This window comes from Pseudonocardia hydrocarbonoxydans (assembly GCF_006539565.1).
GTDB classification, from domain to species: Bacteria; Actinomycetota; Actinomycetes; order Mycobacteriales; family Pseudonocardiaceae; genus Pseudonocardia; species Pseudonocardia hydrocarbonoxydans.
In genome coordinates this window covers 1-50,485 of sequence record NZ_BJNG01000044.1, presented here as the reverse complement: position 1 = coordinate 50,485, position 50,485 = coordinate 1, and the positions used below count along the sequence as shown (strand labels likewise).

The 50,485-nt window shown below is 74.1% G+C and carries 49 protein-coding genes and 1 tRNA gene; 23 read left to right on the top strand and 27 right to left on the bottom strand.

The window, feature by feature from the left end:
- Positions 1–390: 390 nt before the first annotated feature.
- From PHY01_RS23335 to PHY01_RS23325, 3 genes are all read right to left on the bottom strand, one after another.
- Entirely contained in the window at positions 391–1,641 is a 1,251-nt protein-coding gene (locus PHY01_RS23335; RefSeq protein ID WP_141281925.1) for an acyl-CoA dehydrogenase family protein, read from the bottom strand.
- Positions 1,642–1,646: 5 nt separating this feature from the next.
- Positions 1,647–2,360, bottom strand: a complete 714-nt coding sequence (locus tag PHY01_RS23330; RefSeq protein ID WP_141281923.1) for an SDR family NAD(P)-dependent oxidoreductase — start codon at positions 2,358–2,360, stop codon at positions 1,647–1,649.
- 68 nt (positions 2,361–2,428) lie between these two features.
- On the bottom strand, positions 2,429–3,430 hold the full coding sequence (locus PHY01_RS23325; protein ID WP_170183948.1) for an AraC-like ligand-binding domain-containing protein: 1,002 nt from the start codon (positions 3,428–3,430) through the stop codon (positions 2,429–2,431).
- A 249-nt stretch (positions 3,431–3,679) separates the two neighbouring features.
- Here PHY01_RS23325 and PHY01_RS23320 point away from each other — a divergent pair, with 249 nt between their 5' ends.
- A complete protein-coding gene (locus PHY01_RS23320; RefSeq protein ID WP_141281919.1) occupies positions 3,680–4,645 on the top strand; it encodes an AraC family transcriptional regulator in 966 nt (321 codons plus the stop codon).
- A 66-nt stretch (positions 4,646–4,711) separates the two neighbouring features.
- Positions 4,712–5,947 carry an acyl-CoA dehydrogenase family protein gene (locus PHY01_RS23315; protein ID WP_141281918.1) on the top strand — a complete coding sequence of 412 codons (1,236 nt, stop codon included), beginning with the start codon at positions 4,712–4,714 and terminating at the stop codon, positions 5,945–5,947.
- Between the two features lie 68 nt (positions 5,948–6,015).
- Here the strand turns inward: PHY01_RS23315 and PHY01_RS23310 are convergent, their stop codons facing one another.
- Both PHY01_RS23310 and PHY01_RS23305 read right to left on the bottom strand, forming a co-directional pair.
- Positions 6,016–8,241: an ATP-dependent Clp protease ATP-binding subunit gene (locus PHY01_RS23310; RefSeq protein WP_141281916.1), complete on the bottom strand. Its 2,226-nt coding sequence runs from the start codon at positions 8,239–8,241 to the stop codon at positions 6,016–6,018.
- Between the two features lie 430 nt (positions 8,242–8,671).
- Complete coding sequence (locus tag PHY01_RS23305) at positions 8,672–8,902, bottom strand: hypothetical protein (RefSeq protein WP_141281914.1); 231 nt, start codon at positions 8,900–8,902, stop codon at positions 8,672–8,674.
- A 698-nt stretch (positions 8,903–9,600) separates the two neighbouring features.
- On the opposite strand from PHY01_RS23305, the gene PHY01_RS23300 reads away from it, so the two are divergent.
- From PHY01_RS23300 to PHY01_RS23290, 3 genes are all read left to right on the top strand, one after another.
- Entirely contained in the window at positions 9,601–10,956 is a 1,356-nt protein-coding gene (locus PHY01_RS23300) for an MFS transporter (RefSeq protein ID WP_141281912.1), read from the top strand.
- Positions 10,953–12,365 (top strand): MFS transporter, encoded by a 1,413-nt coding sequence (locus PHY01_RS23295; protein WP_141281910.1) that lies wholly within the window; start codon positions 10,953–10,955, stop codon positions 12,363–12,365. The genes PHY01_RS23300 and PHY01_RS23295 overlap by 4 nt, the downstream gene beginning before the upstream one ends.
- A 91-nt stretch (positions 12,366–12,456) precedes the next feature.
- Entirely contained in the window at positions 12,457–12,903 is a 447-nt protein-coding gene (locus tag PHY01_RS23290) for a pyridoxamine 5'-phosphate oxidase family protein (protein ID WP_218030300.1), read from the top strand.
- On the opposite strand, the gene PHY01_RS26715 is transcribed toward PHY01_RS23290, so the two are convergent.
- Genes PHY01_RS26715 through PHY01_RS23265 form a run of 6 tightly spaced genes read right to left on the bottom strand, consistent with a single transcriptional unit; the run spans position 12,900 to position 20,394 of the window.
- Positions 12,900–13,169 (bottom strand): hypothetical protein, encoded by a 270-nt coding sequence (locus PHY01_RS26715; protein WP_170183946.1) that lies wholly within the window; start codon positions 13,167–13,169, stop codon positions 12,900–12,902. The two genes, PHY01_RS23290 and PHY01_RS26715, sit on opposite strands and share 4 nt — an antisense overlap.
- Positions 13,166–13,537 carry a cupin domain-containing protein gene (locus tag PHY01_RS23285; protein WP_141281908.1) on the bottom strand — a complete coding sequence of 124 codons (372 nt, stop codon included), beginning with the start codon at positions 13,535–13,537 and terminating at the stop codon, positions 13,166–13,168. The genes PHY01_RS26715 and PHY01_RS23285 overlap by 4 nt, the downstream gene beginning before the upstream one ends.
- 8 nt (positions 13,538–13,545) lie before the next feature.
- Complete coding sequence (narI, locus tag PHY01_RS23280) at positions 13,546–14,310, bottom strand: respiratory nitrate reductase subunit gamma (RefSeq protein WP_141281907.1); 765 nt, start codon at positions 14,308–14,310, stop codon at positions 13,546–13,548.
- A complete protein-coding gene (gene narJ / locus PHY01_RS23275; protein ID WP_141281905.1) occupies positions 14,307–14,948 on the bottom strand; it encodes a nitrate reductase molybdenum cofactor assembly chaperone in 642 nt (213 codons plus the stop codon). The genes narI and narJ overlap by 4 nt, the downstream gene beginning before the upstream one ends.
- Positions 14,945–16,690, bottom strand: coding sequence for a nitrate reductase subunit beta (narH, locus tag PHY01_RS23270; protein WP_141281903.1), 1,746 nt, complete (start codon positions 16,688–16,690; stop codon positions 14,945–14,947). Before narH ends, narJ begins: the two co-directional genes overlap by 4 nt.
- Before the next feature lie 2 nt (positions 16,691–16,692).
- Entirely contained in the window at positions 16,693–20,394 is a 3,702-nt protein-coding gene (locus tag PHY01_RS23265; protein WP_141281901.1) for a nitrate reductase subunit alpha, read from the bottom strand.
- Between the two features lie 436 nt (positions 20,395–20,830).
- Between PHY01_RS23265 and PHY01_RS23260 the strand changes: the two genes are divergently transcribed.
- The 8 genes from PHY01_RS23260 (at position 20,831) to PHY01_RS23225 (ending at position 27,663) form a co-directional block, all read left to right on the top strand.
- Positions 20,831–21,124 carry a DUF1330 domain-containing protein gene (locus PHY01_RS23260; RefSeq protein ID WP_141281899.1) on the top strand — a complete coding sequence of 98 codons (294 nt, stop codon included), beginning with the start codon at positions 20,831–20,833 and terminating at the stop codon, positions 21,122–21,124.
- Positions 21,125–21,224: 100 nt separating this feature from the next.
- Positions 21,225–21,632 carry a YciI family protein gene (locus PHY01_RS23255; protein ID WP_141281897.1) on the top strand — a complete coding sequence of 136 codons (408 nt, stop codon included), beginning with the start codon at positions 21,225–21,227 and terminating at the stop codon, positions 21,630–21,632.
- Complete coding sequence (locus tag PHY01_RS23250; RefSeq protein WP_246086102.1) at positions 21,632–22,768, top strand: RNA polymerase sigma factor; 1,137 nt, start codon at positions 21,632–21,634, stop codon at positions 22,766–22,768. The genes PHY01_RS23255 and PHY01_RS23250 overlap by 1 nt, the downstream gene beginning before the upstream one ends.
- 110 nt (positions 22,769–22,878) lie before the next feature.
- The gene (locus PHY01_RS23245) at positions 22,879–24,054 is read left to right on the top strand and encodes a serine hydrolase domain-containing protein (protein ID WP_141281893.1); all 1,176 of its coding nucleotides are present in this window, start codon (positions 22,879–22,881) and stop codon (positions 24,052–24,054) included.
- Between the two features lie 63 nt (positions 24,055–24,117).
- Complete coding sequence (locus PHY01_RS23240) at positions 24,118–25,080, top strand: alpha/beta hydrolase (RefSeq protein WP_174824152.1); 963 nt, start codon at positions 24,118–24,120, stop codon at positions 25,078–25,080.
- Positions 25,081–25,136: 56 nt separating this feature from the next.
- A complete protein-coding gene (locus tag PHY01_RS23235) occupies positions 25,137–26,189 on the top strand; it encodes a helix-turn-helix domain-containing protein (protein ID WP_141281891.1) in 1,053 nt (350 codons plus the stop codon).
- Positions 26,190–26,196: 7 nt separating this feature from the next.
- Positions 26,197–27,063, top strand: coding sequence for a beta-keto acid cleavage family enzyme (locus PHY01_RS23230; protein ID WP_141281889.1), 867 nt, complete (start codon positions 26,197–26,199; stop codon positions 27,061–27,063).
- Positions 27,064–27,090: 27 nt separating this feature from the next.
- Positions 27,091–27,663, top strand: a complete 573-nt coding sequence (locus tag PHY01_RS23225; RefSeq protein WP_141281887.1) for a thymidine kinase — start codon at positions 27,091–27,093, stop codon at positions 27,661–27,663.
- Between the two features lie 57 nt (positions 27,664–27,720).
- On the opposite strand, the gene PHY01_RS23220 is transcribed toward PHY01_RS23225, so the two are convergent.
- The 5 genes from PHY01_RS23220 to PHY01_RS23200 form a co-directional block, all read right to left on the bottom strand.
- Positions 27,721–28,614: a DUF2188 domain-containing protein gene (locus PHY01_RS23220; RefSeq protein WP_141281885.1), complete on the bottom strand. Its 894-nt coding sequence runs from the start codon at positions 28,612–28,614 to the stop codon at positions 27,721–27,723.
- Positions 28,615–28,702: 88 nt separating this feature from the next.
- The gene (locus tag PHY01_RS23215; RefSeq protein WP_141281883.1) at positions 28,703–29,737 is read right to left on the bottom strand and encodes a 5'-3' exonuclease; all 1,035 of its coding nucleotides are present in this window, start codon (positions 29,735–29,737) and stop codon (positions 28,703–28,705) included.
- Complete coding sequence (locus PHY01_RS23210) at positions 29,730–30,755, bottom strand: sigma-70 family RNA polymerase sigma factor (protein WP_218030299.1); 1,026 nt, start codon at positions 30,753–30,755, stop codon at positions 29,730–29,732. Before PHY01_RS23210 ends, PHY01_RS23215 begins: the two co-directional genes overlap by 8 nt.
- 26 nt (positions 30,756–30,781) lie before the next feature.
- Positions 30,782–31,144 (bottom strand): DsrE family protein, encoded by a 363-nt coding sequence (locus PHY01_RS23205; RefSeq protein ID WP_141281881.1) that lies wholly within the window; start codon positions 31,142–31,144, stop codon positions 30,782–30,784.
- A 48-nt stretch (positions 31,145–31,192) separates the two neighbouring features.
- The gene (locus PHY01_RS23200; RefSeq protein ID WP_141281879.1) at positions 31,193–32,770 is read right to left on the bottom strand and encodes an HD domain-containing phosphohydrolase; all 1,578 of its coding nucleotides are present in this window, start codon (positions 32,768–32,770) and stop codon (positions 31,193–31,195) included.
- Between the two features lie 34 nt (positions 32,771–32,804).
- Between PHY01_RS23200 and PHY01_RS23195 the strand changes: the two genes are divergently transcribed.
- Positions 32,805–33,629 carry a CBS domain-containing protein gene (locus tag PHY01_RS23195; RefSeq protein WP_141281877.1) on the top strand — a complete coding sequence of 275 codons (825 nt, stop codon included), beginning with the start codon at positions 32,805–32,807 and terminating at the stop codon, positions 33,627–33,629.
- 3 nt (positions 33,630–33,632) lie between these two features.
- On the opposite strand, the gene PHY01_RS23190 is transcribed toward PHY01_RS23195, so the two are convergent.
- Positions 33,633–34,883, bottom strand: coding sequence for a serine/threonine-protein kinase (locus tag PHY01_RS23190; RefSeq protein WP_141281875.1), 1,251 nt, complete (start codon positions 34,881–34,883; stop codon positions 33,633–33,635).
- Positions 34,884–35,001: 118 nt separating this feature from the next.
- Positions 35,002–35,721: an alpha/beta hydrolase gene (locus PHY01_RS23185; RefSeq protein WP_141281873.1), complete on the bottom strand. Its 720-nt coding sequence runs from the start codon at positions 35,719–35,721 to the stop codon at positions 35,002–35,004.
- A 260-nt stretch (positions 35,722–35,981) separates the two neighbouring features.
- Here PHY01_RS23185 and PHY01_RS23180 point away from each other — a divergent pair, with 260 nt between their 5' ends.
- Positions 35,982–36,665 (top strand): maleylpyruvate isomerase family mycothiol-dependent enzyme, encoded by a 684-nt coding sequence (locus PHY01_RS23180; protein ID WP_141281871.1) that lies wholly within the window; start codon positions 35,982–35,984, stop codon positions 36,663–36,665.
- Here PHY01_RS23180 and PHY01_RS23175 read toward each other — a convergent pair.
- Complete coding sequence (locus PHY01_RS23175; RefSeq protein ID WP_141281869.1) at positions 36,662–37,261, bottom strand: hypothetical protein; 600 nt, start codon at positions 37,259–37,261, stop codon at positions 36,662–36,664. The genes PHY01_RS23180 and PHY01_RS23175 overlap by 4 nt on opposite strands.
- A gap of 111 nt (positions 37,262–37,372) precedes the next feature.
- Between PHY01_RS23175 and PHY01_RS23170 the strand changes: the two genes are divergently transcribed.
- Entirely contained in the window at positions 37,373–37,894 is a 522-nt protein-coding gene (locus tag PHY01_RS23170; RefSeq protein ID WP_141281867.1) for a VOC family protein, read from the top strand.
- 59 nt (positions 37,895–37,953) lie between these two features.
- Positions 37,954–39,261 (top strand): LCP family protein, encoded by a 1,308-nt coding sequence (locus PHY01_RS23165; RefSeq protein WP_141281865.1) that lies wholly within the window; start codon positions 37,954–37,956, stop codon positions 39,259–39,261.
- 9 nt (positions 39,262–39,270) lie between these two features.
- Here the strand turns inward: PHY01_RS23165 and ku are convergent, their stop codons facing one another.
- Positions 39,271–40,188, bottom strand: coding sequence for a non-homologous end joining protein Ku (ku, locus tag PHY01_RS23160; RefSeq protein WP_141281863.1), 918 nt, complete (start codon positions 40,186–40,188; stop codon positions 39,271–39,273).
- 27 nt (positions 40,189–40,215) lie between these two features.
- Between ku and PHY01_RS23155 the strand changes: the two genes are divergently transcribed.
- Together PHY01_RS23155 and PHY01_RS23150 are read left to right on the top strand one after the other, a co-directional pair.
- A complete protein-coding gene (locus PHY01_RS23155; RefSeq protein ID WP_141281931.1) occupies positions 40,216–41,118 on the top strand; it encodes an ATP dependent DNA ligase in 903 nt (300 codons plus the stop codon).
- A gap of 156 nt (positions 41,119–41,274) precedes the next feature.
- Positions 41,275–41,844: a putative glycolipid-binding domain-containing protein gene (locus PHY01_RS23150; protein ID WP_246086106.1), complete on the top strand. Its 570-nt coding sequence runs from the start codon at positions 41,275–41,277 to the stop codon at positions 41,842–41,844.
- Between the two features lie 7 nt (positions 41,845–41,851).
- Here the strand turns inward: PHY01_RS23150 and PHY01_RS23145 are convergent, their stop codons facing one another.
- Genes PHY01_RS23145 through PHY01_RS23135 form a run of 3 tightly spaced genes read right to left on the bottom strand, consistent with a single transcriptional unit; the run spans position 41,852 to position 45,309 of the window.
- Positions 41,852–42,799, bottom strand: coding sequence for a prephenate dehydrogenase (locus tag PHY01_RS23145; protein WP_141281859.1), 948 nt, complete (start codon positions 42,797–42,799; stop codon positions 41,852–41,854).
- A gap of 21 nt (positions 42,800–42,820) precedes the next feature.
- Positions 42,821–44,098, bottom strand: coding sequence for an amidase (locus tag PHY01_RS23140; RefSeq protein ID WP_141281857.1), 1,278 nt, complete (start codon positions 44,096–44,098; stop codon positions 42,821–42,823).
- Between the two features lie 17 nt (positions 44,099–44,115).
- Positions 44,116–45,309, bottom strand: a complete 1,194-nt coding sequence (locus tag PHY01_RS23135; protein WP_141281855.1) for a M20 metallopeptidase family protein — start codon at positions 45,307–45,309, stop codon at positions 44,116–44,118.
- A gap of 91 nt (positions 45,310–45,400) precedes the next feature.
- Here PHY01_RS23135 and PHY01_RS23130 point away from each other — a divergent pair, with 91 nt between their 5' ends.
- The 3 genes from PHY01_RS23130 to PHY01_RS23120 are packed head-to-tail and all read left to right on the top strand — an operon-like array spanning position 45,401 to position 46,833.
- A complete protein-coding gene (locus PHY01_RS23130; RefSeq protein ID WP_141281853.1) occupies positions 45,401–45,919 on the top strand; it encodes a tRNA adenosine deaminase-associated protein in 519 nt (172 codons plus the stop codon).
- The gene (locus PHY01_RS23125; RefSeq protein WP_141281851.1) at positions 45,916–46,380 is read left to right on the top strand and encodes a nucleoside deaminase; all 465 of its coding nucleotides are present in this window, start codon (positions 45,916–45,918) and stop codon (positions 46,378–46,380) included. The genes PHY01_RS23130 and PHY01_RS23125 overlap by 4 nt, the downstream gene beginning before the upstream one ends.
- Before the next feature lie 24 nt (positions 46,381–46,404).
- Positions 46,405–46,833, top strand: coding sequence for an NUDIX hydrolase (locus tag PHY01_RS23120; RefSeq protein ID WP_281283704.1), 429 nt, complete (start codon positions 46,405–46,407; stop codon positions 46,831–46,833).
- Here PHY01_RS23120 and PHY01_RS23115 read toward each other — a convergent pair.
- The 3 genes from PHY01_RS23115 to PHY01_RS23105 are packed head-to-tail and all read right to left on the bottom strand — an operon-like array spanning position 46,808 to position 49,247.
- Entirely contained in the window at positions 46,808–47,566 is a 759-nt protein-coding gene (locus tag PHY01_RS23115) for an amino acid ABC transporter ATP-binding protein (RefSeq protein ID WP_141281849.1), read from the bottom strand. The two genes, PHY01_RS23120 and PHY01_RS23115, sit on opposite strands and share 26 nt — an antisense overlap.
- Complete coding sequence (locus tag PHY01_RS23110; protein ID WP_218030298.1) at positions 47,563–48,402, bottom strand: amino acid ABC transporter permease; 840 nt, start codon at positions 48,400–48,402, stop codon at positions 47,563–47,565. Before PHY01_RS23110 ends, PHY01_RS23115 begins: the two co-directional genes overlap by 4 nt.
- Positions 48,399–49,247: an ABC transporter substrate-binding protein gene (locus PHY01_RS23105; RefSeq protein WP_246086101.1), complete on the bottom strand. Its 849-nt coding sequence runs from the start codon at positions 49,245–49,247 to the stop codon at positions 48,399–48,401. Before PHY01_RS23105 ends, PHY01_RS23110 begins: the two co-directional genes overlap by 4 nt.
- Positions 49,248–49,342: 95 nt before the next feature.
- Here PHY01_RS23105 and PHY01_RS23100 point away from each other — a divergent pair.
- Positions 49,343–49,430, top strand: a tRNA-Ser gene (locus PHY01_RS23100).
- 409 nt (positions 49,431–49,839) lie between these two features.
- Here the strand turns inward: PHY01_RS23100 and PHY01_RS23095 are convergent.
- Entirely contained in the window at positions 49,840–50,316 is a 477-nt protein-coding gene (locus PHY01_RS23095; protein WP_246086100.1) for a tyrosine-type recombinase/integrase, read from the bottom strand.
- Positions 50,317–50,485: the final 169 nt, after the last annotated feature.

Below are 50,485 nucleotides of genomic sequence, written 5' to 3'. Positions count from 1 at the left end.
CGCCCGCCGCGAGCGGCGGCCCAGGGGCGAGTTGATCTCTGGCCACGGTTCTGGCCACGAACTGCCGTCGACCGGTGCCACTGCCGCCCGATCCGGTGCCCGCAGTGCCGGTGGAATCCCCGGTCTCCGGGCGTGTGGGCGTCAACATTCGAACTACGGATCAGAAGGTTAGGGGTTCGAATCCCTTCGGGCGCACCACGCACACACTAGGCCTGACCAGCACGAACGGTCAGGGCTAGATCTTTTCCTGGGTCTGTTGGTTGATCTCTGACCACGAGCGTCGTCGAGCAGCCCCATGATCACGTGCAGGTCGTGCGTCCACCGGCAACGACATGCCGTCGCTTCTACTGCCGGACGATCTGGACGGTGGCGGCGATCGGTCCACGCCGGTCAGGTGCCGACCGTGCTCCACGGGTCGTACTCAGGATCGGCGAGCAGGGTGTGCAGCCGACGGCGACGAAAGGCGATGTTGCCGCCGCTGAACAACGGGTAGGCGAGGGCGTCCTGGATCAGTCCCGCGAGTGGCAGGTGGTGCCCGTAGGCCTCCACCCCGACCACACGCATGAGATCGACGAGGCACTGGACCGCCGACTCCGATCCGAACACCTTGGCGTGCACCGACAGTTCCTCCGCCCCGGGCGAGCCGTCGTCGATGGCGGCGCAGGCCCGGTAGGTGAGGCTGCGGACGGCCTCGATGCGGGTCTTCACGTCGGCCAGGAGGAATCCGACGCCCTGGTGCCCGATGACCGGGACCCGGCCACCGCGGCGATCGCTGCGGGCGAAGCGGAGCGCGGCGTCGAAGGCGACCCGCAGGACACCGGTCGCGCACGCGCCGATCAGGGCGCCTCCGAACGAGGCGTGGACGATGCCCAGGCCGTCCCCGACCCGACCGAGGAGGTTCGCGGCCGGCGTCCGTACGTCGACGAGGGACAACCGGGGGAGCAGGTGCGCGCGATGACCGAGCGGGTCGATGAGGGCATCGATCCGCAACCCGTCGATCGGGCCGGGTACCAGGACCACGGCCAGCGACGAGCGCGGATCGGGGTCGTCGTTCGCGCGACACACGATCGACATCAGGTCGGGCCCGGTGCCGTTCCACCCGGTGGCATGTGACACCCAGTGCTTGCGCCCGTTGACGACCCAGTCCTCGCCGTCCCGGCGAGCGATCGTCTGCAGCCCGACGTCCTCGCCGGTCGCGGGGTCGACCTCGTCGAGGTTGGCCGTCCCACCGGGCTCGCTCAGGGCCAGCGAGGCGAGGGGCGCGCCGGACGTCGCGAGGAAGGGCGGCAGGAACCGCTCTCGCTGGTCCGCACTGCCCGCACGCAGCAGGGGTGTGAGCCCCAGCCCGGTGGAGAACAGGTGGAGGGCGACGCTCGGACTGCCCGCGACCAGTTCCTCGGCCAGGACCGCGGTCGTCGAGGCTCCGGTGCCGTCCCCGCCGAGCGCGCGCGGGACGAGACGGCGGAGGAAGCCGGCCGCGACCATCTGTTCGTAGAACGGCCGCGTCGCGCGGTACCGCTCGGTCGGTGTGGGCAGCGGATCGGTCGCCTCGTGCACCTGCGCGAGGACGTCCCGGGCGAACTCGCGGGCGGTGGCGCGCAGCGCCTTCTGCTCGGCGAGCAGCGCGGTGTCGCCGGACATGCCGATCAGTGCCCCGCGCTCTGGCCGCCGTCGACGTGCAGCGTCTCACCGGTGACGAAGGCCGCGGTCTCGAGGTAGAGCACCCCGTGGACGATCTCCTCGATCTCACCCATCCGCCCCATCGGGTGCAGGCCGGCGTACGCGCCGTGGGCCTCCACGGGGTGCATCGGGGTCTTGATGATGCCCGGCGACACGGCATTGACCCGGATCCCGGAAGCGGCGAGCTCGATGGCGAGCGATCGCGTCGCGGCGTCCAGGCCACCCTTGGTCAGCGACGCGAGGACCGACGGCACCGCTCTCAGCGCGTGATCGACCAGGGAGGTCGTGACCGTCACGACGTGTCCCGAGCCGCGCTCGACCATCGCCGCCACCGCCCGCTGGGTGATGCGGAAGAACCCGGCGAGGTTGAGTCCGACGGTCGAGGTGAAGTCCTCGTCGGAGTAGGCGGTGAACGGCTTGGCGATGAAGACGCCGGCGTTGTTGACCAGCGTGTCCACCCGGCCGAAGCGCTCCAGGGCCGCGTCGACGACGCGGCCGGCGGTCTCGGGCTCGGCGAGGTCGCCGGCGACCGTGAGCACCAGCGGGTCGTCCGGTGCCGTGATCGAACGGGATGTCGCGACGACGGCGTACCCGTGTGTGCGGTAGCCCTCCACGACGCCGGCCCCGATACCGCGAGACGCGCCGGTGACGATCGCGACCTTCTGCTCGGTCGAGGTCATGCCTGCCTCCTTGTCCACAATGGACTCTCGGGTTGTGGTGATCTCTCCCTGTCCGGGGAAGTGATCGATCAGCCGCTCATCGCGTCGGATGCTGCCGACGGACGGGACGCCGAGCGGTCGCGACGACCTGACCGGCGGATCTCGGTGGCGGTCAGGCCGAACTCCGCCTTGAGCGCGCGGCTCAGATGTCCCGCGTCGGTCATGCCCCACCGTGACGCGATGGCGGCGACGGTGCGTCCCCGCAACGACTCGTCGGCGAGATCGCGGCAGATCCGCTCCAGCCGCTGCGTCCTGATCCAGGCGGACAGCGTGATTCCCCGCGGTTCGAGGACCTTGTGCAGGTAGCGCACCGACACGGCGTGCAGCCGAGCGACCGACTCGACGGTGAGGCCGGGATCGGACAGGCGCGCGAGGCAGTGTGCGAGTACGCGGTCGGCGAGATCGTCACCCGCTCCCCGCGACGGGATGTCGACCAGCTCGGCGATCGCCAGGGAGACGATCGCGTCCGCGAGGTACTCCTTGCTGCAGCTGGCGTCGCCCGCGGTGCAGTCGTCGATCTTCGCCGCAAGGGTGGCGAACAGCGTCGCCACGACGTCCCGGGGTCCCCTGTCGGTGGCGACCGCGACGGCTGTACGACCCCGGAGGGTGTCGGCGTGCGAGCCCAGCGCTGCCAGGGGCAGCGTCACGGCGACCATCTCGTAGGGCTCCCAGAACGCGACTTCGTACGGCCGGGAGGTGACGTAGTTGACCAGACTGCCCGGCTCGACCATGCACTGACGTCCGTCCTGCTCCACGACGGCGCGTCCGCTCCGCGGTAGTGCGACGACCAGCAGCGCGGGATCCTCGGGTCCGATCAGGTCGACCCCCCGGGTGACGACGCACGGGCTGCCGCTCATCACCGAGACCCGGACGTCACCGGCGATGGCGCTCCGCACCGCGCTGTGGAACGCGCGGTCGGCCAGCGGGCGGACCCGGACCGGGGCCGACGCCTCCGCCAGGAGCGTCGCGAACCGTTCCCCGTCGCCCGTCTCGGCCGACGCGACGAGGCGTTGCGTCGGTGCCACCGACACCAGGGGACGATGTGGGCCCATCGGCCACCTCCCTGATCCCCGGGCCTCATCGGCCCATGGCCGAGGACTGTAGGTGGTCGCGACCACCCGGGGACGCCACTTCCGGTACCGACGAACGCCGCTTTGTGCATCACGCGTGGACGCGTCGCCGACACGTCGACGGTTCGGACCACTCCGCATCCACAGGTCGGCGAGCGCTTGACCCCGACCCGGAACTGCTCGCACCCTTACTCCTCCTGGAGGTGCGGCATGACGGTGTGGGACGTGGCGGCCCGCCCGGCCCGGGAGCAGTTCGGGTTCTGGCGCGAGGTCATCTGCGAGGCGTTCGTCCCGCTGACACCTTCCCGGAGCCGGCCCGGTGACGGCTTCTCCAGTCGCGTCGAGACCCGCCCGCTCGCCCGGACGGTCCGGGCCCGCATCGATTCCCAACCGCAGCGGACGACGCACGGCCCCGCCGAGGTGGCCCGTACCGACGGCGAGTACGTGTTCGTCAATCTGCAGACCGCCGGGACCTGCGCCGTGGAGCAGGGTGGGCGAGGGTCGCTGGTCCGGCCCGGTCAGTTCACCGTGGTCGACACCGCCGATCCGTACCGGTTCGACTTCGACCGGCCATGGGCGATGGTCTCCTACCGGATCCCGCACGATCTCCTCGGCGGACGTCTGGACTCCGTGCGGCGGCAGACCGCCGGCTGCTGGGATGCGCGTGGGGCAGGTGCTGTCGTGTCGGCGGTGATGTCGGCGATGTGGGACCTCGACGCGACGATCGGCCCGGCGGCTCTGGATGTCGAGCAGTCGCTGGCCGCTGCCCTCTGCGCCGCTGCTGCCGAGCGCACCCCGCCTCCCGGGGACCACCACGCGGTGGTGCGGGCCGAGATCCTGCGCCGGATCGACACGTGGCTGTCCGACAGCACGATGAGTGTCACGAGCGCCAGCCGGATGCTGGGTGTCTCGCCGCGGACGCTGCACGCGGCGGTCAGCGCCGGCGGCGAGTCCTTCGCCGCGCTGCTGCGACGTCGCAGGCTGGAGCGCGCCGCGGCCGTGCTCGCCGGCGACCGCGGACCGTCGACGATCACCGAGATCGCGGCGTCGGTCGGGTTCGACGGGCCGGCGTCGTTCAGCCGGGCGTTCCGTCGCGAGTTCGGACGGACACCGAGCGAGGTCCGTGCCGCCCGGCGGATCCCTGCACGTCGTGCACAGGATCCCGGCACGAACTGAACAGACGTCCGCGGCGTCCCCGGGGATCCTGGCCGTGACAGGTCAGGACCACAGACGGAGGCTCCCGTGGCGGTGTCGTTCTCGCTCTCCCCCGAACAGGAGCAGCTCAAGAAGGTGGCGCGCCAGTTCGCCGAGGCGCACCTGCGCGACCTCGCCGAGGCCGTCCGGGCCGAGCCGGATCCGGCCCGCCGGGCCGAGTTGGCCCGGCCCGCGTTCCGGACCGCCGTCGAGGCCGGCTTCCTCAAGGGGCTGATCCCGGTCCCGTTCGGCGGCGCCGCGGGCAGCGGGGTCGACGCAGCGATCCTGATCGAGGAGTGGGCGTCGCACAGCCCGGATTTCGTGATCTCCATGGCCGGCCCGCTGATCGCGCTGGTGCCGGTCTACCAGGTCGGCACGCCGGAGCAGATCCGGCGCTTCGTCGCTCCGTTCCTCGCCGACACCGGCACCCCGGTCGCTGCGATGGCGTACTCCGAGCCCGGTGGCAGCGCCAACTTCGACGCACCGACGCCCGCCGAGGGCACCCGCACCACCGCGGAGCAGGACGGCGACCACTACGTCATCAACGGCCGGAAGGCGTGGGCCTCGCACCTGCCCGGGTGGGACGGTGACGGCCCGGACATCATGACCGTCGTCTGCCGAGCTCCCGGTGGGGTGTCGCTGATCGTCGCCGAGCGCGAGCACCTCGCCGGCCACATCGACGTCGAGCACCTCTACGACCTGCCCGGCCTGCGTGGCTGCCTGACCGCCCGGATCCGGCTGCGCGACGTGCGGGTCCCGAGAGCGAATCTCCTCGGCGCCGAGGGGCAGGGCGTCGAACTTACGCGTAACGCGTTCGTCGGCAGTGGCGCCTCGATCGGCACCTTCTCCGTGGCGGCCATGCGCCAGGCCTTCGACGTCGCCTACCGGTTCGCGACGACCGAGCATCGCGGTGGCGCCGTCCCCATTATCGAACATCAGGCCGTGTCCGATGTCCTCGCCGACGCCAAGGCGCGGATCGAGGCCGCGCGGCTGGTGGCGTGGCGTGGCCTCGATGCGGCGCTGTCGGGCGACCCCCACGGGCTCGAATGGGCCCTGCACGCCAAGATCTTCGGATCCGAGACCGCGGTCGCCGTGATCAACGACCTGATCCGCGTCGTCGGTGTCTCCGCCTACGACACCGACTTCCCGCTGATGCGCTACCTCGACGAGGCACTGGCCTACCCCGTGATCGAAGGGTCGAACATCGGCGTGCGGCGTCGGCAGGTCCAGACACTCTTCACCGCCGCGGGATACGACCCGCTCGCGGCGTCGGGTATGGCATGAGCCGTTGACGTGACTCGTTCGGGGGCATCGCCGACGACCGGCTGCCGGACCGGGCGTTCCCGCCGCCCTCAGCCCACGCCGGCGGGAGCCGGGTCCTCCACCCGTACCTCCAGCTCCCCGTGGGTGACGTGCACCCGGACGTGGCGGCCGGGCGTCAGGTCGCCGGCGAGCAGGAGAGTGGACAGGCGGTTGTCCACCTCGCGCTGGATGGTGCGCCGCAGTGGCCGGGCACCGAACTCGGGCTGGTAGCCCAGCTCGGCGATCCGCTCCACCGCCGCCCTCGTGAACTCGACGGTGACGCCCTGGGCCTCGAGGCGGCGGCGGGTCTCGTCCAGCAGGAGCTCGGTGATCGTCGTGAGCTGCGCGGTGTCGAGCCGGCGGAAGACGATGATCTCGTCGACGCGGTTGAGGAACTCCGGCCGGAACGTCTCGCGCAGCCGCGGCATGATCGCGTCCCGCATCGAGGCGTCGGTGTCGCGGCCCCGCGTGCTGCCGAAGCCCAGGGTGGCGCCCTGGTTCGTGACCAGCTCCGATCCCACGTTCGAGGTCATGATCACCACGGTGTTGCGGAAGTCGACCGTGCGCCCCTGCCCGTCGGTCAGCCGGCCGTCGTCGAGCACCTGCAGCAGGATGTTGAAGACGTCCGGGTGGGCCTTCTCGATCTCGTCGAGCAGCAGCACCGAGTACGGGCGCCGCCGCACGGTCTCGGTGAGCTGGCCCGACTCGCCGTAACCGACGTAGCCGGGGGGCGCCCCGACCATCCGCGCCACGGTGTGCCGCTCGCTGTACTCGCTCATGTCGAGGCGGACCATCCGGTCCTCCTCGCCGAACAGCGCGACGGCCAGCGCGCGCGCCAGCTCGGTCTTGCCGACGCCCGTGGGCCCGAGGAACAGGAAGCTGCCGACGGGGCGGTTCTCGTCGCCGAGCCCGGCCCGCGAACGCCGGATGGCCTCCGCGACCGCGTGCACCGCCTCGTCCTGCCCGACGACGCGGGCGTGCAGCTCGTCCTCCAGCCGCAGCAGCCGCTCGCGCTCGTCCTCGGTGAGCTGGGCGATCGGGATTCCGGTGGAGCGCGACACGACGTCGGCGATGTCGGTGACGTCGACCTCCGGCACGCCTCCCGCCGGCCCGTCCTGCGCGGTGAGCCGGCCGCGCACCTCGTTGATCTGGTCGCGCAGCTGGGTCGCGAGCTCGTACTGCTCGTCGGCGACCGCCTGGTCCTTGTCCCGTTCGAGCTGCTCCAGGCGCTGCTCCAGCCCGCGCCGGTCGCTCGACGGGGTGCGCGTGCGCAACCGCACCCGGGCGCCGGCCTGGTCCATGAGGTCGATGGCCTTGTCCGGGAGGAACCGGTCGGTGACGTAGCGGTCCGACAGCTCGGCGTGGGTGCGGATCTCCTCGATCAGCGTGCGCAGCCGCTCCTCGAAGTCGCCGCGGTAGCGGGTGCCCGCCACGACACCCGAGAGCTGCAGCTCCACGACGCGGCGCCCGGCGAGGGTGTCGGGCACGTCGCCGTCGACGATGCGCTGGGCGATGCCCTCCACCACGGCGGTCTTGCCGACACCGGCCTCACCGATCAGCACCGGGTTGTTCTTGGTGCGTCGCGACAGGACCTCGATGGTCTGCTCGATCTCGTCGGCGCGCCCGATGACGGGGTCGAGGCGACCGGCGCGGGCCGCCGGGGTGAGGTCCTGGCCGAACTGGTCCAGCATGGGGGTCGTGGACGACCCGCCCTGCTGCTCGGGGGGAGCCGACGGGTTCCCGCCCGGCCGGCCCTGGCCGTATCCCGGCGGGAACGGGCCGCCGGGGGAGAAGCGGGCCTGGTTCAGCAGCCGGCCCGCCGCGGACTCGTCGTTGGCGGCGATCGCCAGCAGGATGTGCTCCGGCCCCATGTAGGTCGACCCGAGTGACCGGGCCACCTGGTGGGCGTCGAGCAGCGCCCGCTTCGCGGCGGGGGTCAGGCTCGGGGGCCCGTTGCCGGGCGGGCCGTGGCCCAGGTGCTCGTCCAGGAGCCGTCCGACGGCGTCGGGGTCCACGCCGGAGCGGCCGAGCCACTCGCGGGCGGGCTCGAGCCGGGTGGCCGCGAGCAGCAGGTGCAGCGAGTCCAGGTCGGTGTCGCCCCGCTCGGTCGCCTGCTGCGAGGCGGCGGACACGAGCTCCCTGGCCTTGGCGCTCATCAGCCGGGTCAGGTCGAACCGGCGCGCGGGCCCGCGGGGGCCGGCCGGTCCGGATCCGAGGAAGCGGGAGAGGGACTCGTCGGACGCGTCGGGATCGTCCGGGCCGGTGAAGCCGGTCATCGGCTCGACCTCTCGTGCAGAACGGGAACGTCCGTGGTCCGGGTCGTCGACGGCGGGCGGGCGGGTGCGCTCGTCGGCGGTGGTGCGGGCGTCGCGAGACAGGCCCACATCAGGGCGTGCTCGAGGCCGGCGGCGTAGTCCCGGCCGGGTGACGGCGGCCCGTACGCGAGCTCCTGGGCCGCCGCCAGCTCGCGGACCACCGCGGTGGCCGTGACGGGGGCGCCACCCGCGGCGCCGGTCAACGGACCGGGGCCGCGCTCGACGAGCCACCGGAGCGCGTCCCGTGCGCCCTCGCGGAACCCGTTGCCGCCCGAGGCGGGCCCGGATGTCAGAGCGGCCAACAGCTCGTTCCGCGCACCCCTGTCCCGCAGCCGCGCCGCCCGTGTCGCGTCCGGTCGCCCGGGTCGTCGGCCGGGCCGCTCCGGCCCGGTCATGCGGCGTCCGGGCGGACGGGATCGTGCTGCCCGATCGGCGTCCGGAGGACGTGATCGACCAGCGCGGCGACGAGCCCGGCGCTGCCGAACCGGAATCCGAACTCCTCCCAGGTCCGGAGCTCCCGTTCCAGCAGCTCGCCGACCGGTCCCGGGTAGATGCGGGTCACCCGGTGGGCGGCGCTGCGCAGCCGCGCCCTGGACTCCTGGTCGAGCGGGTGCGCGCTCATGACTTCCTCCACACGGGTTGACTCGCCCGGCGCAGCGTGCGCCGTCGCCGGCTCCGACACCTGCTCCCGTGGGGAGACGGGCTCCGGAGTGGTCCGGGCACGGATCACGAGCTCTCGGGCGGGGAGCGCGCCGTACCCGGCCGCGCGTTCCCGAACGCCGTGGCGCGCGGCGTTGCGGGCCGGTTCGCCGGGGTCCCCGGTCGCCGTCGCCGCGCCCTCCACGAGGACGACCGCGTGCGGCGGTGGTCGTCGACGCCGTCATGGCCACGTCGGGCCCGGCAACCGACATGTCCCGCTCCTCAGGTTCGTCGATCGCTGGGTCGCGATCTCGGCAGAGGTCAGGATCGGGCGCTGCGCACCGACGACGCGTCCGCCCGTCAGGCCCGATCCCGCGGGTCCCGGTGGGCCTGGCGGGCCGGGGCCCGGTGCGGCGGACGCCGTCATCCCCCGCGTACCCGCCCCGGATGCGGGGCGTCCCGCCTGCGAGGAGGAGTGTCCGGACGACGCCGACGCCGACGCGGAGGCTCGCGTACGGCGACGGTCGGTCGTGTGGTGCACGTCCGGCACGGGGCATGTGTGACGTTCGGGCGGTTGCGGGGGTCGTTGGTCCTCTGCCCTCGTGATCGGTCCGCCGCGGACCATCAGGACCGCGACGACGGTCCCGCCGGGCCCGCCACCGAACGCCACCGGAGAGACCGATGTCCACAGGACTGGGCCCAGCGCCGGTCGCTGCTGTCAACGAACGAGTCGCCGAGCCGAATGAGGCTCGGCGGGTACTCCTTCTCTCCACGGTCGCCTTCACCCTCATGTTCGCGGCGTGGCTCATGTTCGGTGTGCTGGGAATTCCGATCCAGCAGGAGTTCGGGCTCACCGACGTGCAACTGTCCTGGCTGTCCGCGGTGGCGATCCTCAACGGCTCGCTGTGGCGACTGCCGGCCGGGATCGCGGCCGACCGTCTCGGCGGTCGGGTCGTGTTCACCGCGATGCTCGTGACGACGGCGGTCTTCGCACTTCTCGTCTCCCTGGCCGGGAGCTACGGGATGCTGCTCCTGCTCGCGTTCCTCGTCGGGTTCGCCGGCAACAGCTTCTCGGCCGGGATCGCCTGGAACTCCGCCTGGTATCCCCGGGAGCGACAGGGGTTCGCCCTCGGCGTCTTCGGCGCGGGCAACGTCGGGGCGTCGGTCACCAAGTTCATCGGTCCCGCGCTGATCGCCGCGACGGCCGGCAGCACCTACTTCGGGGTCGTCCAGGGCGGCTGGCGGGTGGTGCCGGTGCTCTACGCGCTACTCCTGCTCGTGGTGGCGGTGCTGCTGTGGACGCTGACCCCGCGCCGGGACCGCACGCCGGGCCGCGGCCGGACCCTGCGCCAGGAGCTCTTCCCGCTGCGTCGGCAGAGGGTGTGGCGGTTCAGCCTCTACTACGTGGCGGTGTTCGGCGCCTACGTCGCGCTGGCGGCGTGGCTGCCCAAGTACTACACCGCGAATTTCGGCCTCTCGCTCGGCGTCGCCGCGCTGCTGACCGCCCTGTTCATCTTCCCCGCGAGCCTGCTGCGCCCGCTGGGCGGCTGGTTCTCCGACCGGTTCGGCGCCCGCCGCGTCATGTACTGGACCTTCGGCGTCATGCTCGTGACGACGTTCCTGCTGAGCATGCCGAACGGCCACATCGTCGTGCAGCCGGGCGGCCGCGTGGTCCTGCCGTACGAGATCGGTGTCGTGCCGTTCACGGCGCTGGTGTTCCTGCTCGGCTGCGCGATGGGCATCGGCAAGGCGGCGGTCTACAAGCACATCCCCGAGTACTTCCCCGACGACGTCGGCGCGGTCGGCGGTCTGGTCGGCATGCTCGGCGGGCTCGGCGGGTTCTTCCTCCCGCCGCTGTTCGCCTACGCGACCGGTTGGACGGGCCTGCCCTCGGCCACGTTCTTCGTCCTGTTCCTGCTCACGGCCGTCTGCGCGGTCTGGATGCACCGCACGGTCGTCCGGATGCTCCAGACGCAGGCGCCGGAGCTGGCCGACCACTTCGAGACCCCGCGAGCCCAGGAGGCATCCGCCCGATGAGTACCGACCCCACGACCCGGACCCGGTCCGGCGGCGGCGAGTGGCTGCAGGCCTGGGACCCCGAGGACGAGCGGACCTGGGACCGCGCGCTGGCCTGGCGGACCCTGTCGATCACGACCTTCACCCTCACGCTCGCGTTCGCGTCCTGGTTCATCGCCAGCGCGCTCGCGCCGAAGCTCACCAACCTCGGCTTCGACCTCACCACGAACCAGCTCTACTGGCTGGTCGCGGTGCCCGGGTTGTCGGCCGGCATCCTGCGGCTGGTCTGGATGGTGCTGCCCCCGGTGCTGGGCACCCGCAAGCTCGTCACCCTGACGACACTGCTCCTGCTGGTGCCCCTGGTCGGCTGGGCCATCGCGGTGCAGAACCCGGACACCTCCTACGCCTGGCTGCTGGCGCTCGCGTTCATGTCCGGCATCGGCGGTGGGGCCTTCTCCGGGTTCATGCCCAGCACGTCCTACTTCTTCCCGCGGCGCCTGCAGGGCACCGCGCTGGGCCTGCAGGCCGGGATCGGCAACTTCGGCGTGTCGCTGGTGCAGTTCGTGACCCCGTGGGTCGTCGGGTTCTCGATGGTCGGCTTCCTCGGTGCCTCGCAGACCGAGACCTTCCCCGGCCGGCCACCCGCGGACGTCTGGTACCAGAACGCCGCCTGGATCTACGTGCCGTTCGTGCTGATCGGCGCGGTCCTGGCCTGGACGATGCTCAAGAGCGTCCCCGTGAAGACCAGCGTCCGCCAGCAGTTCGACATCTTCCGCAACCAGGACACGTGGTGGATGACGCTGCTCTACATCATGACCTTCGGGACGTTCGCCGGCCTGTCCGGCCAGTTCGGGCTGCTGATCAAGAACCTGTACGGCGGCGGGAACCCCGAGATCGCCACCCGGCTGGCGGACGGCACGACACAGGTCCTCGTCGCGGGCTACGCCATTCCCGACCCGGTCGCCTTCGCGTTCCTCGGTCCACTCGTCGGTGCGGCCGCGCGCGTGCTGTTCAGCCCGCTCACCGACCGGTTCGGCGGGGCGAGGTGGACCCTGCTCAGCGGCGTCGGGATCCTGGCCTCGGTGATCTGGACCAGCACCACCCTCTCGCCGGACGTCACGAACGGCGCGGCCGCGCTGCAGTCCGAGTTCACCGGCTTCGTGCTGGGCATGCTGGCGATCTTCCTGTTCGCCGGGATCGGCAACGCCTCCACGTTCAAGCAGATGCCCATGATCTTCGAGCGTCGCCAGGCAGGCGGAGTGATCGGGTGGACGGCCGCGATCGCCGCGTTCGGCCCGTTCTTCTTCGGCGTCGGCCTGACGCTCATGGAGCCCGAGACCTTCTACTACATCGGCGCGGCGTTCGCGATGATGTGCATCGCGGTGACCTGGGTCCGCTACGCGCGGCCCGGAGCGCCCAGGCCATCATGACCCGGTCCGCGCTGCGGCCCGAGGACCGATACCGCGGCCCCCGGGACTTCCGGCCCTGCATGCCGCACCGGAGCCCGGCCACGCTGGTGGCGTGTATCACGACACCAGCTCCGACGAGCCCGGCACACCCGGGTTCCGGTCGCTCGACCGTCTCGCGTGCCTGCGCATGCTGCACGGGCGCGTGGTCGGACGCGTCGTCTACACCGACCGCGCACTGCCCTCCGCGCAGCCCGTGAACTACGTCCTCGACGGCGACGAGGTGCTGTTCCGCACCGCGAGTACCGGCAAGATCGCCGCTGCCACCTGCGGTGCCGTGGTCGCCTTCCAAGTCGACGACATCGACCCGGTGACGCGGACCGGGTGGAGCGTGCTGGGCGTCGGCGAGGCCTACGAGGTGGTCGACCCGCGGCGGCTCGCCGAGGTGGCCGCCCTGGGCCTGGACAGCTGGGCACCCCTGGCCGCGGACCACGTGGTCTGCATCCCCCTGCAGGTCCTCACCGGCCGCGAACTGGTCCGCACCCCGGCGGCATCGGTCTAGCCGATGGTCGAGGCGTAGGGGGGCGGTGCGTCGACGGCCGTCGCGGCGGCGGTGGCGTTCACCCTGCTCGGGGTCTCCTTCCCGGTGGCGCCGCGGAAGTTCCGGGCGCCCGGTGTGACCCTCGTGCTCGGCCTGGCATCGGCCGCGTCGTGTTCCGCGCGCTCCACCGCGTCGAGCCGGAGCCCGGCGAGCACCACCGTGCCCGACACCCGTCCGGCGACGGCGCCGAAGATCTCGGCGGGGCCCGGCCGGCGCCGCGGCGTCACCCGCCGGACGCGACGCGGCCCGTCGGCGCCGGGCCCCGCAGGTTCGCTACGGTGAGCAGCACGGTGGCGTCCTCGATCGCCTGCAGCCGGTGACGGGCCTGCGGGACGACGATCAGGTCGCCCCTGCGCCCCTCCCACTCGGTGTCGCCCGCGACCAGGCGCACCCGGCCGTGCAGCACCTGCACGGTGGCCTCGTCCAGGTTGTCGTGCTCGGCGAGTTCCTGTCCGGCGCACAGGGCGACGAGGGTCTGGCGCAGCACGGTGTCGTGTCCGCCGACCGCGGTGCGGGCGGCCCGGCCCGCGGGCGCCCGCACCGCGGCCTCCAACAGCTCCCGGGCGAGCGCGTCCAGTGACAGCTTCCGTCCCATCGGCGTACTCACCGGCCCCGGCGGGCCGACGAGCCGCCCGGTGCCGTCCCGACCCGCTCCCAGCCGCGGCGTGGCGCCCGGCTGGCCGGGCCGCCGGTGCGGGACCGGTAGACGATGTAGGGGCGGAACAGGTAGCCGACCGGCGCGGTGAAGGCGTGCACCAGCCGGGTGAACGGCCAGATCGCGAACAGCGTCAATCCGATGAGGGTGTGCAGCTGGAAGGCGAGCCCGGAGCGGGCCATGGCCTCGATGTCGGGCTGCAGCACGAAGAGCGAGCGGAACCAGGGTGACACGGTGAGCCGGTAGTTGTGCTCCTCCCCGCCCGACGCGCCGAGCAGGGTGGTGGCGAGCCCGGCGACGATGGCCGCGATGAGCACGGCGTACATCAGCTTGTCGTTCCTGGTGGTCGCCGAGAACACCGGGCCGGTGGTGCGCCTGCGGTAGACCAGGATGCCGACCCCGACCAGCGTGCAGAACCCGGCGATCGCCCCGAGGACGAGCGCCTGGAGGTGGTAGGCGTCCTGGGAGAGCCCCGCGGCGTCGGTCCAGCTCTTCGGGATCAGCAGGCCGATGACGTGTCCGACGATCACCACGAGCAGGCCGAAGTGGAACAGCGGGCTGCCGATCCGCAGCAGCCGGGACTCGTGGAGCTCCGAGCTGCGTGTGGTCCAGCCGAACTTGTCGTAGCGGTAGCGCCAGACCGTACCGCCCACGAGGATCGCGATGGTGACGTAGGGCAGCACGCCCCACAGCAGGACGTCGAGGATGCTCATCGGGGCGCTCCGGTGGGGGTGCGGGCGGTCGGGAAGGGCAGCAGGTCGAGGCCGACCTGCTCGCGGGGCGGGCCGTTGCGGGCCAGCGCCTTGGCCGCGGCGACGTCGGCGGGGGAGGGACCGGGCAGCAGCGCGCACACCGCCTCGACGGCCGCGGCGTACGGGGTGTCCGCGTCGAGCAGGGCCAGGCGCAGCAGCTCGATCCCGGCGCGGTGCTCCTGCAGCAGCGCGAGCCCGTCGGCGAGGTCCGCGGTGGCCGCGTACTCCAGCACGGCGGGCAGGAAGTCGGGCAGCTCGGGGCTGTCCCACCCCATCCCGGCCGCCCGGTAGCGGGCCTTGAGCGCGGCGAGCGCGGCCCCGCGGCGGCGGGTCTCCCCGTCGGTCCACCAGGTCAGGTACAGGCAGCACCGCCGCCGGGTGTCGAAGACGCTCACGTAGTGCCGGCAGAGCTCGCCGGGCGCGACCGCCTGCGCGTGGTCGAGGAACGCCGCGAGTCGCTCGCGCGGCACCCCGGGCGGTAGCGAGTCGACGGCGCGGCGGACCAGCGGCAGCGTCGCGAGGACGCCGTCGTCGGGGTACTGCAGGCACACCGACGCCGCCTGCAGCACCGTGGCCTGGGTGCGTGCGTCGGGGATCATCGCCGGTCCTCCGAGGTCGGCGCGCCGACCGCGCTCTCGGGGCCGCCGCCGCCCGCGGTCAGGTTCCCCGGCGCCGGCGGGGTCTCCCGCGGCGGAGGGAACATCCCCGGTGGGCGGCCCTTGCCGTCCCAGTTGAGCAGGTTGACCCGCGCCCCGCGCTCCCCGGGATCGGCGAGGGAGTCGCTGGTCTGGCGGGTCCGCAGGGCGTGGAAGGTCTCGACCGACACCGGTGTGGCCCGCCCGGACGCCTCACCGAACGGCCCGCTCGCCGCCACCATCCCCGGCCCGCCGTCGACGTCGAGGCTGCAACCGATCTCCTCGAGGTGGTGGGCCTGGGCCTCGTAGGCGGTGGGGATGACGTAGCGCTCCTCGTACTTCGCGATCGCGAGCAGCCGGTACATCTCCAGGATCTCCGCGCCGGTCATGCCCACGGCGGCCGCGGCGGACTCGTCGCGGGGCCGGTCCAGGGTGACGTCGCGCATGTAGGAACGCATCGCCGCGAGCTTCTGCAGCACCCCGCGCACCGGCTCGGGGTCGCCCGCGGTGAACAGCTCGGCCAGGTACTCCACCGGGATGCGCAGGGCGTCGATCGCCCCGAACAGGTTGCCGGCGTCCTCGCCGTCGTGCCCGGTCTCGGTGAGCCGGTCGACCACCGGGGACAGCGGGGGGATGTACCAGACCATCGGCATCGTGCGGAACTCCGGGTGCAGCGGCAGCGCCACCCGGTAGGTCTTGGCCAGCTTGTACACCGGGGAGCGCCGCGCCGCCTCCAGCCAGTCCTCGGCGATGCCCTCGCGGCGCGCGGCCGCGATCACCGCGGGGTCGTGCGGGTCGAGCAGCAGGTCGAGCTGCGCTGCGTACAGGTCGTGCTCGTCGGCCACCGACGCCGCCTCGGTGACCCGGTCGGCGTCGTAGAGGAACAGCCCGATGTAGCGCAGCCGCCCCACGCAGGTCTCGCTGCACACGGTGGGCAACCCGACCTCGACGCGCGGGTAGCAGAACGTGCACTTCTCGGCCTTGCCGGTGCGGTGGTTGAAGTAGACCTTCTTGTACGGGCAGCCGGTGACGCACATCCGCCAGCCGCGGCACTGGTCCTGGTCGACCAGCACGATGCCGTCCTCGGCGCGCTTGTACATCGCCCCCGACGGGCACGACGCCACGCAGGACGGGTTAAGGCAGTGCTCGCAGATCCGGGGCAGGTAGAACATGAAGGCCCGCTCGAAGTCGAACCTGACCTTGTCCTCCGACTCCCGCCGGACCCGTTCCACGATCGGGTCGCGCGGGCCGATCTCGGGGCCGCCGCCGAGGTCGTCGTCCCAGTTCGCGCTCCACTCCACGGCCATCGACTGCCCGGAGATCAGCGACGTGGGCTGCGCGACCGGGAAGTCGTCGCCCAGCGGGGCGTCGGTGAGCGTCTCGTAGTCGTAGGTCCACGGCTCGTAGTAGTCGCGGATGTTGGGCAGCACCGGGTTGGCGAAGATCGTCAGCAGCTTGCGCCAGCGGCCGCCCGCCTTGAGCGCGAGGCGGCCGCGCCGGTTGCGCACCCAGCCGCCCTTCCACTGCTCCTGGTCCTGGTAGCGCCGCGGGTAGCCCTGCCCGGGCCGGGTCTCCACGTTGTTGAACCACACGTACTCGACGCCGCTGCGGTTGGTCCACGCCTGCTTGCAGGTGACCGAGCAGGTGTGGCACCCGATGCACTTGTCGAGGTTCATCACCATGCCCATCTGGGCCATGACCTTCATCGTCAGTACTCCACCTTCTGCGAGCGGCGGCGACGCACCACGGTCACCTCGTCGCGCTGGTTCCCGGTCGGGCCGAGGTAGTTGAAGGCGAAGGACAGCTGGGCGTAGCCGCCGACGAGGTGCGTGGGCTTCACCAGGATCCGGGTCGCCGAGTTGTGGATCCCGCCGCGGCGGCCGGTCGTCTCCGAGCGCGGCACGTTCACCACCCGCTCCTGGGCGTGGTAGACGAACACCGCGCCGGGCCGCATCCGGTGGGTCACGATCGCCCGGATGACGAGCACGCCGTTGCGGTTGACCAGCTCGACCCAGTCGTTGTCGCGCACGCCGATCGAGGCGGCGTCCTCCTGGCTCATCCAGACCACCGGCCCGCCGCGCGAGAGCGAGAGCATGAACAGGTTGTCCTGGTACTCCGAGTGGATCGACCACTTCGAGTGCGGGGTCAGGTAGCGCACCGCCACCGACGCGCCGTCCGCGGCGACCTCTCCGGGCTCGGGCTCGCCGAAGAGCCGGTGCATGTTCAGCGGGGCCCGGTAGACCGGGAGCGTCTCGCCGAACTCGTGCATCCAGTCGTGGTCGAGCAGGAAGTGCATCCGCCCGGTGAGGGTGTGCCAGGGCTTGGACCGCTCGACGTTGACGGTGAACGGGGCGTAGCGCCGCCCGCCGGTCTCGCTGCCCGACCACTCCGGGCTCGTGATCACCGGCACCGGCCGCGCCTGGGTGTCGGCGAACGAGATGCGCTTCTCCTCGCTGCCCTCCGCCAGGTCGGCCAGAGGGGTGCCCGTGCGGAGCTCCAGCTCGCGGAACCCCTGCACGGCCAGCCGGCCGTTGGTGGTCGCGGACAGCGCGAGGATCGCCTCGGCCATCTTCGCGTCGGTGTCGAGCGCCGGGCGCCCGTCCCCGGCGCCGCCGAGCATCACCCCGTTCTTCGCGGCCAGGTGGGCGACCTCCTCGTCCGGGTGGTAGGTCACCGCCTTCGTCGTCATGCCGAGCCGGTCGACCAGGGGCCCGAGGCTCGCCATCTTCTCGGCGACGGCCGCGTAGTCCCGTTCGACGACGACGAAGTTCGGCATGGTCCGGCCCGGCACCGGCTCGCACTCGCCGGCCCGCCAGTCGAGCACGCGGCCGCCGGGCTGGGCGGTCTCGCCCGGGGTGTCGTGCTGCAGCGGGACGGCGACGACGTCGTGCCGGACGCCCAGGTGGGTGCGGGCGAGCTCGCTGAAGCGGCGGCCGATCGCGTGGAAGGCGTCGAAGTCGGTGCGCGTCTCGAACGGCGGGTCGATCGCCGGGGTGAAGGCGTGCACGAAGGGGTGCATGTCGGTGGTGTTGAGGTCGTGCTTCTCGTACCAGGTGGCGGCGGGCAGTACGACGTCGGCGAGCAGGGTGGAGCTCGTCATCCGGAAGTCCAGCGCCAGCAGCAGATCGAGCTTGCCCTCCGGCGGCTCCTCCTCGCGCCAGGTCACGTCGCGGGGCCGGGCGTCCGGCGGGGTCTGCTCGGCCATCAGGTTGTTGTGGGTGCCGAGCAGGTGCTTGAGGAAGTACTCGTCGCCCTTGGCCGAGGAGCCGAGCAGGTTCGCCCGCCACAGCGTCAGGCAGCGCGGCCAGTTCTCCGGGGCGTCCGGGTCGTCGATGGCGAAGCGCAGCTCCCCGTCGCGCAGCTTCCCCGCGACGTACGCGGCGACGTCGCCGCCCGCGGCCAGCGCCTCGTCCGCGACGTCGAGCGGGTTGCGGTCGAACTGCGGGTAGGACGGCATCCAGCCCAGCCGCGCCGAGAGCGCGATCGTGTCGATCGTGTGCATCCCGGCGAGCCGACCTTCGGCGAGCGGAGAGGCCAGCGCGTCGGCGCGGTAGCCGTCGTAGCGCCACTGGTCGGTGTGGGTGTACCAGTAGGCCGTGCCGATCATCTGGCGCGGCGGGCGCTGCCAGTCGGTCGCCATCGCCATCGTGGCCCAGCCGGTGACCGGGCGGCACTTCTCCTGGCCGACGTAGTGCGCCCAGCCGCCGCCGTTGCGCCCCATCGACCCGGTGAGCAGCAGCAGCGACAGGATCGCCCGGTAGGTGGCGTCGCCGTGGAACCACTGGCAGATCCCCGCCCCCATGATGATCATGGTCTTGCCGCCGGACTCCTCGGAGTTGCGGGCCATCTCCCGCGCCACCCGCGTGACCTGCCCGGCCGGCACCGAGGTGATCGCCTCCTGCCAGGCCGGGGTGTAGGGCTCGGCGGCGTCGTCGTAGCCGGTGGGCCAGGTGCCGGGCAGGCCGTCGCGGTGCACCCCGTACTGGGCGAGCATCAGGTCGAACACGGTGGTCACGAGCTTGCCGGCGACCCGGCGGACCGGCACCCCGCGGCGCAGCACGCCCCCCGTGCCGTCGACGGCGTCGAAGCGGGGGAGCAGTACCTCGGCGGTCTCCCCGCCGAGCAGGCTCAGCTGCGGCGCGACGCCGTCCAGGTCGAGGTTCCAGCGCCCGGTCCCGGAGGGGGTGTACCGGAACCCCAGCGACCCGTTCGGCACGACCGGCTCGCCGGTGCGCCCGTCGACGAGCACGGTCTTCCACTGCGCGCCCTCGCCGTCGTCGCCCAGGTCGGCGGCGGTGAGGAACTTGCCCGGAACGTGGGCGCCGTCCCGCTCCTGGAGCGTCACCAGGAACGGCAGGTCGGTGTGGCGCTGCACGTAGTCGACGAAGAACGGCACCCGCCGGTCGACGAAGAACTCCTTCAGCATCACGTGCCCCATGGCCATCGCCATGGCGCCGTCGGTGCCCGGCTGCGCGGGCAGCCACGTGTCGGCGAACGTGGTGTTGTCGGCGTAGTCGGGGGAGACCACCACGACCTTCTGGCCCTTGTAGCGGGCCTCGGCCATCCAGTGCGCGTCGGGGGTGCGGGTGACCGGCACGTTCGAGCCCCACATGAGCAGGTAGGAGGCGTTCCACCAGTCCCCGGACTCCGGGACGTCGGTCTGGTCGCCGAAGACCTGCGGGGACGCCACCGGCAGGTCGGCGTACCAGTCGTAGAACGAGGTCATGGCGCCCCCGACCAGCTCGATGAACCGCGAGCCGGCCGCGTGGCTGACCATCGACATCGCCGGGATGGGGGAGAAGCCCGCGATCCGGTCGGGCCCGTGCACCTTGGCCGTGTGCACGTGCGCGGCGGCGACCATCTCCACCGCCTCGTCCCACGACACCCGCACGTGCCCGCCCTTGCCCCGGGCCCGCTGGTAGCTGCGGCGCTTCTCCGGGTCGGACACCACCTCGGCCCAGGCGAGCACCGGGTCGCCCAGGCGGGCCCTCGCCGCGCGGTAGTTGTCGACGAGCACACCGCGGGCGTAGGGGTAGCGGATCCGGGTCGGGGAGTAGGTGTACCAGGAGAACGCCGCCCCCCGCGGGCAGCCGCGCGGCTCGTACTCCGGGGAGTCCGGGCCCACCGACGGGTAGTCGGTCTGCTGGGACTCCCAGGTGATGATCCCGTCCTTGACGTAGACCTTCCACGAGCACGACCCGGTGCAGTTCACCCCGTGCGTGGAGCGCACCACCTTGTCGTGGCTCCAGCGGTCCCGGTAGAACACGTCACCGTCGCGCCCGCCCTCCTTGAACACCGCCCGCAGGTCCGGCGAGGTCTCCCTTCGGGTGAAGAACCGGCCCGTACGCAACAGCGCATCGGCCGCCGGCCCGTCCGTCCCTGTCGACCCTCGCCCGGCGTCGATCGCCATCCATGTCCCCCTCGTGGTGTCCCCCGGACATTCTCATGACCGGCTGCGGGCCACGGAGGGGGCGAAGGTCCCGGACGCGGGGTCGGAGGTCCCGCGTGCTTCGGTGACGTACGGACGCTGCGGTCAGGTCGCACAGGCGGCTGATGCGGACGCGCGGCGAACTCCAGGGCACCGGGGGGCGAGGACGCCTGCATCGAGCAGGCCATCCTGGCCGGCGCCGGCCGGTCAGAGGGCCTCGGCGCCGTATGTCATCCAGTGTCCTGAGCTGCGTCGACGACCGGCGTCGCCCTGCCCGTCGACGGCGGGATCACCGGCCCGTTCACGATCGCCACCCGGTGGGCTGAGGGACCGCGGCGCGGGTGTACCGCCCGGGACGCCGTCCATGATGGTGTCCCCACACCCGCTACCCCCGCGCCGCGGGGACGGAGGACCCCGAATGACCGCCTACTGGGTCAACACGTTCACCGCGATCCACGACGAGGAGCGCCTCGCCCGCTACGTCGAGCTGGCGGGCCCGGCCATGCGTGCCGCGGGCGGTGAGTTCCTGGCCCGCGGCAACCCCGTCCACGTGCTGGAGGGCAACGCCGGCCTGCGCACCACCGTCATCCGCTTCGCCGACGCCGACGCCGCGCTGGCGGCCTACCGCAGCCCGGCCTACCAGCACGCGCTCGCCGTGCTCGGCGACGCCGCGGAGCGCGACATCCGGGTCCTGGCTGCGGTCGAGGGCTGAACCCGGTACGACTGCGTCGGAGACGATGTCGAGAACGCCGCGGCGGCTCCGTCCCAGGGTCGGAGGCGGCCACCGGGGCCGCACCGACGAAGGAGCCGACATGGCCAAGTACCTGCTGCTCAAGCACTACCGCGGAGCCCCCGAGGCCGTCAACGACGTGCCGATGGAGCGCTGGACCCCCCAGGAGATCCAGGACCACGTCCGCTACATGTCCGACTTCGCGACCCGGCTGGAGGGCACCGGCGAGTACGTCGACGGACAGGCGCTCTCCCCCGAGGGCACGTTCGTCCGCTACGACGGGGAGGGGCGCCCGCCCGTCACCGACGGGCCGTTCGCGGAGACCAAGGACCTGATCGCCGGCTGGATGGTGATCGACGTCGACACCTACGAGCGGGCGTTGGAGCTCGCCGGGGAGCTGTCGGCGGCCCCCGGTGCGGGCGGGAAGCCGATCCACGAGTGGCTCGAGCTGCGCCCGTTCCTGGGCACGCCGCCCACGGTCACCGAGTAGTGGAGGCGCTGCTGCGGGAGCTCACGCCCGCGGTCACCGGGGTCCTCGTCCGTCGCGGGGTCGACTTCGCGGCGGCCGAGGACGCCGTGCAGGAGGCGCTCGTGGCGGCCGCGACGACCTGGCCGGATCGGCCGCCGGACGACCCGAAGGGCTGGCTGGTCACGGTGGCGTGGCGCAGGGCCGTCGACGCCCACCGCTCGGAGGTCTCGCGCCGCGAGCGGGAGGAGCGGGTCGACGCCGAGCCGCCGCCCGGCCCGGCCGCGGCCGTCGACGACACGCTGGCGATGTTCTTCCTGTGCGCCCACCCGTCGCTGAGCCCGTCGTCGGCGGTGGCGCTGACGCTGCGCGCCGTCGGCGGCCTGACGACCCGGCAGATCGCGTCGGCCTACCTCGTGCCGGAGGCGACGATGGCGCAGCGGATCAGCCGGGCCAAGCGCACCGTCCGCGACGTGCGGTTCGACCGCCCCGGCGACGCGGCCACCGTGCGCCGCGTGCTGTACCTGGTGTTCAACGAGGGCTACACCGGCGACGTCGACCTGGCCGCCGAGGCCATCCGGCTCACCCGCGAGCTGGCGTCGCGGACCGACGACCCGGAGACCGCGGGGCTGCTGGCGCTGATGCTGCTGCACCACGCGCGGCGCGCGGCGCGGACCCGCCCCGACGGGACCCTCGTCCCCCTGCCCGAGCAGGACCGCTCCCGGTGGGACACCGCGCTGATCGCCGAGGGCGTCGTCGTCCTGCAGGCGGCGCTGGCCCGCGACCGGCTCGGGGAGTTCCAGGCCCAGGCCGCCATCGCGGCCCTGCACGCCGACGCGCAGCGCGCCGAGGAGACCGACTGGCCGCAGATCGTCGGCTGGTACGACGAGCTGGTCCGGCTCACCGGCAGCCCGGTCGCGGCGCTCAACCGGGCCGTCGCGGTCGGGGAGGCCGACGGTGCCGCGGCCGGTCTCGCGGCCCTGTCGCAGGTGGACCCGGGCGTGCCGCGCTACACGGCGGCGTCGGCCCACCTGCACGAGAAGGCGGGCGACCGGGCGACCGCGGCCCGCCTCTACGCCGACGCCGCCCGGCTCGCCCCGAACCTCGCCGAGCGCCACCACCTCGCCCGCCGGGCCGCGCGGATCGGCGGACGCGGGTAGCCGACCCGCCACATGGCGGGTGTCACACCGGAGGCTGCGCCTGCTCGTCGGTGTGGCGGCGGGGCCGGACACGCGACGATGCGGGGACACGACGACCAACGGAGGTCAGCATGGGTTCTGCCATCGACGGAAGCGCCATCGACAAGGTCCTGGGCGACGCGGTCGCCGCGGGCGCGGTGCCGCACGTCGCCGCCATCGCCGCCGACCGCGACGGGATCATCTACGAGGGCGGGGCCGGGGTGCGGGTCGCCGGGGAGAGCGACGACCCGGTGACGACCTCGACCCAGTTCCGGATCATGTCGATGACCAAGATGGTGTGCACGGCCGCGGCCCTGCAGCAGAAGGAACGCGGCGAGCTCGACTTCGACGCCCCCGTCGAGGAGTACTGCCCGGACTTCGCGCAGGTCAAGGTCCTCGACGGCTGGGACGGCGACAAGCCCCGCCTGCGCGAGCCCGCGTCGAAGGCCACGGTGCACCAGCTCGTCACCCACACCTCGGGCCTGGGCTACTGGTTCTGGAACGAGGAGCTCGTCCGCTACGAGGCCGCCACCGGCGTGCCGAACGTCGTCCCGGGCAAGAAGGAGGCCTTCGGGGCGCCGCTGCTGCACGACCCGGGCACCACCTACAACTACGGCATCAACACCGACTGGCTGGGCCGGGTCGTCGAGGCCGTCGCCGGGAAGACCCTCGACGTCGTGGTCAAGGAGGGCATCACCGGCCCGCTCGGGATGGACGACACGATGTTCCGCCTCGACTCCGGGCGCACCGCCAACGCGGTGACGGTGCACGTCAAGGGCGAGGACGGGAACTGGACCTCGGCCGGGGAGATCCTCAACCAGGAGCCCGACTGGTGGGCGGGCGGCCACGGCCTCTACTCGACCCCGCGCGACTACATCCGCTTCGAGCGGGCGCTGCTGCGCGGCGGCGAGCTGGACGGGCAGCGCATTCTCCACCAGGACACCGTGGACGCGGCGTTCAGCAACCAGATCGGCGACCTCGACTTCCCGACCGAGATCGTCACGGCCGACCCGCCGATCACCGACACGCTGCACGCCGGCCCGGGCTGGAAGTGGGGCTACGGCCTCATGATCAACACCCAGGACATCCCCGGCCGCCGCAGGGCGGGCAGCGGGGCCTGGGCCGGGCTGTTCAACACGCACTTCTTCGTCGACCGCTCGACCGGGATCTGCGCGTCGATCTACACGAACTCGCTGCCGTTCATCACCGAGCACGAGGCGTGGAAGCTGTACGGGGACTTCGAGACCGCGCTCTACGCGTCGCTGTAGACCCCCGCCCGCCGTGGCACCACCGGGTGCCACGGCGGGCGCTCCATCGCAGGGAGAACGCCCGTGACGAGTGTGGCCCGACCCGACTTCGACCCGGAGCTCAAGGCGGGGCTCGCCGTCGTCGGCGGGGTGTTCCCGCCGACCATCACCCCGGACCTCATCGCGTTCATGCGCCGGTCCTACGCCTCGCCGCCGATCGAGGACACCCTGCGCGGCCGGGCGATCGAGCGCAGCGAGCACACCATCGCGGGCCACCGCGGCGACCCGGTCGGGGTGTCGGTGCTGCGCCCGGCCGGAGCCTCGGGCCCGCGTCCCGGCGTGCTGTTCGTGCACTCCGGCGGGCTGATGTTCGGCGACCGGTTCAGCGGCGCCGACCTCGTGCTCGACTGGGTCGACCAGCTCGGGGCCGTGCTGGTCGCCGTCGAGTACCGGCTGGCGCCGGAGTTCGGCGACCCCTTCCCGCGGGAGGACTGCTACGCGGCGCTGGAGTGGACGGCGGCGCAGGCCGGGCGGCTGGGCATCCGGCGCGACCGGCTGATGGTCGCCGGCGCGAGCTCCGGCGGGGGACTGGCCGCCGGGATGGCGCTGGCCGCCCGCGACCGCGGCGGGCCCGCGCTGTGCGGGCAGGTGCTCGACTACCCGATGCTCGACGACCGCGGGGTCACCCCGTCCACCGCGCAGTTCGACGGCGTCGGCGTCTGGGACCGGATCAGCAACGAGACCGGCTGGACCGCCCTGCTCGGCGCCGCGCGCGGGGGACCGGACGTCTCCCCGTACGCCGCTCCCGCGCGGGCCACCGACCTGTCCCGGCTGCCGCCCGCGTTCATCGACGTCGGTGCGGCGGAGATCTTCCGCGACGAGTCGATCGCCTACGCCGACCGGATCTGGGCCTGCGGCGGTGACGCCGAGCTGCACGTCTGGGCGGGCGGGTTCCACGCCTTCGACATCTTCGCGCCGCACACCGTGCTCGCCCGCGGGATGATCCGCACCCGCGACGCGTGGGTCGAGAAGATCCTCGCCGACTGACGCGCGGGGTGACCGGCACCACTACACTCGGGGCACCGGTCGGCGAGGAGGGTGACGTGCAGGAGCTCCTCGGCCGGATCGCCGCGCTCGACCCCCAGGCCAGCCTGAGCCTGCGCGTCATCGCCTGCTTCGACGAGCTGATCGTCGGCAACGTCAACACCCGCGGCCTGCTCAGCGCGGCCGCGTCGCTGGCCGGGTGCCATGCCGGGTTCCGCCAGGACCATCCGCCGCGCACGCTGCGCGTCACGCCCCGCGGTGAGCTCGCCGACCCGGGCGAGCCCGCGGCGTCGTCCATCACCTGCGACGGGCTGACGGTGTGGATCGAGCGCGACGGCCCGGCCCGCGTCAACGACACGATCATCCTGGAGCGGCTCGCGCTCGCCGTCCGCATCCGGCACGGGCGGGGCAGGCGGGAGTCCGACAACCGCCGCGAGCTGGGCCTGCTGCTCGACCCGGCGGTGCCGGTCGAGGACCGCCGCACCGCCGCCGCCCGCCTCGGCCTCACCGGGCCGACGCGCTACCGCGTCGTCGCGGCGCCGCTGTTCGCCGTGTGGGACGACCACCCGACGGGCGCCGAGGACGTCATCCCCACGCCGTACGGGCCGATCCACGCCCTGGTGGTGCCGCACGACCACCCGCCGGTGGCCGCCGCCCCGTCGGGCACCGGCCTCGCCGCGCCCGTCGAGCACCTGCACCGCTCCTTCCGCACCGCCGTCGTCGCGCTGCGGCTGTGCGCGCCGCCCGCCACGCCGTCGGTGCTGGCCGACGACTACGGCGGGCTGGTCGGACTGCTCGCCGACACCCCGATCGACGCCGACCTGCCCGACGTCGACTCCCTCGACGACGTCATGGCCCACGGCTGGGGACCGGCCACCCTCGACGCGCTGGTCCGCGCGGGTTCGGTCCGCCAGGCCGCGCGCCTGGCCGGGGTGCACCACAGCACGCTGCAGACGCGGCTCGACGGCGTCACCGAGGCGGTCGGGTTCGACCCGTTCGAGGACGGCATCGGCCGCACCCGTCTGGGCATCGCCTACCTGGTCTGGCGGCTGCGCAACTCCCGCGTGCTCGACCTGCCCGCGCCCACCCACCCGGCCCCCGCCGTCGGCTGAGGTGCCCGTGGACGTCTGGCTCGAGGCCGCCCTGAACGGCCCGTGGGGCCGCGCGCGCCAGCCCGGCATCCCCGTCACGGCCGACGAGATCGTCGCCGACGCGCTGGCCGCGGCCGACGCGGGCGCCGCGGTGATCCACTTCCACGCCTACGACGAGCGCACGGGCCGCCAGCGCGACTCCTACGAGATCTACGCGCCGGTGATCGAGCGCATCCGCGCGGTGGCCGACGTCGTGTGCTGCCCGACGATCCCGTTCGCCGGCAGCGGCGACGCCGCGGAGCCGATGACACCGGCCGCGCGGTTCGCCGCGGTGGAGAAGCTGCTGGCCGCGGGGCTGATCGAGTGGTCGGTGGTCGACCCGGGGTCGGTCAACATCTCCCTCGCCGACGACGTCGCCGCCGGCCGCGAGGGCTTCGTCTACGCCAACCCGGAGTCGCACGTGCGGTACGGGCTGGCGCTGGCCGCCGCCCACCGCATGACCCCGTCCTACGCGATCTACGAGCCCGGGTTCCTGCGGCTGGGCGCCGCGCTGCACCGCGCGTCGCCGGGGGTGCCGCAGCCGGTCTACCGGTTCATGTTCACCGAGCAGTTCACCTTCGGCCTGCCGCCGGCGGAGTGGGCGCTGCAGGCCTACCTGCGGCTGCTGCGCGAGGAGGCACCGGCCGCCCCGTGGATGGTCGCCGGGCTCGGGGTGGACGTCGAGCCGCTGATCGGGGCGGCGGTGCGGGCGGGCGGGCACGTGCGCGTCGGGCTGGAGGACGCGCCGCTGGGCTGCGCCAGCGGCAACACCGCGCTGGTCGAGCGGGCGGCCCGGCTGATCGAGGAGGCGGGCGGGACGCTCGCCACCGGGGCGCAGGTGCGCGCGGCGTCCTGATCCGCCGCGCCGGTTATCGTGCCGCCCGTGGCCAAGCTGTACTTCCGCTACGGCGCGATGAACTCCGGCAAGTCGACGGCGCTCATCCAGGTGGCGCACAACTACGAGGAGCGCGGGCAGCGGGTGCTCATCGTCAAGCCCGCGGTCGACACCAAGAGCCCGGCCGTGCTGTCGCGGATCGGCGTCGACCGCGACGTCGACCTCGTCGCCGGCCCCGACGTCGCGGTGCGCGAGCGGATCCTCGACGGGCGCGACCCGCGGATCGACTGCGTGCTCGTCGACGAGGCCCAGTTCCTGGCCCCCGAGCAGGTCGACGACCTGTTCCGGCTCGCGGTGCAGGACGGCGTCCCGGTCATCGCCTACGGGCTGCGCAGCGACTTCCGCACCCGCGGCTTCCCGGGCAGCATCCGGCTGATGGAGCTGGCGCACTCCATCGAGGAGCTCAAGACGATCTGTCGCTGCGGGCGCAAGGCGATCCTCAACGCCCGCACGGTCGACGGCCGGTTCACCCAGTCCGGTGACCAGGTCGCCATCGACGGCGACGTCGGCTACGAGTCCATGTGCGGCGGCTGCTACCTGCGCGAGTTCGACCTCTGCTAGAGGGCTCGCACACGGGACCCCGCCCGCCCGTGTGCGAGCCCCCGAGACCGGCGTCGGTCAGCGGCGGCCGGTCAGGAGGCGGGCCGACCGGCGGGCGCTGCGGGTGCCGCCCGCGGTGACGACGGCCCCGACGTGCAGGGCGCCCGCGACGACGGCGCCCGCGGTACGCCCGGCGAGGCGCACCGGGTTGAGCGCGCGGGCCGCGGAGTCCAGGGGCGACGCCGCCCGCTCGGTGATGGAGTGGATGAAGGTGCCGGCGCGGTGCGAGGCGTCCTGCAGCCGCTCGCCCGCGTCCTGCCCGACCACGGCGGCGCGGTCGGCCCCGTCGACGACGGCGTCCCCGGCGTCGCGGGCGGTGCGCTCGACCCGGGTGCGCGCGCGGTCGGCCGCGGCCGACACGTCGTCGGCGACGTCGGAGGCGGCGGCGGACACGTCGTCGCCGATCTCCTGGGCGGCGTCGGCCACGGCGTCGGTGGAGCGCCGCGCGGCGGTGCCCGCCCGCTTCCGCCCGTTGACGGCGTCGGCGAGCTCGTCGGCGACGTCACCCGCGGCGTCGGCGGCGGTGCCGCCCGTCTTCTCGGCGGTGGCGGCGGCCGTGCGGCCCGTCTTCTCCGCGGCGTCGCGGCCCTCGTCGGCCACCGTGCCCGCGGTGGCCGTGGCGGCGTCGGCGGCCTTGCCCGTGGCGGCGGCGGCACCCTTCGCGGCGGCGGTGGCCGCGGTGCCGGCGGCGCGCACCGTGGTGTCCTCGGCGCCCGCGGCGACCGGACGCGTCTCGCGGACGGCTCCGTCGGTGCCGTGCACGACGACGTCGCCGCCGCCGTCGTTGGCGACGATCTCGACCGCGCGGGTGATCGCCTCGGCCTGGGTGGGGGCCTTCGCGCTCGGACGCTTGGCGCCGGTCTTCTCGACCTGCCAGCCGGTCTCTGCGGGTACGACGTGACGGTCGGCCATGCCGGTTCCTCTCTCGGGGCGGGTGGTGCTCACCACGTGGGATTCCCGTTCCGTCCAGTTCCTCACGCGTTGGAGACCGGACTCACGCTCAGAACAGTGTGAGCTGGTCGACGACGGGCCGGCGCGGCAGCGGCGGGCGGCGCGGCGGCCGCGACGCCCGGGGAGACCAGCCGGTCTCCAGGTCGGTGCGGGCGGGCGGCGGCGGGGCGGTGTCGTCGTGGGCCAGGGCCCGCAGCGCCGTGGCCGCGGTCCACGGCAGGTCCTGCTCGGCGAACGCGGCCCGCACGGCGTCGACGGGCAGCGGGAGGCGGCCGGCGTCGAGGTCGACCGCGACGTCGTCGCGCATCGTCATGACCTGCCGGTTCAGCGCCCACGCCGCCCGCGCCGCGGGATCGGCCAGGCGCCCGGCCGCGGCCGGGCCCACCGCCTCGACGACGCGCGTGCCCCCGGCGTCGAGGTCGTCGAACGCGGCCTGCGCGCAGCCCATGGCGGTGAGCAGCCGCGCCGCGGTGCGCGGCCCCACCCCGCGGACACCGGGCAGGTTGTCCGAGGGGTCGCCGCGCAGCGCGGCGAAGTCGGCGTACTGCGCGGGGCGCACGCCGAGCAGCGTGACGAGCCGGTCGGGGGTGAGCACGGGGGAGGCGTCGACGCCGCCGTTGATGATCCGCAGCACGCGCGTGTGGGCGTCGATGAGGCCGAAGGCGTCGCGGTCCGAGGTCATGACGACGGTCGTCGCGCCCGCGCCGGGTGCCCGGCGGGCGACGCTGGCCAGCACGTCGTCGGCCTCCCAGCCCGCCGGCACGACCACGGAGATCCCGAGGGCGCGCAGCACCTCGGCCGCGGCGTCGAGCTGCTCGACGAGCGTGGCCAGCTTCTCGCCGCGGTGCGCCTTGTACTGCGGCCAGCGCTCGCGGCGCACGCTCGCGGCGGGGTCGTCGAAGCCGACGACGACGTGGTCGGGCCCGATCCGGTCGACGGCGGCCACCAGCTGGGACAGCAGACCGCGCACCGCCCAGCGCGGGTGCCCGTCGGCGGAGCGGAACCCGGTGCGCGCCTGGGAGTGGAAGCAGCGGTGCACGATCGAGTTGCCGTCGACGGCGAGCACGACCCGCGGATCACCCATGCCCGACGCCCAGGACGGGCGGCAGCCCGAAGGCCGCCACGTGCTCGGGCCCGATGAACGTGGTGACCGCGGCGATCCGGTCGCCGCGCAGGCTGAGGACGTCGACCGCGAACGCCCCGAACCCGCCCGCCGCGTCGTCCCACAGGTAGGAGGCGGTGGCCGGCTGGCCGTTGGCGGAGGTGGGCACGCGCCGCCAGGCCCCGCAGGCACCCAGCGGCACCGTCGTGGCGAAGTCGGTGACCGCCTCGATACCCCGGTACCAGTGCCGCAGCGGGGGCATCGACCACGTGACGTCGGCGGTGAGCAGCGCGACCAGCGCGTCGGCGTCGCCGCGCTCCAGCGCCGCGGAGTAGCCCTCGACGATGCCGCGCAGCCGCGCGTCGTCGAGGTCGCGCAGCATCTGCTGCTGGGTGCGGTCGGGCACCTTCTCGGCGACCGTGCGGCGGGCGCGCTGCAGCGCGCTGTTGACCGAGGCCGTCGAGGTGTCCATGACGGCGGCGATCTCGGCCACGGAGAAGCCGAGCACCTCGAACAGCAGCAGCGCCGCCCGCTGGTTGCCCGGCAGGTGCTGCAGGGCGGCGACGAACGCCAGCTCGACGGCCTCGCGCTGCTCGTAGCGCGCCTGCGGCCCGGCGGGCAGGCCCGCGTCGGGGTAGGGGCCCAGCCAGGCGACCTCGGTGAGCGGGGCGTCGTCGGCCACCGCGCGGTCGCTGGAGGGCCCGAGGTCGACGGGCAACGCGCGCCTGCCCCGCCGCTGCGCCTCGGTGAGGCAGGTGCGCGTGGCGACGGTGTAGAGCCACGACCGCAGCGACGCCCGGCCCTCGAACCCGCCCAGCCCCCGCCAGGCCCGCACGAGGGCGTCCTGCAGGGCGTCGTCGGCGTCGTGCGTGGAGCCCAGCATGCGGTAGCAGTGCGCGTGCAGCTCCCGCCGCAGCGGGGCGACGAGCCGGGTGAACGCGGCGTCGTCGCCCTCGCGGGCGAGGGTGAGGTCGCGGTCCCCCGCGGTGGTGTCGCGCACCCCGACGATTGTGCCGCAGGGGTCGGTCAGAAACTGAACGTCGTGGCGGCCTCGTCGCCGATCCACTCCCACAGCGGCACGGTGCCGCCCACCTCGGCGCCCGCGACGAAGGTGCCGTCGAGCTTCTTGGCGTGCACGCAGATGGGGCAGACGAGGTAGCGCCCGCCGGCGCGCTCGTAGCGGTCGAGCAGCTCGGTCAGCGGGGGACAGCCCTCGCAGGCGGTGGCCACGGCGACGCCGGGCACCGCGAGGCGGACGGCCTCCTTGGTCAGGAACATCATGGTCGGGCGGCCGGACTCGGCGGCCGCGACGGCGGTCAGGAAGGCCACGGTGACACGCTCGGTGTCCTCCAGGCCGGTGGTCAGGTTGATGACGGCTCGGTTGCTCATGGCGACGACGCTAGGGACGCCGCCGGCCCCCGTCGTGAGGAGTTCTCCCTATCCGTCCAGCGGTTCCAGCGTCGTCAGCAGGCCGTGCTGCATGGCGAACAGCGCGGCGCCGGCGCGCGTGCCGGCGCCGATCTTGGCGTAGATGCGCTCGATGTGGTTGCCCGCGGTCTTGGGCGAGATGCCCAGCTCGCGGCCGATACGGCGGGTGGAGGCCGCCCGGGCCAGCAGCTCCAGCACCTGCACCTCGCGCGCGGTGAGCCCGGCGGGCCCGGGCGCCGGGCGGCGCGTGTGGTGCCCCGCGCTGCCGAGCACGGCCTCGACGGCGGCCGGGTCGAGCCGCCCGGCCCGCGCCTCCCCGCGCAGCGCCTCGGCCGCCGCGGACGGGGTGAGCGCGGCGCGGTGCGGGCGGTCCTCGACCATCGCGTGGTAGGCGTCGGCGGCGCCCAGCACGCGCGCGGCCGCCGGGATCGAGGTGGCGGTGAGCCCGCGGTGGTAGCCGGAGCCGTCGAGCCGCTCGTGCGTCATGGCCGCGACCGCCGCGGCCGGCCCGAGTGCCGGGACGCGCCGCAGCATCCGGTCGGTGTAGTAGGGGTGCAGCTGCACCCGCTCCCGCTCGACGTCGGTGAGCGGGCCGGGCTTGTCCCAGATCGTGTTGGGCACCCCGGAGCGGCCCAGCCCGTGCAGCAGCCCCGCGCGGCGCACCACCGCGACCTCGTCGGCGGGCAGCCCGGTGCGGCGCGCGGCGGCGGCGGCCAGGTCGGCCACCCCCCGGGAGCGGCCGGCGAACCACGGCGACTTCAGGTCGACGAAGTCGGCCACGGCCTCCAGCCCGGCGTCGAGCGACGAGCCGCTCAGCGGCCGCGGCGACGCGTCGGCGGAGAGCAGCTCCGGCCAGCTCGACTCGGCGGGCAGTCCGTCGAGCAGCTCCCGGCCGTGCCGGACGAACGCGTCGACCACGGCGGGGTCGAGCGAGGACCCCCGCCTGCGCCGCGCGGTGGCCAGCGCGGCCTCGACTCCACCGGTGCGGTGGTGGACCTCCACGACGTCGGCGAGGTGCACGATCCGCGTCGCCACGTCGATCTCCTCGCCGCCCAGGCCGGCGGGCGACCCCCGCCCGTCCCAGCGGGCGAAGGTCTGGCCCAGGCAGCGGCACAGCCGGTCGGGCATCCCGAGGCGGGCGGCGAGCCGGCCGGTGACCTGGCAGTGCGCCACCAGCGAGTCCTCGACGACCCGACCCCTCGTCGCGACCAGCCCGGCGGCGACCCGCGCGCGGTGCAGCGCGGACCCCCCGGACCCCGCCCGGCGCACGAGGTAGCGCAGCATCGGCGGGCTCCCGATCTCGACGTCGTAGACGCCGGCCCGCAGCGTGATGTCGTCGCCGAAGCGGGCCGCGGTCTCGTGGGAGTCGGCGGTGCAGCCGACCCAGGCGAGCAGGGCGAGGGAGTAGGTCGTCGCGACGTCGTCGCCGGTCAGCCCGATCCGGCCGGCGAAGCGGGTGGCGATCAGGCAGGAGCGGGCCAGGTGCTCCATCGGCTGCCCGAGGCCCAGGTCGGCGGCCAGCGACAGCATCCCGACGAGCTCGGCGACCGAGATCGTCACCGGATCCCCGCCGCCGGCGCCAGCCATGGCCGGAGTGTAGTGACGGTCCTACGGTGATCCGATGGCGCGAGGGGTCCAGGAGGTCATGAGCAGGCGGGTGGTCACGGTCCGGTCGGACGCCCCCGTGTCCGCGGCGGTCGAGCGGATGCGGCGGTTCGGGTTCAGCGCGCTGCCGGTCGTCAACGCCCGGCACCGGCTCGTCGGCGTCGTCAGCCTGCTCGACGTGCTGCGCCACCGCGAGTCCGGCGGCACCGACGCCGACGCCGTCGACGACGTCATGAACCCCGACGTCCTGGCCATGCCGCCCACCGCGAGCCCTGCGGTCGTGGCGGCGCGGATGCGCTCGCACGGTGAGCTGCGGGTGATGCCGATCGTGGAGCGCGGTGCCCTGGTCGGCGTCGTCACCCGCAGCGACCTGCTGCGGCCCCGGCGGCCGCGGGGCCGGTTCGGCGCGCTCGCGCGGCGCCTCGTCGGCCGCGACGACGCCGCCGACGAGGCGCTGCTCGCGCTCGCGCGCCCGGGTCGCGAGCGCCCGGCCGCGGTCGCGACCACGCCGGTGCGCGAGGTCATGACCCCCGACCCGGTGACGGTGCGCCCCACCGATCCCGTCGAGGTGGCGGTGGAGCTGCTGCTGGCCCGGCGTCACACCGCGCTCCCCGTCGTCGACGGGGGTGGCCTGCTGGTCGGCGTCGTCAGCGAGGCCGACCTGCTCACCGGCCGGGCGCGCGACGTCGGTGCGGTGATGACCCGGACCCCGGTGACGCTGCCGGCCGGGGCCACCGTCGGCGACGCCGTCGCGCTGGTGGCCGACCGGGGGCTGCGGATGGTGCCCGTCGTCGACGGCGGGGTGCTGGTGGGCGTGGTCAGCCGGGGCGACCTCGTGTGAGGGCTAGAAGAACTGCCCCAGCCAGTCGGTGAACTGCTCCCACAGGTTGCGGGCGTCGTCGACGGCCCCGTCGGGCACCTGCGGCAGGTCCGGGAGGTCGGTGGGGATGTCGGGCAGGTCGCTGGGCAGCTCGGGCAGGGTGAAGCCCGGTTCGGCGGCCTCGTCGGTCGGCGCGGCCTCCTCGGTGGGCTCCGCCGCCTCGGTGGGCTCCGGCGCCACCGTGGTCTCCTGCGCCGACGTCGGCGCGGCCGCGACGTCGGTCGGCTCGTCGTCGCCGCGGGTGAGGGCGAAGACGACCACGGCGAGCAGCACCAGCGCCGCGAGCCCGGCGAGCAGCGCCCGCGAGGTGCGGCGCTCGGGCTCCGGCTCGGCCGCGGGCGCGCTGAGCAGGCCGGCCACCCGCCGCGCGTCGGGACGGCGCTCCGGGTCGGGGTCGGTCATCGCGCGCAGCGTGGAGCGCAGGGGCTCGGGCAGGTCGGCGGGGACCGGCGGGCGGTGGTCGAGGCGCCGCTCGGCGGCGGCCCAGCCGTCGCCCTCGTACACCTTGCGCCCGGAGAGCGCCTCGAGCAGCAGCAGGCCGAGCGCGTAGACGTCGGCGGGCGGCCCGGCCGGCTCGCCCCGGACCTGCTCGGGCGCCAGGTAGGCGGGCGTGCCGACGTCGAGGTCGGCCGAGGTCATCCCGGAGCTGCCGGCGAGCCGGGCGATGCCGAAGTCGGCCAGCCGCATCCGGCCGTCGTGGTCGACCAGCACGTTGGACGGCTTGACGTCGCGGTGCACCACGCCCTCGCCGTGCACGTAGGCCAGCACCCGGGCCAGCTCCAGCCCGACGCGCGTGGCCGACTCCGCGTCGTAGGGCTCGCGGGTGAGCTCCTGGGCCAGCGTCGGGCCGTCGACGAGCTCCATGACCAGGTAGGCCCGGCCGCGCTCCACGGCGTAGTCGTGCACCGCGACGAGCCCGGGATGGCGCAGCCCGGCCAGGGTCCTGGCCTCCTCGGCGAAGCGGCGCTCGCCGTCGGGGTCGGTGCCGGGCCGGAACAGTTTGACCGCGACGGGCCGGTTCAGGCGCAGGTCCAGCGCGCGGTGGACGTCGGCCATCCCTCCCGCACCGAGCAGCCCCTCCAGGCGGTAGCGGCCACCGAGCACCGCACCGGCCCCGCCGTCGACGGGCGGGATGCGCTCGGTCGCGGCCGGGTCGCCGTCGAACCGGCGCGTCGGGTCCGGGTTGCGCCGCGTCGGGTCCGATCCTGGCTGCACGAGTCCTCCCAGCGCCGCCACGGCCGGTCGCGCGGCGACGACCGACCGTACCGGCGCGCGCCGGGCCCGTCCGGCCGGGCGGGGTCGCCCGATCAGGGGTCGTTCACGCGGCCGCGGATCAGGCCTTGAGCAGCGCCTCCGCCAGCCCCGCGGGCTCGGTGAACAGCGCCTCGTGGCTGCCCGGCGCCTCGATCGCGGTGACGCCGAGCCGGTCGGGGAAGCGCGGCACCCAGCCGTACTCGCCGGGCGGCAGCGCCACGTCGTCGACGGAGAAAACGTAGGCGACCGGGACGCCGAGCGTCGCCGGGTCGATCGGCTGGACGGTCTCGGTGAAGTACTGCATCGGGTGCGGCACGAGCAGGTCGTACACCAGCTTCCGGACGGGCTCGGGGGCGTCGCCGATGAAGGCGCCGGAGAACACCTCGTACGGCAGCACGACGGTGTTGTTCCCGGACGCGGCCGCCACACCGGAGAACAGCTCCTGGTAGGGCGGTGGCACCTCGTCGTAGAGGCTGCGCCCGGCCGCCGGCACGAACGCGCTCCAGTAGACGAGCCTGCGGAGCCGCCCGGCCAGCCGCGGGGCCGCGCCGGTGATCGGGTAGCCGCCCCAGCTGTGGCCGACGAGGGTGACGTCGTGCAGGTCGTGGCGCTCGACGTAGCCCACGACGAAGTCGACGACGTCGGACAGGTGCAGCGCGGTGGGGTCGTCGCCGTCGGCCAGGCCGGGCAGGGTCGGGGTGTGGACGGTGTGCCCGGCGGCGCGCAGGTGCTGGGCGAGCGGGCGCCACGCCCATCCGCCGTGCCAGGCTCCGGTGATCAGGACGAACGTCTCGGCCATCGCGTGCTCCAGGTGCGGGGAAGGGGTCCGGGGCGCCATCATGGTGCGGTCCGGCAACGGCCGTCAACGAAACAGCACACGAGGACGGCGGCCCGTCCCCGTTTCCCCGGTGTGATGGCGGGACGGGAAGTCACGACGACTCGACGGACGTCGATATTTCGTAGCATTGTGCGCCGCGCGCCGGGTGGTGGCACGGTGAAGGGGACGAATCGGACCTGGGGGGAATCGTGAGACGCGACGTGAGCGCGACGCTGCCGTGGATGGGTGCCGGCACCGAGTTCCTGGTGCAGCTCGTCGACGCCCTGCCCGACGACGCCCTGCGCGCCCCCAGCGGCCTGCCGGGGTGGAGCCGCGCGCACGTCGTCGGGCACGTCGCGCGCAACGCCGAGGCGCTGGCCCGGCTCGCGCACTGGGCGCGCACGGGCGTCGAGACGCCGATGTACGCGGGCCCGGGGCAGCGCGACGCCGACATCGCCGCCTCGGCGGCCTACCCGGCCGACCGGTTGCGCCGCGAGCTCTCGACCACCGCCGACGCCCTCGACGTCGCCCTCGCCGCGCTCGACGACACGACCTGGCGGGCGCAGGTGCGCAGCGCGCAGGGCCGAGACATCCCGGCCACCGAGATCCCCTGGATGCGGGTCCGCGAGGTGTGGCTGCACGCCGTCGACCTGGCCTCCGGCGCCGGGGTGGCCGACCTCCCGCCCGGCGTCGTCGACACCTTGCTCGACGACGTCGCCGCGGCGCTGTCGGCCGCGCCGGACTGCCCGTCGGCCACGCTGGCGGCCACCGACCGGGCCCGCACCTGGGCGCTCGGCCCCGGGGAGGCGGCGGTGCAGGTGCACGGGCCCGCGGCGTCGCTGCTGGGCTGGCTCACCGGCCGCTCCGACGGAGGCGCGCTCACCGCGCTCGACGGCGACCTCCCCACCCCGCCGCGCTGGATCTAGGAGCGCCGCACGAGGGTCGTCACCCGGGTCAGGGCGGGGGAGCGCGGGGTGGAGCCGAACCCGAACCGCACCGGCGGGTCGACGGGGGCGAGCGCGCCCTGGTCGACGCCGTCCCAGCCCACGGTGGCCGCGGTGATGCGGTGCAGGTCGAGCGCGCCGTAGAACTCCTCGCGCCCGCCCGCGGCGCTGCCCCGGGTGCGCACCCCCGGCAGCACCCGGCGCGCGACGACGTCGACCAGGGAGATCCAGCGCGGGTCCGTCGCGACCCGGCGGGGCACCGCGCGCAGCAGCGTGCCCAGCGCGGGCCGCCGCCCGACGGTGAACGCCAGCGACAGCGGCGCAGCGTCGACCTCCCACCGCGTGCCGTCGGTCCGGCTGTGCACCGGGCCGACCCGCACCTCGTCGAACACGTAGGTGGCGGCGACGAACTCCGCGACGGCGGGCGAGGGCGCGAGGAGCAGCCGGTGCCCGTCGGGCCGCTCCACCATCACGTCGGTGAACGGGCCGAGCGGGGAGCGTGGCCACACGCCCGCCACGGCGCGCAGGCCCGACGCGGTCCCGAGTCCGGCGATGAAGCCGTCGAAGCGATCGATCACGTCCCTGTCTACCCCGCTGGTCTACGGTCGGCGCGCGGCAGGCGGAATGTTGCACGCGCAACTACTGTTTCGACCGGTACGACCGACCACCACCACGGAAGGACTCCTCCGATGCCACAGCCCGAGGGTGCCGAGCTCGACGCCGTCCGCGCGCGCCGCGCGGAGCTCAAGGACAAGTACCTCAAGCCGCTGGGCGAGCGGCCCGCGTCGACGGTGCAGGGCGTCCACCACGCGGCGCTGATCTGCAAGGACGTCGAGACGACGATCCGCTTCTACCAGGACCTGCTCGGCTTCCCGCTCGTCGAGCTGGTGGAGAACCGCGACTACGCCGGGTCGAGCCACTTCTTCTTCGACATCGGCAACCGCAACCTGCTGGGCTTCTTCGACTTCCCCGGTCACGACCACCCCGAGTTCTCCGAGACCATCGGCGCGGTGCAGCACATCGCGCTGTCGACCTCGGCGGAGGAGTTCGCGGCCGTGCGCGCCCGGCTCGACGAGGCCGGCGTGGAGTACATCGGGCCCGACCGCGGCATCGACAACAGCCTCTACATCCGCGACCCCAACGGTGTCGGCATCGAGTTCTACCGCGAGGACCTCGGCCTGTTCGAGGGCGAGCGGCTGCTCGACGCCTGACGGGAACCGTCCGGCCCGCTCGTACGTATCCTGACCGCCGGGTGAGGGATGGTGGGCAGATGAGCGACGGACGACCGCCGAAGCGGGGCACGCCGGGCTGGGGGCCGCCCCGGCGTCCCGGCCCGCCGTCGTCGGCCGGTGGCTGGGGATCGGGCGGCCGCCCGCCCGGCGACCGTCCGCTGCCCCCGTCCTGGCCGCCCGCCGCCCCGCAGCAGCCCCTCCCGCGGTCCGCCCGGCCGACGGCCCCGCAGCAGGGCCACCGCTCGACGGTGGCCGGCGGCCGCGGCCAGCAACCGCCCGCCACGTCGGTGTTCCCGTCCGGGCGCGACGCCCCGCGCCGCCCGGCCCGGGCCTCGGACCGGCGCCCGTCCGGGCCGCCGCCGCGCCGCCCGTCCGGCTCCCGGCCGGCCGGGCCGCGCCCGGGTGGCCGGCGCCCGGACCTGGGCCGCCGGATCCGCACCGTGCTCGTCGTGGCGCTGGTCCTGATCGTCGGGTTCGCCGTCTACATCGACGTCTCGCTGGACCGCGTCTCCGCGCTGCCCTCGGACAGCACCAACTCCTCCGAGGGCACCAACTACCTGATCGTCGGCTCCGACAGCCGCGCCGAGCTCACCCCCGAGCAGCGCGCCGAGCTCGCCACCGGCGACCCGGAGTCCGAGCTCACCGACACGATCATGCTGCTGCACACCGGCAGCGGACCGTCCACGCTGGTCAGCATCCCGCGCGACTCGATGGTCGACATCCCAGGCCACGGCCGCCACAAGATCAACTCGGCGTACGGGCGCGGCGAGGGCGAGTCGCCCGGCAGCGGCCCGGAGCTGCTCACCCGCACCGTCGAGGGCGCCACGGGCCTGCGCATCGACCACTACGTCCAGATCGGCTTCACCGGCTTCGTCAACGTCGTCGACGCCGTCGGCGGCGTCGACCTGTGCGTGCCCGAGGCGATCGAGGACCCCAAGGCGGCACTCGACATCGAGGCCGGCTGCCAGACCCTGGACCAGGCCACCGCGCTCGGTTACGTCCGCACCCGGGCCACGGCGTCCTCGGACTTCGGGCGTGTCGAGCGCCAGCGGGCGTTCATCTCGGCGCTGCTGCAGAAGGTCACCAGCCCGGCCACGCTGCTCAACCCGTTCCGGATCGTCCCGCTCTCACTGGGCCTGTCCAGCGCGATCACCGTCGACGACGGCTCGCACGTGTGGAACCTGGCGTTGTTCGGCCTGGCCATGCGCGGGGTGTCCGACGGCGGCGTCACCACCACGGTGCCGGTGCGCGACGGGGTCGTGAACTGGGACCGCGACCGTGCGAGCGCCCTGTTCGAGTCCCTGGCCAACGACGAGGTGCCCACCGGGAGCCAGCTCGGCCCCTGATTCGGTGGGTCAGGCGGGCTTGCGGGTGCGCTTGCGCGGGGCCTCGTCCTCGTCCTTCTTGGCCGCGGGCTTGCGCGACCGGGTGGCCTTCGGCTTCTCCGCGGGCTTCTCGGGGGCCGGCTTCTCCGCCGCCTCCTCGGCCGGCTTGCCGGCGCGTGCGGCCTCGACGCTGCGCTGCAGCGCCGTGAGCAGGTCGGTCATCGAGTCGCCGTCGTCGGTCTTCTCCGCGACCGGCGCGGGCCGCGTCTCCCCGGTGGAGCGCTTCTGCTCGATCATCGCGACGACGGCGTCGCGGTACTCGTCGTGGAAGTCCGACGGGTCGAAGTCGGCGCCCAGGCTCTCCACCAGCGACGCGGCCATCTGCAGCTCCTGCGGGCGCAGCTCCACGTCGTTGTCGAGGATGTCGAACTCGGGCTCGCGCACCTCGTCGGGCCACAGCATCGTCTGCAGCACGATCGCCTTGCCGCGCACCCGCAGCAGCGCGATGCTCTCCCGCTGGCGCAGCGCCACCTTCACCACGGCCATCCGGTCGGTGTCGACGAGCGCCTCGCGCAGCAGCGCGTAGGGCTTGGCCGCCTTGGCGTCCGGTTCGAGGTAGTAGGACTTCTCGAACAGCAGGGGGTCGATCTGGTCGGCCGGGACGAACTCGATGACGTCGATCTCGTGGCCGGTCGCGGTGGGCAGCGCGTCGAGGTCCTCCTCGGTGAGGGTGATCAGCTCGCCGTCCTCGGTCTCGTAGCCCTTGACGATGTCGGCGTAGTCGACCTCCTCGCCGTCGAGGGAGCAGGTGCGCTTGTACTTGATCCGGCCCCCGTCGGCGCCGTGCACCTGGTGGAACCGGATGTCGTGGTTGGTCGTGGCGGCATAGGCCTTGACCGGCACGCTCACCAGCCCGAAGGACACGGCACCGCTCCACATCGCCCGCATGGATGTCAGCATGGCCGGGTGCAGCCCATGCTCGCCACCCCTGCGACCCTCCCGATCGGGCCGGGATGGATCTACGAGGTGGAGTGGGGCGGCCTGCGCCTGCTGGCCGACGTCGTCGACGGGGTGCTGACGCTGCACGGCCCCGACGGCGACGTCACCGCGCAGCTGCCCGAGCTGGCCGCACTGCGCGCGCTGGCCCCCGACGTCCTGCTCGACGGCGAGGTGGTGCTCCTGGAGAACGGGGTGCCCAGTCCCGACGCGCTGGCCGAGCGCATGCACCGGCCGGTCGACGCGCGCGCGGCCCGCGCCCGGCCCGTCACGTTCATGGCGTTCGACGTCCTGCGCCTCTACGGCGTGCCGCTGCTCGACCGTCCCCAGCGCGAGCGCCGCGCCACCCTGGAGCGCCTCGACCTCGCCGCGGTCGCCCCGCTCTCGCTGTCGCCGACCTACACCGACGGGCCCGCGCTGCTCGCCGTCACCGCGGAGCACGGGATGGCCGGGGTCGTCGCGAAGCGGGGTTCGGCGCCGTACCGACCGGGGGCGTGCAGCCCGGACTGGGTGCGGGTGTCGCACCGGCGCACCCAGCCCTGCCTGGTCGGCGGGTGGCGGGCCACCGGGTCGTCGCCGGTCGGGTCGCTGCTGGTCGGGGTGCTCGACCGGCACGGCCTGGCCTACGCCGGGCGCGTCGGGGTCGTTGACGACGACGTCCGGCGGTCGCTGGGGGAGCGGCTGGCCGCGGTGGCGGCCCCGTCGCCGCCGTTCACCGCCCGACCGGGCGGCGGCGACGCGGCCGGGGCGCGGTGGTGCGAGCCCGCCGTGGTCGTCGACGTCGACCACCTCGGCTGGACCGGCACCGGCCTGCTGCGCAGCCCGGTCCTGCGCGGCGTCCGTGACGACCTGCACCCCGCCGACGCCGTGCGCTCTCCCTGAGGGGGCAGCGGTGGTGGGATCGACCCGCCCGGGGCAGGATGACGCCGGATGCTCGAGAAGGGGGCTACCCACCGTGGACCAGAACCTGCGTGCCCGCCCCCACCCGGAGGGAGCGCGGCACCGCCCCGTGCAACTACGGTGGTGCCGGTGACGACCATGCTGACCTGGCAGGCCGAGGACGGCCCAGGGCTCGAAGGCACCCGGCTGCTGCTCGGCACGGGCGGTGGGTTCCGGGCGCTGGGCCGGATGGTGCGCACCGGGCCGCACGGCGCCTTCACCGCCTCCTACCGGCTCGTCGTGGCCGACGGCGGCACCGTCGAGCGGCTGTCGCTGACGACGGCCACGGCCCAGCGCGAGCGGCACCTCACGATGAGCCGCACCGAGGACGGCTTCTGGCTGCTCGACACCGGATCGGGCGGCACGCGGTCGGAGTTCGGCGGGGCGGTCGACGTCGACCTCGCCCACAGCCCGGTGTTCAACACGATCCCGATCCGCCGGCTCGGCCTGCACACCGAGGCCGCCGAGCACACGCTGCCGACGGTGTTCGTGACGCTGCCCGAGCTCGAGGTGCGCGAGGTGGAGCAGGTCTACGCCACCGCCTCCGTGCTCGACGCCGACGGGTCGGCCTGCGTCGGTTTCCGCTGGGACGACTTCACCGCGGAGCTGACGGTCGACGCCGACGGGGTCGTCCAGCGCTACCCGGGGGTCGCCACCCTCCTGCCCTGACCGCCGGTCAGGCCTTCCAGCCGGTCACTACCGAGCCGCGGCGGCCGATCGCGCGCAGCGCCGCCAGTGGTGCCCGGCCGGTCAGGCTCGCCCGCACCGCCTTCGGGGTGCGGGCCGCGGCCCACCGCTCGCGGGCGGCGTGCCCGGCGAACACCGTGGCCGTCAGCCCGCCGGTGGACGCCAGCGCGCCGCGCATCGCGCCGAGGCGGCCCAGCGCGTCGTCGACGGCGCCGAGCAGGGCGTCGCGGTTGCCCTCGCACATGGCGAGCACCAGCTCCGGGCGGGTGCCCGCGACGCGCGTGCCGTCGGCGAAGGACCCGGCGGCCAGCGCGAGGGGCAGCGCGTCGTCGCCGCCCGCACCGACGGCGGCGAGCACCGCGGCCAGCAGGTGCGGCAGGTGCGACACCCGGGCCACGGCGAGGTCGTGCTCGTCGGCCGCGGCGGGCACGACGCGGGCGCCGCAGGCCCAGGCCAGCTCGGCGACGTCACGCCACACGTCGAGGTCGAGGCCGTCGTCGGCGGCCACCACCCAGGCCGCGTCGACGAACAGCTCGGCCGCGCCGGCCGCCCACCCCGACTCGCTGGTGCCCGCCATCGGGTGACCGCCGACGAACCGCGCGCGCGGCGCGTACCGGGCCACCGCGTCGGCCACCGCGACCTTGACGCTCACGGCGTCGGTCAGCCGCACCTGCGGCGCCACGGCGTCGACGCGGTGCAGCACCTCGGGCAGCGCGGTCAGCGGCACGGCGAGCACGACGAGCGCGTCGGCCTCGGCGGCCCGGCGCAGGGCGGCGTCGGTGTCGACGCCGACGTCGAAGCCGTCGGCCCCGGCCTGCGCCGCCGTCCCCTCCGACGCGCTGGTGCCCCACACCGCCCGCCCGGCCTTGTCCGCGGCGCGCATCAGTGAGCCGCCGATCAACCCGGACCCGATCACGCAGACCGCCCGCTCCGTCACGCGGCAGAGGGTAGCGGGGGCTCAGACGAGCCTGCGGGCCAGCGCCAGCACCCCCCGCTCGTCGAGCGTGACGCCCACGACCTGCACCCCGGCGGGCAGCCCCTCGGTGGCGCCGGGCACCGACACGGCGGGCCAGCCGGTGAGGTTGAACGGCAGCGTCAGTGCCAGCAGCGCGGGCCGCACCGCCACGCCGTCGACGGTCTCCTGCCCGATCGGCGTGGCCCGCAGCCGGGTGGTGGGCAGCACCAGCGCGTCGACCCCGTCGACGGCGGCGCGGAACTCGGCGACCAGCCGTCGCCGGGTGCGCTGCGCGGCGACGTAGACGTGGGCGGGGAGGTCGCGCTGGGGGCCCAGCCGCTCGCGGGTGGCCGGCTGGTAGTCCTGCGGCCGGTCGTCGAACCAGCGTGCGTGCGTGGCGTAGGCCTCCGCCCCGACGATGACGGGGTACGTCGCGGCCAGCTCCTCGATCATCGGGGTACGGATCTCCACGACCGTGACGCCGTCGGCCCGCAGCCGGGCCACCGCGGCGTCGACGGCGGCGGTGAGGCCCGCGTCGTCGGCGCGCCAGTAGTCGTCGACGAGCACCCCGACCCGCCGGGCGACGGCGGGCGTGCCGGTGCCGGTGAGCGCGTCCCAGGCCAGCGCGGCGCCGTCGACGTCGGCGGTCAGCAGGCCCACGTGGTCGCAGGTCTCCGACAGCGGGAACACCCCGTCGACGGGCAGGCGCCCGTACGCGGGCTTCAGCCCGACCACCCCGCACAGCGCCGCGGGCGTGCGCACGCTCGCCCCGGTGTCGGTGCCCATGGCCAGCGCCAGGTGCCCGGCCGCGACGGCGGCGGCCGAGCCGGAGGAGGAGCCGCCGGTGATCCGGGTGGGGTCGTGCGGGTTGCGGGCCGGCCCGGACGCCGAGACGTCGCCGGTGGGGCCGTAGGCGAACTCGTGGGTGTGCAGCTTCGCCACCACCACCGCCCCCGCCGCCCGCAGCCGGGTGACGACCGCGGCGTCGGCGGTGGCCGCCGGGGCGTCGGCCAGCACGTCGGAGCCGGCGCGGGTCGGCAGCCTGGCCACGTCGAACAGGTCCTTCACCCCGACCGCGACGCCGTGCAGCGGCCCACGCCACTCCCCGCGGGCGAGCTCCGCGGCCCGCTCGGCGGCGTCGGCGAGGGCGCGGTCGGCGTCGAGCAGCACGACGGCGGAGTGGGTGTCGGCGGCGAGGCGCTCGCAGGTGTCGCGGACGTGGTCGACGGGCGACAGCGCGCCGGACCGCAGGTCGGCGGAGAGCCGGGGCAGGGAGATCACCCCGTCATGCTGCGCCCTCACCGCAACGCGTCGAGCGCCAGCCCCGCGTAGACCGCCACCCCGTCGGCCAGCGCGGACTCGTCGAAGACCACGCGGTTGGAGTGGTTGGCCGGGGCGGTGGACGGGTCGAGGCCCGCGGGGCAGCCGCCGAGGAAGGCCAGCGCGCCGGGGACCTGCTCCAGCACGTAGGAGAAGTCCTCGGCGCCCAGGATCGGGGTGGGCATCGTGGCGACGCGGTGGCAGCCCAGCACCTCGCGGCCCAGCGCGGTGAACCGGTCGGCGGCGTCGGGGTCGTTGACGGTGACCGGGTAGCCGGACACGACCTCGACCTCAGCCGCGCAGCCGTGCGCGAGCGCGGTGTAGCGGCAGACGCGGCGCACGATCTCGCGCACCTGCTCGCGCACCGGCGCCGACAGCGTGCGGATCGTGCCCTCCATGAACGCCGTCTCCGGGATGACGTTGGTGGTGGTGCCCGCGGTGAGGTGCGCGATGGTGAGGACGGCCGGGTCGTGCGCGCTGACCTCGCGGGAGATCGCCGTCTGCAGCGCCCCGATCATCGCGGCCGCGGCCGGCACGGGATCCGCGGCGTCGTGCGGGGCGGAGGCGTGGCCGCCGCGCCCGCGGACGGTGATGCGCACGGTGTCGGCCGAGGCCATCAACGGCCCGGGCCGCAGGTGCAGCTCGCCCGCCGGGATGGTGGCGCTGATGTGCAGCGCGTAGGCCCACTCGGGGCGCCCGGCGGGCCCGGTGGGGTCGAGCAGCCCCTCGTCGATCATGTGGCGGGCGCCGTGGAACCCCTCCTCGCCGGGCTGGAACATGAACAGCACCCGCCCGGCCAGCTCCGCCCGCCGCCCGGACAGCAGCCGGGCCGCCGAGGCCAGCATCGCGACGTGGGTGTCGTGGCCGCAGGCGTGCATCGCCCCGTCGACCTCGGAGGCGAAGGGCAGCCCGGTGTCCTCGTGCATCGGCAGGGCGTCCATGTCGCCGCGCAGCAGCACTGTGGGGCCGGGGCGCCCGCCCTCCAGCACCGCCACCACCGAGCCGACGCCGACGCCGAGGTGCACCTGCAGCGGGAGGTCGGCCAGCGCGTCGAGGACGAGGTCGCGGGTGTGCGGCAGGTCGAGCCCGACCTCGGGCCTGCGGTGGATGGCCCGGCGCAACGCGACCGTCCGGGGTTGCAGCGCGCGGGCCTGCGCGGAGAGGTCGGGCATGGCCCCGATCCTGCCGCACCGGACCGACACCGCAGGGTCGACTTCCGGTTGTGGTGTGGACCACAGTCCGAGGGAGGCCTACCGTAGTGTCATGGCGGTGCAGAGCGTCGAAGCGCCCGCGGACGTGCGGGGACAGGCCCTGCCCGGGTATGCCGTCGCGGCGATCCGGGAGGAGGGCCGCTGGCGCTGCACGCGTCTGGCCGCCGAGTCGCTGGTCGATCTCGACGCCGCCATCACCGAGCTGCGCGAGCTGCGCGTCCAGGGCGCGGTGGTGGGCCTGCTCGACGTCGACGACGAGTTCTTCGTCATCGTCCGCCCGGTGCCCGGGGGCATCTCGCTGATGCTGTCCGACGCCGTCGCCGCGCTCGACTACGACGTCGCCGCCGACGTGCTCGATCTGCTCCGCGTCGAGCTGCCGCCCGACGACGACGCCCTCGACGACCCGTGGCCCGAGGGCGATCTGGCGATCCTCGCCGATTTCGGCCTCCCCGCCGACGAGCTGGAGATGCTCGCCGGCGAGCTGGAGCTCTACCCCGACGAGCAGCTGGCCACCATCGGCCGTCGCTGCGGGTTCGCCGACGCGCTCGCCGAGGTCGTCGACGCGCGGTGACGTCGTCCCCCGCCTCGGACGAGGCGCTGATCCGCCGTGCCCTGGTGCTCGCCGCCGCCGCGCCGCGCACCGGCGACGTCCCGATCGGCGCGGTCGTCGTCGACGCCGACGGGCGCGAGCTGGCCGCCGCCTGCAACGGCCGCGAGGCCTTCGGCGACCCCACCGCGCACGCCGAGGTGCTGGGCCTGCGCGCCGCCGCCGCGGTGCGCGGGGAGTGGCGCCTGGAGGGCTGCACCCTGGCCGTCACGATCGAGCCCTGCACGATGTGCGCGGGGGCGATCGGGCTGGCCCGCGTCGACCGGGTGGTGTTCGGGGCGTGGGAGCCCAAGACCGGCGCCGCGGGCTCGCTGTGGGACGTGCTGCGCGACCGCCGCCTCACCCACCGGCCCGAGGTCGTCGGCGGGGTGCTGGAGGGGGAGTGCGCGGCGCTGATGGAGTCGTTCTTCGCCGGTCACCGGTAGTCCCGCTCGGCTAGCCTTCCGCCGGTGGGCGAGGGCGAGCTGCGGTCGCGGGTCGGGGCGTACGTCGTGTGCGTGCGGGAGCGGTCGGTGCTGCTGGTGCGGTTCACCGGCGTCGACCGGTGGGCCCTGCCCGGCGGCGGGCTCGACCACGGCGAGCACCCGCGCGACGCCGCCGTGCGGGAGGTGGCCGAGGAGACCGGGCTGCAGGTGGCGCTCGGGCCGCTGCTCGAGGTCGGCTCCCGGGTGTGGGACGACCGCGCGTACCGGCTGCACATGATCAGCATCATCTACGCGGGCGAGATCACCGGCGGCACGCTGCGCCACGAGGTGGGCGGCAGCTCCGACCACGCCGCGTGGGTGCCGCTGGCCGACGTGGCCGCGCTCGACCGCTCCCGCATGGTCGACGTCGGGCTCGCGGCCGCGGGGATCACACCAGGCGCCCCGCCGCGATGACCCGGGCCAGGAACTCCTGCGTGCGGGCCTCCCGGGGCGAGCCGAGCACCTGCTCGGGCGGGCCGGACTCCAGGATCGTGCCGCCGTCGAGGAAGCACACGCGGTCGGCGACCTGCTTGGCGAAGCCCATCTCGTGCGTGGCCATCAGGATCGTCACCGGGCCGCGGGCCAGCTCGCGGACGATCGCCAGCACCTCGCCGACGAGCTCGGGGTCGAGCGCGGAGGTGATCTCGTCGAGCAGCAGCAGGCGGGGCCGCACGGCCAGCGCGCGGGCGATCGCGACGCGCTGCTGCTGACCGCCGGAGAGCCGGTCCGGATGGGCGCCGGCGAAGGACTCCAGCCCGACGCGGTGCAGCAGCTCGTCGGCGCGCTCGTTCGCCTCGTCGGCGGTGAGGCGGTGCACCACGCGCGGGGCCAGCGCCACGTTCTGCCGGGCCGTCATGTGCGGGAACAGGTTGAACGCCTGGAACACGATCGCCATCCGCCGCTGCGCCTCCGCCGCGGCCCGCGAACCACGGCGCGGGTCGGAGACGTCCTCGCCGTCGAGCAGGATCCGGCCGTCGTCGATCTCCTCGAGCAGGTCGACGCACCGCAGCAGCGTCGACTTCCCCGAGCCCGACGCCCCGATCAGCGTGACCACCTCGCTCTCGGCGACGGTGAGGTCGATGCCGCCGAGCACCGTCGCGTCGCCGTAGCGCTTGACCAGGCCGTGGACCTCCAGGACGGGGGTCATGCGCTCTCCCGGCGCGCGGCCCTGGCCGCCACCGCGTCGGCGACGCGCCCGGTCGGGATCGCGAGCAGCACGAACAGCAGCCCGGCCACGACGTAGGGGGTGAAGCTGAACAGCAGCGCCGACTGGATCTGCGCCGCCCGGATCGCGTCGACGGCTCCGAGCACGGAGATCAGCCCGACGTCCTTCTGCAGCGCCACGAAGTCGTTGAGCAGCGGCGGCAGCACCCGGCGGACGGCCTGCGGCAGGATCACCAGCCGCATCGACTGCCGGTGCGTCAGCCCGAGCGACCGCGCCGCCGCCCGCTGCGACGGGTGCACCGACTCGATGCCCGCGCGGAAGACCTCCGAGACGTAGGCCGAGTAGACCAGGATCAGCGCGATGGTGCCGAGCACCGCCACGTCGGTCGGCACGCCCTGCAGGCGCAGCCCCGGCACCCCGAAGCCGATCAGGTAGAGCGCGATGAGCAGCGGGACGCCGCGGAACAGGTCGACGTAGCCGATCGCCAGCGCGCGCACCGGGAAGAACACCGGTCCGCGCAGCGTGCGCAGCAGCGCGATCGCCAGCCCGAGGATGAGGATCCCGATCTCGGCGACGACGAGCACGCGGATGTTGAGCCACAGCCCCGTCAGCACCGCGGGCAGCGCCGCCCAGGCGTCCTGCGGGTCGAGGAACGTCTGCTGCACCCGGGGCCAGCCCGGCGTGTTGACCAGCCCGACCGCCAGCGCGGTCGCGAACACCACCGTCGAGAGCAGCGCGATGCGGGTCGACCGGCGCGCGCGGGAGCGCCGGTACTCGGCCCGGTCGAGGGCGAGCGGGCTGAGCGCCGGCAGCGTCACCGCAGCTCGGGGGCGGCCCCCGCGGAGGCCAGCCACTCCTGCTCCAGCGCGTCGAGCGTGCCGTCGGCGCGCAGGGCGTCGACCGCCTCCGAGACGCACCCGGTCAGCGGGCTGTCCTTGTCCAGCACCGCGCCGAACTGCTCCGGCGTGCCGCCGCCTGCCGGGAGCTGGCCGACGATCACGCCGCCGTCGAGCTCGGCGGAGGTGACGAAGAACGCGGTCGGCAGGTCGAGCACGAGCGCGTCGATCTGGCCGTTGGTCAGCGCGAGCTTGGCGTCGTCGTTGGTGTTGAACACCGACGGCTCCGTCGTCGGGGCGATCTGGTCGACGATCGCCTGGTAGCTCGTGGTGCCCACCTGCCCGCCGATCCGCACGCCCTGCAGGTCGGCGATGCTCGTGGCCGCGGCGGCCGGGTTGCCCTCGATCGCGATCACGGCCTGCGCGACGTCGTAGTAGGGCGAGGAGAAGTCGACGGCCTGGCGGCGCTCCTCGCTGATCGAGAACTCGGTCAGGTTGAGGTCGTAGGTCTTCGGGCCGGGTGCGATGGCGGCGTTGAACGGCACCCGCACCCAGCTCACCGCGTCGCGGGTGTAGCCGAGGCGCTCCGCGATCGCGTAGGCGACGGCGCTCTCGAAACCCTCGCCCGACGTCGGGTCGTCGTCGAGGTACCACGGCGGGTACACGGGCTGGTCGGTGCCGATCGTGAGCGTGCCCGCGGTGAGGGTGGGCAGGCCGCCCGGCTCGCAGGCCGCCGCGGCGACGGGCTCGGTGGGGGCGGCCGGGGCGCACCCGGCCGCCAGGAGCAGTGCCGTGACGGCGAGGAGTCGCCGGATGGGGATGGCCACGGGCGGATTCTGCACGGACCGGGGCCCCGCGTCGATCACGGTTCGCTCACGGCCCCCGCCCTGCCCGCCACCGGGCCTCTTGTAAGCTTCTCCGCGGTGGCGTGTCCGAGCGGCCGAAGGAGCACGCCTCGAAAGCGTGTGAGGTGCAAGCCTCCGTGGGTTCAAATCCCACCGCCACCGCCAGCTGAACAGGCGAAACGCCGGGCACCTCACCGCGAGGAGCCCGGCGTTTCGGCTTCCAGTCTCAGTTCTAGTCTCGTTTCCGCCGACAGTGCCTCAGCACAGACGTGGGAGCACCTGACACAGCCGGTTCTGAACCCTGCTGACGGCCCGCTCAGCCAGAGCCCGTCGCGGCCCAGCAGGAAGCTGCGCAATCCGTTCGTTGACCTGAGCAAGTGCTCGGCTGACCAGCCCCGTCGGTGGAGGCGGCGGTGTCTCTCCGTCGTCGGGAGTGCAGCCGACGCCACAGGTCGGCGGTGGTGGCTCGCTGTTGCCGTCGTCCTGAGCGAGAGCGACCGACGAACCCAACAGCAGGAACGCGACGACCAGCGATAGCACGGCCAGCAACGAGCGACGCACGATCTCCCCCTCATTACATCCGTCCGCCCGGATCATCCGGACAGTCCTCGTCGTTCGATTCGTCCGCCGTGGCATCGGTGTTAACCCCGCCTGACATCCCCCCTTCTCCGGAAGGGTTGCCGCTGACCTGCCAAATCAGCCCGCCGACCCGGTTCGCGATGTCGCGCTGGATGGCCGAGGTGACGTGCTGGTAGCGCGCGGTCATCGCGGTGTTCGACCACCCCATGATGCTCATGACGGCGCGCTCCGGGACGCCGAGCAGGAGCAGCACGGTCGCGGCGGTGTGGCCGGCGTACTTCCGGCCGCAGGTGTCGCCGCACCCGTGCTGCCACCGTGGACGCAGCCGACCGCGGCGCACGAACATCGACCCGGCGTCGAGGTCGACGTCAGCCCACTTCAGGCCGAGCGCCTCCCCTTGGCGCAGACCGAGCGCGAGTGCGACGGCCCAGCGGGTGCCGTTCCGGCCGTCGAGCGCCGACTTCAGCAGCATCCGGATCTCGTCGACGGAGTACGGCTCGATCTCCGTCTCGATGAGGCGGGGCGCCTTGGCCAGGGTCGCCGGGTTACGTCCAGCGGTGCGGCGGTGATCTCCTCACGGCGCGCCCGAGGCAGCCAGACCGGCGGCCCGACATGCAAGCCGGGAAAGAGTGGCTTGCATG

Coding starts and splice junctions, on each gene's coding strand:
- narH (WP_141281903.1), bottom strand. CDS start 16,690: ATGAAGGTCATGGCCCAGATGGGCATGGTGATGAACCTCGACAAGTGC.
- PHY01_RS23220 (WP_141281885.1), bottom strand. CDS start 28,614: ATGGCCGACCGTCACGTCGTACCCGCAGAGACCGGCTGGCAGGTCGAG.
- PHY01_RS23265 (WP_141281901.1), bottom strand. CDS start 20,394: ATGGCGATCGACGCCGGGCGAGGGTCGACAGGGACGGACGGGCCGGCG.
- ku (WP_141281863.1), bottom strand. CDS start 40,188: ATGCGGGCGATGTGGAGCGGTGCCGTGTCCTTCGGGCTGGTGAGCGTG.
- PHY01_RS23310 (WP_141281916.1), bottom strand. CDS start 8,241: ATGACCGGCTTCACCGGCCCGGACGATCCCGACGCGTCCGACGAGTCC.
- PHY01_RS23260 (WP_141281899.1), top strand. CDS start 20,831: ATGACCGCCTACTGGGTCAACACGTTCACCGCGATCCACGACGAGGAG.
- PHY01_RS23245 (WP_141281893.1), top strand. CDS start 22,879: ATGGGTTCTGCCATCGACGGAAGCGCCATCGACAAGGTCCTGGGCGAC.
- narJ (WP_141281905.1), bottom strand. CDS start 14,948: ATGATCCCCGACGCACGCACCCAGGCCACGGTGCTGCAGGCGGCGTCG.
- PHY01_RS23200 (WP_141281879.1), bottom strand. CDS start 32,770: ATGGCTGGCGCCGGCGGCGGGGATCCGGTGACGATCTCGGTCGCCGAG.
- PHY01_RS23320 (WP_141281919.1), top strand. CDS start 3,680: ATGACGGTGTGGGACGTGGCGGCCCGCCCGGCCCGGGAGCAGTTCGGG.
- PHY01_RS23300 (WP_141281912.1), top strand. CDS start 9,601: ATGTCCACAGGACTGGGCCCAGCGCCGGTCGCTGCTGTCAACGAACGA.
- PHY01_RS23295 (WP_141281910.1), top strand. CDS start 10,953: ATGAGTACCGACCCCACGACCCGGACCCGGTCCGGCGGCGGCGAGTGG.
- PHY01_RS23255 (WP_141281897.1), top strand. CDS start 21,225: ATGGCCAAGTACCTGCTGCTCAAGCACTACCGCGGAGCCCCCGAGGCC.
- PHY01_RS23205 (WP_141281881.1), bottom strand. CDS start 31,144: ATGAGCAACCGAGCCGTCATCAACCTGACCACCGGCCTGGAGGACACC.
- PHY01_RS23130 (WP_141281853.1), top strand. CDS start 45,401: ATGGCGGTGCAGAGCGTCGAAGCGCCCGCGGACGTGCGGGGACAGGCC.
- PHY01_RS23165 (WP_141281865.1), top strand. CDS start 37,954: ATGAGCGACGGACGACCGCCGAAGCGGGGCACGCCGGGCTGGGGGCCG.
- PHY01_RS23135 (WP_141281855.1), bottom strand. CDS start 45,309: ATGCCCGACCTCTCCGCGCAGGCCCGCGCGCTGCAACCCCGGACGGTC.
- PHY01_RS23185 (WP_141281873.1), bottom strand. CDS start 35,721: ATGGCCGAGACGTTCGTCCTGATCACCGGAGCCTGGCACGGCGGATGG.
- PHY01_RS23155 (WP_141281931.1), top strand. CDS start 40,216: ATGCTCGCCACCCCTGCGACCCTCCCGATCGGGCCGGGATGGATCTAC.
- PHY01_RS23150 (WP_246086106.1), top strand. CDS start 41,275: ATGCTGACCTGGCAGGCCGAGGACGGCCCAGGGCTCGAAGGCACCCGG.
- PHY01_RS23330 (WP_141281923.1), bottom strand. CDS start 2,360: ATGACCTCGACCGAGCAGAAGGTCGCGATCGTCACCGGCGCGTCTCGC.
- PHY01_RS23180 (WP_141281871.1), top strand. CDS start 35,982: ATGGGTGCCGGCACCGAGTTCCTGGTGCAGCTCGTCGACGCCCTGCCC.
- PHY01_RS23170 (WP_141281867.1), top strand. CDS start 37,373: ATGCCACAGCCCGAGGGTGCCGAGCTCGACGCCGTCCGCGCGCGCCGC.
- PHY01_RS23115 (WP_141281849.1), bottom strand. CDS start 47,566: ATGACCCCCGTCCTGGAGGTCCACGGCCTGGTCAAGCGCTACGGCGAC.
- narI (WP_141281907.1), bottom strand. CDS start 14,310: ATGAGCATCCTCGACGTCCTGCTGTGGGGCGTGCTGCCCTACGTCACC.
- PHY01_RS23285 (WP_141281908.1), bottom strand. CDS start 13,537: ATGGGACGGAAGCTGTCACTGGACGCGCTCGCCCGGGAGCTGTTGGAG.
- PHY01_RS23305 (WP_141281914.1), bottom strand. CDS start 8,902: ATGAGCGCGCACCCGCTCGACCAGGAGTCCAGGGCGCGGCTGCGCAGC.
- PHY01_RS23095 (WP_246086100.1), bottom strand. CDS start 50,316: ATGCTGCTGAAGTCGGCGCTCGACGGCCGGAACGGCACCCGCTGGGCC.
- PHY01_RS23215 (WP_141281883.1), bottom strand. CDS start 29,737: ATGGGTGATCCGCGGGTCGTGCTCGCCGTCGACGGCAACTCGATCGTG.
- PHY01_RS23195 (WP_141281877.1), top strand. CDS start 32,805: ATGGCGCGAGGGGTCCAGGAGGTCATGAGCAGGCGGGTGGTCACGGTC.
- PHY01_RS23335 (WP_141281925.1), bottom strand. CDS start 1,641: ATGTCCGGCGACACCGCGCTGCTCGCCGAGCAGAAGGCGCTGCGCGCC.